The following is a 40,639-nucleotide window of genomic DNA, read 5'->3' on the forward strand; positions in this document are numbered from 1 at the left end:
TCTGCAGTGTCCAAGATGGTACTGGTAGCTACTTCTTGGGTAGCAATGGATAGATTAGATTGGCTCATGGTTCTTCCTCCTTAAAGTGCAAGATAGTGTAAGTGTTTCAACACTGAGAAAATGAGGGTTGCAGATGGATTTTGAGAAACCCTAACTGCTTGTTGATTGTGAGTTCACAGTGCTACTGCCCCCAGTGTTGCGATCTCTAGGAACGATGATGGTTACGAACTCATAAGACCTCCTCTGGTTGCTGGATTGTTTTCAATGCCCAAACGCTAATCCCGCACCCGAATCCATCTACTATTAATATGAGAATGGCTGTAACTTGAAAAAGCAGACCCCAACCTGTCAAGGAAACTTGAGACACATGATCGGGGCTAATTACGATGAAATGATTGTAGATTCCAAAAAGGAGCGATCCTGCTAATGAACTGAGCAACAGCCAACTACCAATGCGGTAGAACTGTGTCCAAAGTAAAACGCCTGCAATGATGGGAGTCAGAAAAATCACAATCCCCACAAACGAACTCTGAAGCACAGAGAGGGCAACAGGGATTTCCACATGTGCTAAACCATGTAGTCCATTAGCGATCGCATGAAGAACCGCGATCGTTGTTCCATATTGAGCAATTTTCATTTTTATTCTACCTCAAATGCACTTGTATAAGATGAGAGTTTCTTGATGGCAAGCAATAATCGCTACTTCAGCACTAAGCCAGAGGAATTCTTGAGCGATCGCTCGTCCAATCCCTTTTGTGCCTCCGGCGATCAGTGCCTTTTTACCTGTTAGTGTCGAGCGATCGTTCATTCTTCCTACTTTCAGATTTAGGCGATCTTATACCAATTGGTAATTCGTAATTACGGAAGTCTTACAGAATTTAGTTTTTAGGGTTTGAATCTGTTGCCGAATTTTAGAGAATTGGTATTAGAAGTTTCTTCACGTCTATATGCAAGCGAGTCACCTGGCAATTGCTTTATGTGCTTGCTTTGAAACGCTACGTGCTGCTTTAATTAAATCAGCTGCTTTTTCGCCAATCATTATTGTGGGCGCGTTCGTATGTCCCGTAATTAAAGTTGGCATGATTGAAGCATCAACGACACGCAACCCCTCAACTCCATATACCCGTAGTTCAGGGTCTACAACTGCCATAGAGTCAGTTCCCATTTTACAGGTGCCGATTGGATGAAACACCGTACCGCAAGTTTCGCGCACATATGCTTCAAGGGCTACATCGTCAGTTACATCAGCGCCTGGAGCAACTTCCCGACCACGAAATTCATCAAAAGCACTGGTCTGGAACAATTGGCGCATTAATTTAACTCCGGCAACGAGCTTTTGCACATCGGATTGACTTTGCAGATAGTTTAGTCGAATCACTGGTGTGTCTTTGGGATCGGGCGATAGCGAAGCGCTGCTGCCTTCGGCAGGACGCAAACTGATACTGCCAATGTTTTCAGGATGAACTAAAGCAATTAGACCCGTGAAGCCCAAACCAGAGTTAGCATAGCCAGGAGGTGCCCACATCAGCGGGCCAAAAATTAATTCTAAATCTGGCGCAGCCTCCTGATTGTTCTCGCTATGCAAAAACAATCCAACTTCAGCACAGCCATTGCTGGTCCTTGCCGTGTGTAAATCCTGAGTTGCTTCGTAGGGCACAGGAACGAGAATGTGGTCTTGCAGATTTTGACCCACACCGGGTAAATGAGCCACCACAGGAATTCCCATTGCTTGTAATTTTGCTGTATCTCCAACGCCAGAAAGCATTAGCAACTTGGGCGAGTCAAACGAACCTGCACTGACAATCACTTCCTGATTAACTCTGACCTGATGCAGCATTCCCTGACGCAAATATTCCACCCCAACGGCGCGAGTGCCTTCAAACAATAACCGAGTCACCAACGTACCCGTTTGCACCGTTAAGTTCGGACGATCCAAAATCGGCACGAGAAATGCCGCAGCAGCACTGTGCCGTTTCCCCTCTTTGACCGTCAACTGAATCGGCCCCACTCCTTCCTGCTTTATGCCATTGAAATCAGGGTTGTAATCGTATCCCAATGCCACGGCTGCATCAACAAATCGTTGGGAGATGGGAGCAGGGGACATAACATCAGTGACGCTCAATTCCCCATCTACTCCATGATATGCGTCAGATCCGCGTTGCTGGTGTTCAGATTTCTTGAAGTAGGGCAAGACATCCTGGTAACTCCAACCGGGATTCCCTAGTGACTGCCAGTGATCGTAATCGTGAGCATTGCCCCGGATATACACTAGGAAATTAATCGAACTGCTGCCCCCCAAAACTTTACCACGAGGACAAAAGATTTGGCGATTTTTGAGATACGGCTCTGGTTGGGAGAAGTATCCCCAGTCCACCTCGGTGCCAGGTAGGGTTGTGCAGTCCAACGGAATTTGAATCTCTGGTTTTGTATCTGGATTGCCCGCTTCGAGCAACAACACAGTCGTGTCAGGGTTTTCGGTCAGACGATTAGCAACCACGCAGCCTGCTGACCCAGCACCAATCACAATATAGTCATAGTAAGTCATGATGATTTATCCTTGTTAATTGTCTGTTGTTGTTTGCTTCTTGTTAAAATTGCTAACTAGCATTGGCATGAGCCACAGCATTTCCAACCAGCCATTCCAAAGGTCGCGGCTGAAAATTAAGTTCGCGTTTTGCCTTGGCGTTTGATGCGCCGCGCATTTGAGTACCGTAGTAAACAGCATCCGCACCACCTATTTCTAGAGCCTCTTGAACTGATATCTGGGGAGGTGGTGGCGCATTCAACCAACGAGCAAAAGCCAAGAGCCACTCGCGCACTTCTAAGGGGCGATCGTCCGTAATTAGGTAAATGCCGGGATTACCTCGCTCTGCTGCCGCAACTGTAGCGATCGCTGCATCCTCAACGTGTAACCATGACCATACACCTTCCCCATTCCCCACGATTGGGAATTGTTGCTGTCGTACTTGGTTTGCAACGTCGCCATCAAGAGCAAACCAAGTGCCAGGCCCGTAGAAGAAGCCATAGCGTAGGACAATCCCTTCTAGATTTGACGTTTTGAGGAGGCGATGCTCGATTTCGGTCACTGTATGTGCATCTGCTGCAACTGCGGGCGAAGCATCCAAGGATATCGGTGTTTCTTCGTCTGCTAATCCCGTACCAGGAACCCCCCAAAATGCGATCGACTGTCTCAGGTAACGGCGCACGCCTGCCGCCTGTGCTGCTGCCAGCACATTAGCACCCCCTTCTCGACGAATCCGAGTGTTCAAGGCTGCTGCTGCACTCATCGACTCGCCTGTGTAGGTTTTAGGCAGGGAGGTCAGTTGTTCAATCACCACTTCCGGCTGAACGCTGTTGATGGCAGCTTTGACAGCATCTGCATCGAACACATCTGCGATCGCAGGTTCCACACCTTGTTCGGCTATAGTTTGCGCGTTTTCTGAAGAACGGGTCAATCCAACTACATCATGACCTTTGGCAAGCAATTGCGCGATTAGCGGACGACCAATCACTCCCGTCGCCCCTGCGACAAAAATCTTCATCTGTGAACCTCCTGTTAAAACCTGTGAAACATTTTATAAATAAGACGAATTAAACCAACTTGTTAGGCTAATCTCAGTGCAGTTTTCATTGCATCAGTGTCGATGTAAACTTCTAATCGAACAATTTTTTCTTCCTTGACTGTCCAAATGTGAGCCAAGTTACAACTGAATGATTTCCCAGTTAGTTTTGCTACGCCACTCGTCTTGCCGATGGCAACAGTTTGCTCGCCCGCGTGAATGTAGTGAGATATCTCGACTGAAGAATCAATCAGTGGAAAAATCTTTGAGAAAAAAACTTTGATCTCATCAAAACCACGATACTGACCGCCCCAAGGAAGTTCTTCAGTTTGATAAAACTCGACATTAGGAGACATCAGGGAAAAATAATTAGAAATATCTTTTTCTCCTAAGTAAATGTAAGCTTTCTTGATTATTTCCAGAGAGTTCATTTGGTTCATTCAACCTCAAACAAAAACAGTTTTGAGATAGCTTGAGCAGTAGTCTTATACCAATTCACAATTCGCAATTCGCAATGACGCTCTCTACGAGACGCTGCGCGAACGCGGACTCGCTCTAAGCGAAGCTATGCCGTTGGCGAAGCCTCTCGAAGAGAAGGCTTTACGCTGCGCTAACGCAATTCAATAATTTAGATGCAGCAAGGCTTTGAGGGTTTACATTTGTTTCATTATTTTAGTGAATTGGTATTAGCAGATATCCCACGCCTATCAAATAGATTCAGAATTTCTAGCTGAGGTGTTGGCATAGCCATTTCCCTAGAGAATCGCAGCGAGTAGTCTCTGTGTATCCCATGCATCCCGATAGCGAACTCCGTTGACAAATAAGGCTGGTGTACTAATGACACCGCTTTGTATGCCACCTTGAATGTTTTGAATGACTCGTTCAGTATGAACATGGTCTGTCATATCCCGAAGGAATCGAGCAATGTCAAGCTGTATCTGATTGGCACACTCTAAAAGATAGCCGTCGTCAAGTGCGAATTGATTTGCAAATAAGAGATTGTGCATCTGCCAAAATTTATTTTGTGCGGCGGCGGCTTCTGCTGCTTCTGCTGCTTTTTGTGCTTGGGGATGAAGATGTATGCGCGGGAAATGGCGGAATACAAAGCACAATTGAATTTGTTGCTGAATCTCTTGAATCATCCTGTGAACCTCACTACAGGAAAGACATTGATAGTCACCGTATTCTACTAAAACGACTGATGCATTGATTGTTCCTTGGGTGCGATCGTGTTCTGAAATTGGTATGAGCAACCTGTCGCTATCGCTTGTCTGACTCATTGTTGTTTTATGCGGTCTGTGGATAGCATCTTAGCGATGAAAATGCTAGAAATAACAGTAAGAAATTGAATATCGTTTCTTGATTCTAAGAATATAAAAATTGACCCCACTTTGTCGCATCCCCTGCGGGGAGTTTTTGCACTAGCAACAGGGATAGGGATCAATTTACTCTTAGGGCTAGAAACAACCTATCCTCAAGAGCAGGTGATAATTCTGAATTTATTCATTTGAAGCTTTGGCTGAATTCTTAAAGCGTAATAATGCCACGCTTGAATGCAACAATCATCGCTTGAGTCCGATCGCTCACTCCCAGTTTGCTCAAAATATTTTTCACATGAAATTTGACTGTCCCTTCAGCGATCGCCAAGCCAGTACTAATCTCTAAATTACTCTTGCCTGTTGCCATCAGGCGCAGCACTTCTAACTCGCGATCGCTCAGTTCTGGACTCCGCATCCGCTCTGCTAGTTTTGCTCCCACGGCAGGGGGGATATACTGTTGTCCGTTGTGAACTGCCCGAATCGCTGTCAGTAGTTCGTCTGGTTCTGCATCTTTTAAGACATAGCCTTTTGCGCCTGCTCGCAGTCCCCGATAGATGTCTTCGTCACCATCGTAGGTTGTCAGGACAATAATCCGAGCATCTGCAAACTCAGCACAGATGGTAGCAATCGCGTCAACGCCACTCAGTTCAGGCATCCGCAAATCCATCAATGTAACATCGGGTTGATGTTGGCGGAACAATTCTACTGCTTCGTAACCGTTGCAGGCTTGCCCGACTACGGTCATATCCGGTTTATAATCGAGTACGGCTGTTAGACCCTCTCGCATAAATGGATGGTCATCGCCAATCAAGATGCGGATTGCAGAGGAGTCAGGTGTAGCGGTTAAGCGGTGCGTCATGGCGTTTGTACTCTCACTACAATTTCTGTACCTTGTCCAAGGTGACTCACAATCGTCAATTCTGCTCCAATACGTTGGGCGCGTTCGGTCATTCCGAGTAACCCAAAGCCCCGACCGATAGACAGACTGCTGCTTTCAAACCCTTGACCGTTGTCTTCGATCTGCAAGACGAACTGCGATCGCTCATACCGCAACTCAACGCAGATTTTGCTGGCATTTGCATACTTAAAAGCATTGGTTAACGCCTCTTGCCCGATGCGAAGCAGATTCACTTCGACTTCATTCGGTAAAGCATAGGGTTCGCCGATCGTGGTACAAACTACCCGAACGGGTGTAAGGTAAAACATCTGAGTCATGAATCGTTCAAGGGCGCTATACAAATCCCCTTCTTCTAATATCTGTGGGCGGAGTGCTTCTACCGAGCGGCGAGCATCGGCAAGCCCAGAACGCGCCAAAACACGCCCTGTTTTCAGGTGTGACTGGGCGGCATCTGGATCGAGCTTGAGGCGTTGGGAAGCGGCATCTAAGTGAACAATGATGCTAGTAAAAGCTTGGGCTAGTGTATCGTGGATTTCTCGCGCCATACGGTTGCGTTCTTCCAAAATTAATGCATCTTCTGCGCGTTTGCGTTCACGCAGTGCAGCGTTTCGCTGTTCGCTGATATCTGTAATCAGACCATAGTATCCTCTCACTTGAGCATTGAGATCGAAATCGGGGATGGAGGTGACAGCAATATACTTTTTGCCCAACGGCAAAGGGACTTCTGCCTCATAGGTTATAATCTGTCCTGCTAGCGCTCGATTGATGTACGGTTCAATAATTTGATAAGCTGCCTCACTTATGACTTCACGAACCTGCTTACCCAGAATTTCATCTCGACTACAGCCATACCATTCCTCATAAGTTCGATTGGCAAATCGATAGCGCCGATCTGTATCTACATAACAGATACAAGCGGGGAGAGCGTCGGTAATCAGTCGTAACTCCTGTTCTCGCGCGCGCAGTTCTGCTTCGCTTTTCTGTAAAGCTGCTGTCCTTTGAGCTACCTGTTGTTCTAAGGTACGATTATAATCGGCTAGCAATTGCTCTGCTTGTTTGCGTTCGGTGATGTCTTGAAAAGCTGAGATCGCATAAATCACATTGCCCTGTTCGTCGAATACTGGAGTTCCCCACCCTTCAACTGGAATGATTGCATTGTTTTGGCGAATTTCTAAATCGTCAATTCTCGTGCGATCGCCACTCAACGCCCGCATCACTGGCAAGTTCTCAATGGGATATGGTTGCTCTGTTCCCGCTAGATAAAGTTGATAAATTTCTGCAAGTTGCTCTGGTGTCGCACCAGGAATAATCCCTTTGCCCAATAGCTGAATTGCCTGTTGATTAGCGTAGCAAGGGCGACCCAGTGTATCCACGACTCCAATTCCTATCGGCACCGCTTCCAGAAATTGAGCCATCTGACTTTCGCTAGCGCGCAACTTGGAGTAGAGTTTGGCATTTTCAATGGCGATCGCTGCTTGGGTCGATAACAGATGCAAAACTTGCGATCGCTCTGGTGTAAATGCTCCAGTTGCTAGCTGATTTTCTAAATACAATACGCCGACAAGCTTACCTTGATTCAGCAGTGGCAAACAGAAGATTGATTGAGTTTGGTTGTGTTGAATATATGGCTCATTAATAAAATTACCTTCACGAGTGGCATCATTTAAAATGACAGATTCATGAGTCCGGAGCACATAATTAATAATCGATTCCGGAAGACAATTGTCTATTGGGATAGATTGCAGTACTCGCGTAGCACAGACGTTTTCATCATTATTGAGTACGCAAGCAGCCTCAATCGCCCATTCTCCTGAATTTTCCAAAATTAGAAATCCAGTTTGTGCGCCAGCGTTCTCAATTAAGATTTTCATTAAATAATTGAGCAATCGATCCAGTTCAATTTCACTCGAAATCGCTTGTGATGCTTTTAGTACTGCCGCTAAATCAAAAGCAATGGGCGAGCTGTTAGAAGTAGTTTTAGAAATCTTGGGAATTGTTTGAGAAGCCTTGTTTGACGACTGGGAAAAGAACTGCGGATAGCGAGTTTCCAAATCTCTAACCTTGGCAGTCGCTCCCCAACGCTCATAACAATAGTGAGCTTCCTTCATATAGGTTTGGGCAAATTTTTCTCTACCTCTGGCTAAATAATGTTTTGCAGCCAATTCATAAGCTAACGCCTCTTCTTGGATATATCTATTTTCTCTGGCTCCTTGAATAGCTTGTTCGTAAAATTCTTCTGCCTCAAATAACTGACCTAGAACTCGCGCCGTCTCTGCTTGCACCAACTGGTATTTATGCAAATGATTCATCGGCGCACGATCTGCCCATACCTGGAGTTTATTCTGGTTAACTGCAACTGCTTCCAGGATTTTTACTTGCGCTTGATCGCTGCTTGTAAAATAGGTTGCGAGTTGTGCCAGAGAACTATAAAAATAATACACAGAAACAGGAGGTGTGGATTCCACGTAGCGCACATACGGTGCCACTAAACTGGAGTTTTCAACTGCCTGGGAATACTCAGAAAATAAATAGCAAAGAAAAAGCTGGTAGCAATATAAGAAAAAGATTGAGGTGCCATTATTTTCTGTTTCATGTTGCCGCAATCTATTCTCTCGATTGTAAGCTTCACCGTTTAGACAGATAGGATTGGCTGAGCGTCCCATCAAGTTTAAGACAACCTGATGATGCATCTGAGTCCAAGTAAGTGCTGCTTCCTGTTTCAATTGACGGATGGCTTCACCGTACATGCTCATCTCACGTTCGAGTTCTACGAGTTCCTTGCCCACCCAGAGGCACAGTAAGCAGTAAACTTCAGCACAGTAGGCAGCAAACTCTAAATCTCCAGTTTCCAAACCACTGTGATAGCCTTCTATGAATGGCTGCAATGTTTCTCTGGAATGCTTTTTCCAGTGAGCGATGAATATGTTGACGCTCAGTAATGTCTTAGCTTTGAGTGGCTGAGTATTTGGCTGTGACAACTGTTTGAGAGCCAACTGCCCAAACTTGTAGCCAGACTCGATGTCTCCGACCGTCCGACAAAGAATGAATCCATACAGAGCGTACACAAAGGGAGACACTGGCACATTACTATATTGGATTGACAGGCTAACCTGTTTAGAAACAAATAGTGGCATTATATCAGGGGCGGCAAGATGAGCAGCAAGCGTTATTCTGGATAGGATTCGCATCGCCGCTAACTGGTTTGGCTCGGCTATTTTCGGTGAATGAACCCGCTCTTCACTTGACTTCTCATTGAAGAGTGATGCGATTGCGTCCAGTTCAAGCTGAATATCTGATTGGCTAGGCGTTTTAGGAATAGTGATCCCCAGTTGCGGCAAAACTTGCAATCCAGTATTTATCGCTTTTGACAACTGCTCCTGCGCGACATAGGTTTGAATTTTGACTTCGTAAACTTTTACGGTATCGAGAACTGTCTTAGCTTTTTGTAGTACAATCGATAACCAGTGTTCTACATCTTCAAAATCACCACATAAATAGGCGATTTCTGTTGTTTCTGTATATAAATCTAAAGTCAGGTCATAGTTGGTTTGCCAGCTAGAAGCTGCTAGCCAAACTCTTGCTGTAGCTAAATATTTTTTGGCGACATTATAAGCGATCGCTGCTTTTGCTTTTTCACCTGCGATTAAATTTAATCGCGCAATTTCATTGCGTTCGGATTGCTCGGTAATCAGCTCAATTCCATGATTGAGATGATCGACAATTTCAAATATTCGTTCTGATAGTTGCTCTGGCAAGGTTTTTGTCAACAGATTTTGCCCAATTTGTAAATGAACAACTTGTTTGTGCGCCTCATCAATTAAAGTATAGGCAGCTTGCTGTACGCGATCGTGCAGAAACTTATGTTCTTTGATTAACAAGTTTTCATCTAATTCAGATCGGGGTTGAATTAATCCATTTTGTATGGCTGCGAGTAAATCTGAAAAAACTAATTGAGGTGATTGCTCGCAAACAATCGATAAAACATCTAAATCAAATTCAGCCCCAATACAAGCCGCTAATCGGAGAATTTGCTGTGTGGACTCTGGTAGTTTCTTCAACTTGACTAGCATTAATTCCACAACATTATCGGTAATATTTTGGGCTTGGATTCGAGCAATGTTCCATTGCCAACTTAAGTCTTCTGTATCAAAGGTCAACAAATTTTCGCTATACAGCATTCTCAAAAATTCATTGACAAAAAAAGGATTGCCCTCAGTTTTACGTAGCACTAACTCAGCCAAAGAATGAACATTGTCAGGATTGTGATGTAGCGTCTCAGCAATTAACTGACTCAACGATTCCAGCGTTAAGGGTGTCAGGATAATTTTTTGAAAAACTACTCCTTGTTTTTGCAGTCTTTCTAGCATTAATACCAGTGGATGCGTTGAATTTACTTCATTATCTCGATATGCTCCAATTAAAAATAGAGATTGGATTTGCTCATCTAGCAGCATCAACTCGATTAACTTTAGCGTTGCTGAGTCTATCCACTGCAAATCATCTAGAAAAATTACTAGAGGATGTTCCTTGGAACAAAACACCCGCACAAACGATTGAAAAATTCGATTGAAGCGATTTTGAGCTTCAGTTGTGCCAACTTCTGGTGCAGGTGGCTGCTTGCCAATAATTAACTCAACTTCTGGGATGACATCAATAATGATTTGTCCGTTGTTTCCTAAAGCTGTAAGCAGACGCGATCGCCATTGCTGCACTTGCTCGTCTGACTCACCGAGTAGTTGCTGTATTAATTTTTGCAGAGCATCTGCGATCGCACTGTAGGGAATATTGCGCTGAAATTGATCGAACTTCCCAGAGATAAAATAGCCCCGCTTTTGGGTAATTGGTTTATAAATTTCCTGCACTAATGCTGATTTCCCAATTCCAGCATAGCCAGATACCAACATCATTTCGACTGGGAATGTTGAGTTGCTATTTTGTTCGCGTTCTGAAATATTTTCTACATAGTTTGGTGAAGCAGCAACGCGCTCAAAAGTCGCTATTAACATTGCAACTTCTTTGTCTCTTCCATAGAGTTTTTGAGGAATTTGAAACCGATCTCGAATATCTTGCAGACCCAGTTGAATCTTATCAATTTTACCAATTTCTATTAATTGCTCGGCACAAATCTCTAAATCCGCTTTGATTCCCCAAGCACTTTGATAGCGATCCTCGGCATTTTTGGCCATCAGTTTCATAATTATATTTGAAACTGCTTTGGGAATCGTTGCATTCAATTCATGAGGTGGAGGTGGCTGTTTAGCAATATGACAATGGACTAGTTCAAGGATGTCCGTTGTGGGAAACGGCAGTTGTCTGGTTAGCAGTTCGTAGAAAGTAACGCCCAGCGAATAGAAATCAGTGCGGTAATCGAGCAAACGATTCATTCTCCCAGTTTGTTCTGGAGACAGGTAGGGGAGGGTTCCTTCTAAAGCATAGTGGCTTTTGAAAGTTGGATTCGTGCGGTTAAAGCGGGTGGCAATCCCAAAGTCAATGATTTTTACAACACCAGTATGTAGATTGAGGACAATGTTGCCGGGGTTGATGTCCTTATGAATCACATTAGCTGCATGGATTCTGCCCAAAATGTCTGTCAGGTCAATGGCAAGCCGGAGGAAAGTAGATAAGGGCATGGGAGAGAAAGTCTCTGGACACTTGTGCATCCATTGTTCTAAAGACTCTCCACCAAAGTCTTCTAATAAAATTACAAGTGTGCGTTGATATTCCTGCTGGCTGTATGCCTTGATGACTCCTTGCAGGTTGAGGGAGCAGGTAATTTCATATTCTTGTTTGTAGCGAGTCAGTTCTTGGGTAGAGGGATAATCAAGTTTGAGCATCTTGACGATGAGCGATCGATTATCTTGCACTCTGATCCCCCGATACACCACAGATGCCGAACTCTCATAGATTTTGCTTTGGATGGCAACTCCAGGTAGGGCAATCATTGCGATCTCTTTCGATGATTATCATGAGCGACATCGCTAATTATACAGTTTGTCAGTACAATACCTTCGCCAAAAAAAGAGTATGAAGAGATCGGGCTGATGTAGTAGAGTTATTGTCTCTCACAACGACAACTCAAAAACTACTCTTCAGCCCATGCCTGATATCCTATCACTGTAGATGATGCCTGCTACCGCAGTATTTGTAATTTCATGGTTAATGTTATTGCTGGTTTAATTGCTTATACATACCAAGAGAAAAAACCTTCATTAAATCTAACGATAGAAGATTTAGATTCACTACAAGAGGCAGATTTTTTCCTAATCAAACTTTGGCGCTTGCTATCATTTAACCCACCCATACAACTCGGTTTCTGCCTGAATTAGAGACGTTTTTTTACGTCGAACTCAGGTCTACTAAGCCAATAAAGCAGCATTGAATCGGATGCCGTAGTTCAGCCAGTGCTTCATTCCTGAACCAGAACCATTTAGCGAGATAGAACACCAGCAACACCACTCAAACGACATCCATGACAGTTTAAGGTCATAAACAATTTGTCAATAAGTAATAGTGCTTAAAATTTTCTAAAAAACGGGGGTAAAAAACACAATTTTTGGGCTAGCGATGCCTACGGCTGGGTACGCCTACGCCTTATCAAAAAAAGTGCCACTCATTCTTAGGCTCTATCCCCCGTACAATATTCAATTTGATACTCACCTGTGACTTAATTTACAGCGTTACTACTATTGACAAAATTGGTTTAATCTTAGAATTTCACAATACCCAAACGATCGCAGCACTGAGCATAATCAATTCACCAATCCGAGAACAATACCAAAAAACGATGCCGGAATCGGTTGATGATCAATTTTCATAATGGCTTTTCCTTGCAGAGATGGTTGAACTTATCGTCCAAGATCGGGGATCTTGAACGTAACTGTTTCGCTGGTGATGACTTTGTGTGTGGGGTCGGCTAGTTCGATCAACACCTTGTGCAAACCAGGTTCCAGTCCGACCAGAATAATCGTTTCGCCACTGGCATCAACAAAGTGCCACGGCGCATCATCGACAGTGATGTGGATATGCCCAATGCGCGGCGATACGTCGAGGGCACCTTTGCCAAACACTGGTAACACACGCAAATTCTCCGTCCGGTACTGGATGAAGACGCGTCCCTGTGCTAGCGGTTCGGGAAGCGGTGGATCGACAATCAGCTTGGGTGGTGCTTCGTTTTCGATCGCAATCAACGGTGATGGTCCGATAATGTCCTTAGCGCTCGGTGTGTGGGTGTTCATAGCAGGTAAGTACCTGAGAGTAGTTTATACAACGATCCATTTGAAGGTGAAGCGGCGCAGAGTTATCGCTCCAGAAAAGCCATTAACGTTTCTTTGATGCGAGTTCCCAGACCGCAGTTGCGAATGCTTTAGGATCTTCCTGGGGCAGGTTATGACCGACGTTTGGAATGACCCGATGCTGACGTTCGCCGCTAAACTTTGCTGCCGTCGATTTCCCATCAGTTGCTGGCACAACACCATCTGCGTCCCCGTCTAGCGTGATTGTCGGCACCGTAATGGTCGGTTGCGCGGCAAGTCGCTGCTCAAGCTCCTCATACATGGGATAGCCGACAGCAAGTCCAAGGCGATGGCGGTAGGAATGAATGACGACCTCCACATAATCGGGGTTGTCGAAGGCGCTGGCGTATTGATCAAGCGTTGCTTCGTCAAAGTGCCAGGAGGGCGAATTGCGAGTCCAGAGAATCCTCGCAATCTCACGTCTGTTAGCCGTCAGTCCAGCGCGTCCGCGCTCGGTCTGGAAATAGTATTGGTACCAGATCCCGGATTCGATGGCGGGTGAAAGTGGTAGCCCTGCCTTGGCAATGTCCTGGATCAGGTAGCTGTTGACGGACACCAGACCTGTGCATCGTTCAGGCCAGAGAGCCGCAACAACGCAAGCGGCTCGCCCACCCCAGTCATAGCCAGCAAGCACAGCACGGTTTAGCTGCAATGCATCCATCAAGGCGATCGCATCGACACCGATCGCGGCTTGCTGCCCGGAGCGTGGTGTTTCGCTGTCGAGAAAACGGGTTGATCCATGTCCCCGCAGGTAGGGAACAATCACCCGACATCCACGTGTAGCAAGCATTGGTGCAACGTCAATGTAGCTATCGATGGAATACGGGAACCCATGCAGCAGCAATACCGGAGATCCATCGCTCGGTCCTGCTTCATAGTAACCGATGTCGAGGACACCCGCCTTGATCTGCTTGATCGGAGTAAACCTAAATTCAGATCGTTTGGGCTTGTCGAAGCTTGCGTGTGCGGTACCCATAAGTGCCATTTCTGTGAGAATGCTTGCTGCCGCCGTTAAGAGAAAGCGGCGGCGGTTGTGTTTAATTGCTTTGAGCATAAGGTTGACTCTTTGGATTGATGAGGCGATTGCACAAAGCGCAGTGCCAAATGCAAGCGCCGAGCATATTCCCCTCAGTTCGCAATCAGTTGGCAAGAATAAGATGTGGTGAATGGATTATACCGCTACAACAACATTGTTGCTACAACGTTGTCTGTAGACAGAACGGCGTTGGCAACATAGCCAAAGTTGATCAGTGCTGCCTTATAGCCATCACCGAGATCCGGATGGCGCGGGGCAGCCGTTGCATCTTTGACGATAAGGACCTCAAATCCCTGTTCGATCAGATCGCGCAGGTGAGCTTCAACACAGAGATTTGCCAACATTCCGAGCAAAATGACTTTGCTCAGGTTGCGCTTACGCAGTTGCAAAACGAGATCATTGCTTTGCGGTCCATAGACTTTATGGGGGCTGACCACGATCGTTTTGCCATCCTCAATAAAAGGCTTGTAGCGATCGAGCCAGTCGGCGCCCGATCCTAAAAAACCATCCAGGCTTAAGGGTCCACTGCGAACAAATTCCTTTACCCCAAGCATCATCTGCTCTAGGGTTCCGGCAAATTTCCAATTGTAGTCCGTGGGATAGTAATAGTGGGGAGAGATGAACACCTCAAAGTTCCCCTGCTTTGCGGCTTTGAAAACTCGCTCAATGTTCTCGACGGTCTTATTGTCCTTAACACTCTCACCAACCAAATCCCAGGAAACCCCTTTTTCACTTAAAACGTCATTTTGCGGATCGATAACGACCACTGCGGTGTCATTTTTGTTGATGTTCATGTCTCTTTTAATGTGTTCATTTGTTTTTCTCTGTTCTGGTGTTCGCAAGTCCCTCGCCCATCTTGGGAGAAAGATTTAGGGTGAGGATGAATGTAATCACAGCAATTGCCAGGTTAATATTTGACAAGAATGGGGTGTAGTTGTGGCGTGATATCTTGCTTTTTCTGACTTACCCAACGAAGATTGAATAAATCAGACCAGCCTCAAGCCCGCGATACCAAAACCTGCAAGAACGAGGATTCATTGCAACTGGCGGTTAAGGAAGCGATGCCTGCGGCGGTAAACTACGCATCCTATTGCAGATGTTTCTTCAATTCAGCAGCAGCTTGAACAAACAGAGAACGGGTTTCTGGCAACTCGGCTAAACCATTGAGTAGTCCGAAGTCATGAATCATGCCGTTGTATTGCACCGTTGTCACCTCCACCCCAGCTTCATCGAGCTTGCGCCCATAGGCTGTGCCTTCGTCATGCAAAATATCGCTCTCCGCAACCACAAGTAACGCTGGAGGCAAACCTTTGAGTTGCTCAACCGTCGCCTGTAGGGGAGAGGCATAGATGTCTTTGCGCTTTTCTGGATCAGCGATGTACATGTCATACATCCACTTCATGGTTGGTGTACTCAAGTACCGTTTGTCGCCAAATTGGTGGTAAGAATTCGTTTCAAAATTAGCATCGACTATCGGCCACATCATGATGTGTAACTTGATGTGTGGTCCTCCTTTGTCTTTCGCCTGCAAAGCAGTAACTGCTGTCATATTGCCGCCGACACTGTTGCCGACGACTGCCAGATTTTTGCCATCCACGCCAATCTCCTCACCATGCTCGGCAACCCATTTGGTCGCGGCATAAATCTCATTGATCGCCTGTGGGTACTGAGCATCTGGCGTGCGCGTGTAGTTGACAAAGACCCCTGCAAACCCTGAAAGCACAACCAGATCACGCACCATGCGCTTGTGTGTTGGGTAATCACCCAACACCCAACCACCGCCATGAATAAAGATGAAAACAGGCAATGTGCCTTTATCCCCTTCAGGACGCACGATGTTGAGTGTAATCGAATAACCGTCAGCGGTAATCGTTTTCTCAGATTCCTCAATGCCCGAAAGATCGACTTCAACAGAAGCTTGGGCATCCACGAGTACTTGACGCGCTTCGAGTGGAGTGAGTGTCTCTAGAGCCTCCTCCCCTGGTGAGTTCAGCTCCTTCAAAAATGCCTTCACTTCTCTGGAAAGACGGGGATCATCTGCAACTTCCAGAATTTTTGCTGCTTGCGAATTTGCTTGAGAAACCATGACATTCTCCTTTAATGAATTGTAAACAATCTGTTGAGATGGCACTGTTAAGTTAATTGATTTAACACTGCTGCTTTATTAAGTAGTAATTGTAGAATGACAATTACTTTTTACCGACTCTAGCTTCTACAGGTAGAAATCCACCTGCCTGTATTTTCCATAACCTGTAGTAAGCACCGCTGGGTGCCAGTAGTGAGGAAAAACATCTTGAAAAGGTTGCCAACCTAGCAAGTCGCTGCCTCGATCGGTTATTTCCATACCGCAGCAGCATAGAGCGAGTTCTCAAAATCAGGGGCGATATCGCCTGTCATACGTGCCTCATGATGCGCCCAGTCCTCAAAGAACAAGTCGTGACTGATGCACGATACTATTGCAGGTATGTCGCGGCGGATGCTAAATATGTCACCAACAGGCAAGCCAAAGCTGACAAAACCAGCAGGATTAAATACGTGAATGTTTTTTAGATAAGGAGCAGTACCAGGTACTTTTTCTAGGTATTCGCGGGCGTTACCAAAGTAAGGGTGCGTTCCCAAATAGTCGTCGCGCAGGTTTTCTGGTGGCTCGTAGCGATCGCGCCAGAGGGCAATGTGCTGGGCAAAGTCGGCTAGTTCGGGACGCTTTGTTGGGTCAACGAAGTAACCAGTACCAGCGATCGCAAAATCAAACTCGAAAACATCATCATTCACTTGGGTGACAATGCGATCGCCCATTTCCCGTGCCGATCTCCAAGGTGCAGATAGGTGTAAGTGAAAGTTCGGGAAGGCGATCGCTCGCTCAATCGAGTTCCGTGATGGTGTGGAGCCTACTTGACGAAAGCGCCAAGCTTGGAACCAGCGGACTGCATCGGGTAGTTGGGGATAGTTACAGTAAGCACCAGGGTAGTCCCGTTCCCGAATTATTGGTAGAGACGGAATCGCCGACCGCCGTACAAACAAATGTACTGCCTGAGCTCCCGATTCCAGCGCCACTCCTGCTGCATCGAAAGCTGAAGCCGCTGCACCCAGCACCGCCACAGTTTTACCGCGCAGTGCTTCAAAATCGATGGCATCGGCGGTATGTGCGTACAGCCTACGTGGTAAGTCAGCCAGTATTGGAGGTATGTATGGACCACCAGTGCCAGCCACGCCATTGGCGAAGATAATTTTGCGCGTAGTCTCTACCTGTGGGACACCGTTTACCTCAAGGTGTAGGCGGAAGAAACCTGCGGCTGGCTCAATCCGCACCAACTTCGTCCGGTAACGAACCTGGATACTGAGGAATTGCCGATACCAACTGAGGTACTCAGCCCAAGTCACTCGCCCTATGCGATCAATCGCCGCGTAGGCTTCCGTACCGTGCCGCGCTTCGTACCAGGCTTGAAAGGATAATTCTGGGATGCCTAGTTCTGGACCAGGCACATTTTTGGGCGTGCGGAGCTTTTCCATCCGCGCTCGCGTCAGCCACACGCCTGCATGAGCCTCGTCATCGGCTGCATCGATCACCGTCACGCGACCGATCCCAGCACGCCGTAGCGCAAATACAAAGGTGCTACCGCTGCCGCTGCCACCTATTATAGTGACATTGTGATCAATCCCAGGGCGATCAGGCACCCAGTTTTCGGGATCGGGACCGAGCAGGCGTAGTGTCTCGCGGGCAGTAAAATTGAAATCGGTCGTTGTTGTCATGTTGATCTCCTGATATCTCATCGCGATCAATGGAAAAATCAAAATAGCAGACAATTAAGCTGTCACTAGATTCTTGTTCGCGGGTTTGGATTCGCTAGAGCATTTTCGGGTGTCCTATTCTGCCAAAAACGGATTACAGTCGTGATGTAAGAAATTGATCGATATAGTTTGCGATCGCATCCCCATCCTCTTCCAGGGCAAAATGTCCGGTATCGAGTAGATGGAACTCAACGTCTTTCAAGTCACGCTGGTAGGGATAAGCACCGTCAGCAGGAAAGATGTAGTCGTTCTTGCCCCAAACAATCAGGGTAGGGGGTTGATATTGACGAAAATACTCCTGCCATTGGGGATAGAGCGGTGGATTCGTACCATAGCTATACAGCAGTGCCAGTTGAATCTCACCGTTGCCGGGGCGATCAAGGAAATGTTGATCGATAGTCCAAGTATCGGGGCTGATCGCTTCTAGATTGCGAACACCATTGGTATATTGCCACTTCGTCGCTTCCAGGGTGACAAGATATTTGAGCTTTTGGGCATTCTCAGGCGATCGCTCTTGCCAGTATGCCTTAATTGGTTCCCAGAATTCGCGCAGACCTTCTTCGTAAGCATTGCCATTTTGAACGATCAGAGATTGCACGCGCTCTGGATATTTAGCGGCAATCCGATAGCCAATCGGTGCACCATAATCCATCACATAGAGGCTGTACTTTTTGAGATCGATTGCAGTAATGAATTTCTCCACAATCTCAGCCAAATTATCAAACGTGTAATCAAACTCATTTACACTTGGCGTGGAACTGTTACCGTAGCCAGGATAATCAGGTGCAACGAGATGGAATTTATCAGCGAGGGCTGGTATGAGATTGCGGAACATATGAGAAGAAGTTGGAAAGCCGTGCAATAGTAGAATCGTCGGATTATCGCGAGAACCAGCTTCACGGTAGAAGATGTCTAAACCATCGATTGAAACTGTGCGATATGTAGTCATGGGATTACTCCTTGTAAGTGTATAAAAGTGATATGATCGCGTTTTACGACAGGTCGATCTATCTCACATCCTGACGACGGATCTGCTCCTGAAAGTAGTCCCGCCAGCTTTCGGGTAACGCTTCCATTTGAGCTGCACGATGCAGTAACCCTGGATTATTTTGCTCGCGAACATAAAGCTGAGTGATATCAGCAACTGTGATATTGTTGGTATCTCGACTCATCAACTCTAAAGTGTCTCCGACTCCAACTTCGCCCTCTTGCAAAACCCGAAAGTAAAATCCGGTGCGACGACTGGTGAGAAATCGTTTCACTATATCCGATCGCCCAAAGCGAATCCCTAGTTTGTAGCAGGGTAAGCGCGGTTGAGTCACCATTAGTTCCACACTGCCGATTTTGAAGCAAGAGCGCTATCGCGCACACTTCGTGAACGCCAATGTTCAGCTCTTCTTCTTTCAATCCTGTGACTGTGAAATTTTCACCAAAGATCCCAAATGTTAATTCTGTGTCAGGCAATTCGCTTCGCCAGTAGTCATAATGCTCAAAAGGATAGACATATACGGCTTTGTCAACTCCACCATGAACGGTGAGATCTGCTTGTTGATCGCCATCTAAATTGAGTTCACGCACCATCACTCTCGAATTGACCAGCTCTTTAAAAATTCCAGTGCTAACTGTTTTTCCTTTCCAGGTCACTTCACGCGGAAGTCCTACGTTGACAGAGATAAGTTTCATCTTTAGCTCCAAAATTTTGGATTGTATTCAATTACGGCAGCCAACATGGAACATCGAAAAAATGAATGAGTTGTTTATTGGAGTGCTTGATTGATTAAAGGTTTAATGACTGCGATGTTTTTGACCAACTCATCAAAGAGAGAGAACCGCTGTTTTAAGTAATCAGGATCGTTGTAACTCAGCCACATCTTGCCGTCAACCGCTTCCCATGCCAGTACTTTCAGGGGTAAATCCAGAGCGATCATCGGTTCTGCCACCATGAGCGGTGTTCCGGCTTCAGGGTTGCCAAATAACAATAATTGTGTTGGACATAGGCTGAGTCCAACTTTTTTGGCTTCAGCTCGTTGATCGATGCGGGCAAAAATGGTGATGCCTTTTGCCTGAAGGATAGCTTCTATAGCGTTTCCTAGTCTACTGAGGTACTGTAACAGCAGTGGGTAAACCAACCGTGAGTATCATCTAGAGATATCAGTGAAAACGCTTATTCTATTGCTTTGGCTAAGTCAGGATAATTTCTAGCACCGATGGAACGCAGCAAGCTTTTAATCTTCGACCAACAGTTTTCCATCGCAGAGAAATCAGGAGAATAGGGTGGAAGATAAACCAGTTTTGCGTCTGCTGCTGTAATCAAGTCTGCAATCTCTCGTCCTCAAACCGTTGCTGACGCTCTTTGGAGAGACCTTCACCAACCTTGACAGGCTGCACGGAACAGAAAAGCGCTGGTCCAACAGGTTTCGTACTAGGCTCATAGATTGCTTCTCCGGTCTTGATTTGATAAATCTCGTGGTAAAAAGCTACTCCCTTGCCGGTGTTCTCTACCAGCCAGTTCCACCAGCGTGAGTGAGGTAGCTGGCGTGCCCAATGACCCAAATCGTTGTAAGAACGCCAGTATTGCATGAGCAACCGCCCTTCAGGTGTAGTTATCGGACGATTAAGGAACAGTCCTTCGGCTTTTGCTGTCTCCAAAGCTGGAAACATTTCCTCTTGAATACCACTATCCTCGTAGAGACGTTGCCCTGCTTCAGTGTAAAACTGAACGCCAAAGAATGCCAGGCATAAGTTTGGGTGTTCCCAGAGTGCAGCAATGTATGCACTATCGGCTGGTGGTTTGGTCAGAGGAATACCACTATTATGTTCTTCTATTGGCATAAGATTGCCTCCTGTTTTGTTACAAAAACCAAAAGTTTATCTATTGCTGGTGCATAATCTCAACTAGAGCGCTTCCTGTGCTGGTGAGGTATACCAAAACTTCACATCTAAATCCTTTCAACTTTGAGGGTGTACCTCATCTGCTCGATAACCGCTATAAGCGATTGATGGTTTCGGTTACTGAATATGGGCTGGGCTGACTGATGATGCCGTTATTTGCATTCATAACACCGAACTCCTCAACGGTTTTGGTGATGGATACTTCACGGCACTTCAAATCTGTGCCATACCGCCATCGACAAACAACTCAATGCCGTTCACAAAGCTGCTGTCGGCTGAAGCAAGAAAGACAACGGCTTTGGCAATCTCATCGGGTTTGCCGACTCTTCCCAGTGGGATAACGCTGGCTTGGGTATCCACGAATTCTTGCAACTGCTGGTCATTCAGTCCCAAAAGATCGTAACCAGGAGTCGGAACTACACCTGGGCTAATGGCATTTACTCGGATCTTGCGCTCTTTGAGGTCGAGTATCCAATTGCGGGCAAACGATCGCACGGCGGCTTTGGTAGCGCTGTAAATACTGAAAGCTGGCGTACCTTTTATAGAAGTAGTCGAAGCATTCAGGATAATAGAAGCGCCCTCTGGTAACAGTGGCAGTGCCTTTTGTACGGTGAACAGCAAACCTTTGACGTTTATGTTGAATGTTTTGTCAAAATGTTCCTCAGTGATTGCTCCAAGTGGGGCAATTTCTCCACCACCAGCATTAGCGAAGATGATATCGAGGTGTCCTTGCTCTTGCTTAATGGTGGCAAACAGGCGATCGAGGTCTGCCAGATTAGAAACATCGCTCTGCACAGCCGTGACATTTTTACCAATAGCTTCTACAGCAGCATCCAGTTCGGCTTGGCGGCGACCCGTGATGTAGACATAAGCACCTTCAGCAACAAACTGTTTGGCAGTGGCAAGACCGATACCACTGTTACCACCCGTGACAAGGGCGATTTTTCCTTCTAGTTTTCCCATTGTGCGAATCCTCTGATTGTTGGGTTTACAGCGGTCAGTTGTTAATGGAGAGCGGAGTCAAGAGGAAGAATGGTCAGCCCATATTTAGAGCTAGGGCGATCGTCTTTTGAATATCTGCATCTGTAACTGGGGGTATGCGTTCTTCCAGAATCGACGCTTGCTTGACGCGCGTTTGCGTTCACGCAGTGCAGCGTTTCGCTGTTCACTAATGTTTGAAATTAAACCATAGTATCCTCTCTAAATTTACTATGATTCCAGTCATGCCACGTTCGATAAAACGCAAGGATGCCAGTGCCAAGACAGCAATAGAGAGATGCAAACGATCAATCATGTTTAGATGTGAGGCGTCTGCGCTTACTGCTTCCTTACAACCTCGAAAACAACATATTTAACCCTTCAGTCATTGTCGGATGAGTTAACACTCCATCACGCAGAACGGTGTAGGGCATTCTCGCTTGCATTACCATCTGTACTGTCGAAATCACTTCACCTGCTGCATGGCACAAGAGCGAACACCCTAAAATAAGACCCGTCTCGGTATCTAAAATTGCCTTCAGCAGCCCATCAGTTTGACCCAGTGTTTTCGCTCGTGTAATAGCTGAGGCATCCAATTTAGCTACGCGAATGGCATACCCTTGTTGCCGCGCTTCGGTTTCGGTCAACCCTACAGAAGCCAACTCTGGATCGATGAACAGACAGGAGGGTACCAAGCGATCGCGTGTGCTGCGGTTGCCCCCATCAATCAGATTGGTTTTGATAATACGATAATCGTCCAGCGCTACATGGGTGTATTGTGGTCCGCCGTTAATATCGCCTAACGCCCAGATGTTTGGTACATTTGTCTCTAGGTGATCGTTGACCTGAATAAATCCGCCTGCATCAGTTGCTACACCAGCAGCGGCTAAATTTAAGGTATCAGTTGTTGGCGCACGACCAACGGCAACGAGTAAATGTGACCCTTGGAGGCTTATCTGACGATCAACAACTTGAAGCTGAAGAACAGTATCATTACCAGCGCGTTCGACCCTTAATACTTTCGCATTTAGCAAGAAGTCAATGTCGTCCCGTTCTAAAAGCGTTTGAGTGGCGATCGCAATATCAGGATCTTGCTTTTTGAGGATTTGCTGACTCTGCCCAATTACGGTAACGCGAGCGCCAAAACGCCGGAACATCTGGGCAAACTCCAACCCAATGTAACCACCGCCAAGCACGATCAGATGCTCCGGCAACTGTTCTAGCTCCATAATCGACTCACTGGTCAAAAATCCAACTTCTTTGAGTCCAGGTACGGATGGAATCAACGGTCGCGTGCCTGTGTTAATAAACAATCGTTCTGCAGTGAGGAAGCGAATTGTTCCCTCAGCAGTTGTCACTTCAATCGTTTTGGGTGCCACAAAGCGAGCGGTGCCAATGATCAAATTATCCCCCAAGGGGGTGTGTAAGTTGTTAAAATTCATTGCTCGCATGGACTGCACAACTGATCGCTTGCGCTGAATCACTGCCGTTAAATCAACGGTAGGCGGTGCTGTATGGATACCATAGGTAGCGCTGTGTCGTAAGGTGTTTGCTACCTCTGCACTTGCCACCATCGTTTTGGTGGGAACGCAGGCGATGTTAATGCATCCGCCACCAATCATGTTTAAGCTGCGTTCTATCAGAGCTGTTCTGCGTCCATCTGCAACCAGTGCGGGTGCCAGAGTTTTACCTGCTTTACCACCGCCAATAATAATATCATCGTAGTATTCAGTGTTCATTCATTTCTCCTTTGAATTTCACATTATACTAACCCTTTAAAATCAGACCATGGATGAGAAAGATGAGAAAATGAGATTGATGCATGTTCAGGATAATTCATCCTTAAAAATGTCTATAAATATAAATCATGACTCAATTGAGTAACACCGAAAAAATGAATGAGTTGTTTATTGGAGTGCTTGATTGATTAAAGGTACAATGACTGCAATGTTTTTGACCAAATCATCACTAAGAGAGAACCGTTGTTTTAAGTAATTGGGATCGTTGTAACTCAGCCACACTTTGCCGTCAGCCGCTTCCCATGCCAGTATTTTCAGGGGTAAATCCAGAGCGATCGTCGGCTCTGCTACCATGAGCGACGTTCCGGCTTTAGGGTTGCCAAACAGCAATAACTGAGTTGGACGCAGGCTGAGTCCAACTTTTTCGGCTTCAGCCTGTTGATCAATGCGGGCAAAAATAGTGATACCTTTTGCGTGAAGGATAGCTTCTAAGCTGTTAATGGTTTCGGTTACTGAATAGGGGCTGGGCTGGCTGATGATGCCGTTGTTTGCATTCATAGCAGTGAACTTTTTAATGGTTTTGGTGAGGGTTTTTTAACTTCAAATTTATGCCATATCGCCATCGACAAACAGCTGCTAACCCCTATCCTTCGTAGAAATAGTCCGGCTGGATCTTGCCCTTAAGACGTTCGCGCATCTCAATCGAGAAGCGGAGCACTGCACCGAGGGGACGATGATGGATAGCAATATGGACAATTAGACCATCTGGGTTCTTGATGAGGATTGTCACACCAGAAAGGGGCTGTTCGCCGAACGCTTTCGCGTCCCACTCCAGATATGTTTGCTGAGCGCTCTCGACTTGACGAGTGAAAGTGAGCGCCTCGTAAACTTTGCTGGCGGTAGCCATAACACTTTTTACGCAATCCCGCCCTTTGATCGGGCGGACAAGCACACTGGCTTCAAGAGTGACGTTGTCGGCAAAAGCGTCCGCGAATGAGCTTTCCAACTTATCGGCGAAGGCTTGAGTCCATTTCTGCATTTGGATGTCGGTCGTGGTGTTGCTAGTCATTTAGGATAAGTAATCGGACAAAATTAGATTCATTCGTGAAGGCAGGAGTCATACCGTTTCACTTTAAAGTTGATACAAATAGGCAGCAGTGGGGCAGGGAGCAGTTCTTTCTGGGGGAAAGAATTAAAGACCAATCATTTGTATCAGCCATTTTGTGAAATGGTATCAGGAGTCAGGAGTCAGAAAAAAGTTTGTGTAATCAATTCTGTCGGAGTACTTATACCTGAAGTCTTAGGGTAGATCTCCGGGTGCACCCAGAATTTCGTCGCCAATTTCGGTAGAGATGCGCATGAACAATTCCATGTCAGGTGTCTCATTCTGGTTTAGCGTCCCTGTTGCTTCAATTAGGCGAGCAAAGGCACTGGGCGAAGCAACGACTAACCCGCGAGCTGGTTGATCGCTGAGTGCAGCAACAACATGGGGTGTGCCCATCGGAATGAAGGCACTTTCACCTGCGCCTAGCACAACCTTATTCTTACCAACCCAGACAGTGAACTCTCCTTCCAACACATAGAGTTGTTCGGAATAGCGTGTATGGCGATGAGGTGGAGTCTGTGCACCAGGAGGGAAATAGCCCTCAATCAGGTCATATTTACCGTCAGTTGTGGTGTGATCGGCGACGATGGTAAGGTAGTTATTAAGAAGCCAGAATGATTTTGTCATGGAAGTACTCCTTCTAATGAATGAATTGTGTTATGAACGCTCAAGCTTGCAACTCAGATAAAGCAGGCGTTCATGCCGTCAACGCCAGCAAGGGGAGTTTCAATCGTGGTAGTCTAAATTCCTGTTCAATTGCAATGATTCCTCCCAGAGTCGATCGGCGTTGTCTGAGTTGAGGGCATAAGGAGCAACACCACTCACATAACCGTTGCCGTTTGTGACAATCATGGCTTCATTGCAGTCCTCGAAGTAGCGTCCGCTAATGCCATCCAACAGCGGAGAAGTTGCTAGGAGGACAGAAGTTGCTGCGCCCTGTTCCGGTGTCTTTCGATGCTCAGGTAGAGTTTTAAGACCACCTGTGTAACGTTGGAGATTAGTCACAATCGCCCCAGGCATCAAAGCGTTGGCGGTGATGCCATCGCCAAACCATCGCATGGTGGCACCAACGGCAAAAAGAATGTTTGCAGTTTTGGACTGCGCATATGCCAGCAGTGGATCGTAGGGGCGAAACGCAAAGTGGATATCATCAAAGACAACAGGTGACGCTAAGTGTCCGCTAGAACTGACAGACACAATGCGGGCAGCACCGTCTGCCGCCAAGGCATCATGGAGTCCGAGTGCCAAAGCGAAGTGTCCGAGATGGTTGCTAGCAAACTGCATTTCCCAGCCTTCTGACGTGTGTTGCTTGGGTAATGCCATCACACCCGCATTGTTGACGAGAATGTGCAACGGCCCATTCCATGCAGCAACAAATTTGGCGATCGACTCCTGGCTGCTCAAGTCAAGCGGAGCAACGTGAATATTTTGGTTTCCGGTAGTAGTGGTGATATCAGCCGCCGTTTGCGCTCCAGCATAGGTATTACGCACAGCTAGCGTCACCTCAGCCCCAGTCAAAGCCAATGCGCGCGCCGTTTCTATGCCGATGCCCGATGCTGCTCCAGTCACGATCGCCCGCTTGCCAGAGAGATCGATGCCTTTTACTACCTCGGCGGCAGTGGAGTGCCGTCCAAATGATGTTGCGATCAGTGCCATCATGCGATCCTTGAGGGTATCGAATGTTTTATTTACTGCTCATTATGAACTGCCACCACCGTGATGACCTATAGTCGGTAGGCTCCATTGCCGATTTTTAGATAGACGAGCGAGTTGGCATTGGAACATTAAACTGATCGGAAATGGTTTGCGAGGTACGCTCTGCTTTAATTAAATCCGCCGCCTTCTCACCAATCATGATGGTCGGTGCGTTCGTATTTCCTGTGGTGATTGTTGGCATGATGGAGGCATCAACGATACGCAATCCCTCAACCCCATGTACCCGCAACTCAGGATCGACTACCGCCATTGGGTCAGTGCCCATTTTGCAGGTGCCAACCGGATGCCACAGTGTGCTGCAATTGTTGCGGATATAAGCTTTAAGGGCTTCATCACTCTGAACCTCAGCACCCGGAGCAATTTCTGCACCACGAAACTCATTAAAGAAGTTGCTATGAAACAATTGCCGCATTAATTTAATTCCCTCAACCAGCTTCTTCACATCGGTTTCATTTTGCAGATAGTTCATCCGCAACATCGGTGTGTCTTTAGGATCAGGCGTTCGCAAACCGACACTGCCAATATTTTGCAGATGGGTCAAAGCGACTGCACCCGTAAATCCAAATGCCGCTGGAGCATAGCCAGGGGGTAAGAGCTGAATGGAACCGAATAGAAACTGTAAATCGGGTGCAACCGCTGAATTCGACTTGCTATGCAAAAATAATCCAGCTTCCCCGATACTACTGGTGCTGGCAAAGTGTAAATCCTGAGTTGCTTGGTATACCACAGGAGAGAAAATGTGGTCTTGCAGGTTTTGACCAACACCTGGCAGCTCGACGACAACAGAAATCCCTAATGTTTGTAAGTGTGCAGCATCCCCAATGCCGGATAGCATCAGCAGCTTGGGCGAATCGAACGCGCCCGCACTTAAAATCACTTCCCGCTCAACCCTGACTTGGTGCAGCATTCCCTCGTGCAGATATTCCACCCCAACGGTGTGGGTTCCCTCAAACAACAATCGAGTCACCAATGCCCCAGTCGTTATAGTCAAATTACGACGCTGGAGAATCGGCACAAGGAACGCAGCAGCAGCACTGTGCCGTTTACCCTCCTTAATAGTGTGTTGATAGGGTCCGGTTCCTTCCTGCTGCGTACCGTTGAAATCAGGATTGTAGTCAAATCCCATTGCCACACATGCCTCTACAAATCGTTGAGAAGTTGCAGTAGGCGCAATGGGATCGGTAACGCTCAACTCCCCATCAACTCCGTGGTAAGCGGAGGCACCGCGTTGCTGGTATTCAGATTTCTTGAAATAAGGCAAGATATCCTGGTAACTCCAACCGGGATTTCCCAACTCTTGCCAGTGGTCATAATCGTGATGATTGCCTCGGACATATATCATGAAATTAATCGAACTGCTGCCTCCCAAGACTTTGCCACGGGAACAAAACATTTTGCGATTATTCAAGAAGGGTTCTGGTTCAGAGAAATAGCTCCAGTCCACCTCTGAGCCTAGTATATTGACGCATTCCGCTGGGATGAAAATCTCTGGTTTCGTATCTGGGTTGCCTGCTTCGAGAAGTAACACGGTCGTGTCACTGTCTTCCGTCAAACGGTTGGCGACTACGCAGCCTGCCGACCCGGCACCAATCACAATGTAGTCATAATTAGTCATAAAGTTCTCTTCCTCTGTTATCTACAATGGATAAATGGAGTCAAGAATGAATTCATTTAAAGAGCGATCGCTGAAATACTGTTAGTTATTTGATTTACAACACGCGATCTGCTGAATTTAACTGCGTACCAATGGTGTATCCACCAAATGTTCTGCTAGAAACCAAACTTGGTCTCATTGGTTCGCGGGACTTGGCTCACTAACAAATCGTTAAATTGGGATTACTTTACAGCAGTGCTTGCTGCTTCAATCACTTTGGCAACCTCTTTTGGATGAGAGATAAAAGGAACATGACTGGAGTTGACTTCGGTTGTCTTAGCATTAATCCGTTCAGCCATAAATCGTTGAAGTTCAGGGTTGATGGCGCGATCACTTTGAGTCACGAGAAACCAGGAAGGAATCGTTTTCCAGGCGATTTCATTCAATGATTGCTCAAACGCGGCGCTGGCGATCGGCTTTTGGGTTGCTGCCATCACTCGCGCCTCAGTCTTCGATACGTCCTGGGCAAAAAATTCGTGAAACTTCCCGCGATCAACATAAAGAAAGTTTGCAGCATCAGGTGCGATCGCTTTGCTAATTGGAGGTGCTGCATACTTTTTATTCAAATCACTCGTCTTTTCACCGACATCTGGGGCAAAAGCATTAACATAAACCAGAGCTTTCACCTGTGGATTGCCAGCCGCCGCACCCGTGATCACATTTCCACCATAGGAATGTCCGACTAAAACAACGGAACCTTTTTGATTGTCAATTACCCGCTTCGTCGTTGCGACATCATCAGCAAGCGAGGTGAGCGGAATCTGCACAGCGGTCACTCTGTAGCCATCCTGCTCCAACAATGGAATGACGTGTTGCCATGATGTACCATCAGCAAAAGCCCCATGAACGAGAACGATCGCAGGTTTAGAGTTGGAGGCTTGAGGTAATTCCTTGGAGGTGGCTGATGTTGGATGCATTGATATGCCAACGACAACACTTAATGCAAATAACCACAGCAACAATTTTTGAACTTTTTTCCATGTAAAAACCATCATTGCGATCGCCTCTGTATTCTTGCTAAATTGCTCAATTTTCTGATTCTTGTTGTCCGTATAAAAGTTATGAAATACTCTCCGCTGAAATAGTTATTAAAATAAGCACTAAAAACTTTAATCATTTGCAGCAACAACGGCTGCCATTATTTGCTCAACAGTCCAGCGATCAAGATAGCGAATTCCATTAATAAATAAAGCGGGTGCAGCCTCCACTCCACTTCGCAGTCCACCTTCAATGTCCGCATTGATCCGATCGACATACGTTCCCCTGGAAAAATCCTGCAAAAATTGAGAAATATCAAGTCCTAAACGATTGGCATACTCCACTAGATACCCATTTCCCAACTCTTGTTGATGGATAAATAGCATCTCATGCATTTGCCAAAACTGCCCTTGAGCGGCTGCTGCTTCTGCGGCTTCGGCTGCCCGGTGAGCATGTAGATGAATCCGTACTTGAGGAAAATGACGGAAGATAAAACCTAAATTATTTTCTCCAAACGAAACCTGCAATTGCTGTTGAGCAACTTTAATCATTCGATAGACGTTAGCACTTTGAAAATATTCATAATCTCCATACATGACGAATACTACAGCAGCATTCAGTACACCTTGGATATGATCCTGGGTTGAAGGCGGAACGAATAGAGAACGATTATTATGGTCGTAAGTCATCTTTCGGTTTGTATTAAGCAAACTTAAGCCTCACAAACCAACTGCATCAACATCGCTATGGATTTAATATAGAGAATTTACCCTCTGTTGTCGTCCACTCTGGGTTGACATTTTTCTACAATCAAGTGATGGATGAACCTGTCCATCTCGCAGTGGAAGGTTATCTCAAACTTTAGTTGGAGTCTAAAGCCAATCTAAATTTGATTTTGAGCAAATCTAACGTTTGATGAAAAATTGGGTCGTTGTTCGTTGCTTACGGCTGAAACTCCGTAAGTAACTGCACTAAGCGTAGGGTTTCCGACGAATCCGGTTGACTGCTGAATAATTGCTTCCATTGCGCGTTTTGATCTCAAATGCGGTGCGTGCGCCATACGCGGCCATATCCTCATACTCAATAACAAGAATTAGCGAATTGGTATCAGGGCAGGAACAGCATTACGAAAGAGGCGCACTGATTGAGGCATGACCTCGCTGTTGAACTTGGGACTGGCTGCTTCACCCAGTTTAACCATGAAATCATTCATCCGCCCTAGCTTGACTTCGTAGGTAAAAATTGCAAAAACAGCCATTGAAGAAATCCTTTTGTTTGGCTAGTGTAAAAATTATACATTAACAAGATTCACAAAAAAGTTACGGCCCTGCCCTTTTCCCCACTTACAAACTGACAATCCCACGCTTAACAGCAGTAATCACGGCTTGTGTGCGATCGCTCACTCCCAATTTGCTCAAAATGCGATTCACATGCGATTTGACAGTGCTTTCACCAATACTCAAAGCAGTCCCAATTTCTTGATTACCCATTCCTTGTGCCATCAAACGCAGCACTTCCAACTCTCGTTCGCTCAGTTCTGGATTGCTCATTCGCTGCAATAATTTTGCGCCCACTTCTGGCGGAATATATTTCTGGCCATTATGAATGGCGCGAATCGCATTTAAAAGCTCGCCAGGTTTAGCATCCTTAAGCAGATAGCCTTGAGCGCCCGCCTGCAAGCCGCGATAGATGTCTTCATCACTATCGTAGGTTGTGAGTACCGCGATTCGAGCCTGCTTAAATTCAGCACGAATCGCCATAATGGCTTCAACACCTCCCATTTTGGGCATTCGTAAATCCATTAGGGTGACATCGGGTTGGTATTCTCGAAACGCGTCGATCGCCTGTTGCCCATCTTCAGCTTGAGCGATCGCTGTCATTTCTGGATCGCGGTTAATGATAGTTACTAAACCCTTTCTGACTATGGGATGGTCGTCAACAATCAGCACCCGAATCGTAGTGGATTGTCTCATTGTAATTCTCACTCTCGATTGCTAGTGACAATAATTTCTGTTCCTTGACCTGGTTGGCTTTGAATCGCTAGTTGTGCGCTAATGCGCTCTGCTCGTTCGCTCATTCCTAATAAGCCAAACCCACCACTCAAAGGAATGCTACCCACTCCAAAGCCCCTGCCATCGTCTTTAACTTGTAAGATACACTGTGTTTGGTTGTACACTAACTCAACCCGAATTTCGCTGGCACAAGCGTGTTTAATCGCATTGGTTAATGCTTCCTGCCCAATTCTGAGTAAGTTATTCTCCACTTCGGTTGGTAAGGAATAGGCTGTACCCTGAGTTTCGCAAATCACAGCCGTGTCGGTCGTTGATCGCATTTGAGCCACAATACGATGCAGGGCACTCTCTAAATTACCTTCTTCTAGTAGCCGCGGACGGAGTGCTGATACGGAGCGCCGTGCCCCTGCTAGCCCTGCGCGTGCTAGTTCCTCAATCATTTCCAGATGTACTTGGGTTGCTTCCGGGTCATCCGCCAGTACTTGTGTTGCTGCTCCAACCTGAAGCAGAATACCTGTGAAGGATTGAGCCAGTGTATCATGAATTTCGCGCGCCATCCGGTTGCGTTCTTCCAGAATGGAAGCTGCTTCAGCGAGTTTGCGATCACTAATGTCTGCGATCAGACTGTAGAAGCCTCTCACCTGAGCATTGTCATCGAAATCAGGAATCAAGGTTGCGCTGATGCACCGCTTACCAAGCGGAAAAGGGATTTCTGCTTCTAGAGGTACAGTTTGCCCTTCAAACACTTGATTAATGTACGGTTCAACCCGTTGATAAACCGCCTCACCGAGAAGTTGGCGAACAGGGTTGCCCAGAATTTCATTGCGGCTACGGTTAAACCAAACCTCATAGGCATAGTTGATGAATTGATAACACCGATTGGCATCTACATAACTAATGAGAACTGGTAGAGCGTCGGCAATCAGTCGTAATTCCTGTTCTCGGTCGCGCAGTTCTGCTTCGCTTTGCTGTAATGCTGCCGTTCGTTCTGCCACCTGAAGTTCCAGGGTAAGGTTGTATTCGGTTAACAGTTTCTGTGCTCGTCTGCGCTCTGTAATGTCTTGAAAAGCTACGATTGCATAAGCCACGTCACCCTGTTCGTCAAAAACTGGAGTTGCCCATGCCTCAATTGGAATAGTTATGTCGTTTCGGCGAATTTCCATGTCATCAACCGTGATGCGTTCACCGCTTAATGCACGGACAATTGGCAGTTGGTCACTTGGATATTTTTCATTTGTTCCCGCCCGATAAAACTGATAAACCTCTGCATATTGATCTGGTGTTACGGCAGGATCGACACCTTTGCCCACTAGCTGAATTCTCCGTTGATTGGCGTAATAAGGGTGTCCCCTTGCATCCAATACTGCAATGGCTACTGGAACTGCTTCTAGGAATTGAGCTATTCTACTTTCACTCTTTTGTAGGTTTGAGTAGAGCTTGGCATTTTCAATTGCGATCGCTGCCTGAGTAGATAGAAGATTCAGAAGTTGCGATCGATCTGGTGTAAATACCCCAGTTGCTAACTGATTTTCTAGATACAACACACCAACGAGTTTACTTTGATTGAGTAGCGGCAGACAAAAGACCGATTGAGTTTGGTAGCGTTGAATGTATGGCTCATTAGTAAAAGTACCTTCACAAGCCGCATTATTTAAGATGACCGATTCATGCGTCCGAATCACATACTGAATAATCGATTCGGGTAAGCGATCGGACATTGGAATTGATCGCATTACTCGTGTAGGAAAAACCTGCTTACCCTCATTGAGTTCACAAGCAGCCTCAATTTTCCATTCGCCTGCATTTTCCAAAAGCAAGCATCCCGTTTGTGCCCCCGCATTCTCAATTAAGATCTGCATTAAGGAATGAAGCAATTGTTCCAGTTCAATTTCACTGGAAATCGCTTGTGATGCTTTCATTACCGTTGCTAAATCAAAAGCAACTTGCGGGGCATTAGAGGTCATTCCAGCAGTAGTGCGGATTGGTGTAGAGTCTACGCTAGGCGACTGAGGAAAGAACTGAGGATAGCGAGTTTCTAAATCTTTAACCTTTGCCGTTGCTCCCCACCGTTCATAACAGTAATGGGCTTCCTTCATGTAGAGTTGAGCAAACTTTGCCAGACCTCGCGCTAGATAATGCTTGGCAGCTAATTCATATGCTAATGCCTCTTCCTGAATATATTCGTTTTCTCTAGCTCCTTGAATCGCTTGTTCGTAGAATTTTTCTGCTTCAAGCAACTGACCTAAAACTCGCGCTTTTTCTGCTTCGATTAAATAATATTTATGGAGATAATTCATTGGCGCATACTGTGCCCATTGCTTCATCTTATCCTGGCTAAGGGCAACTTTCTTGATAATTTCTTCCTGCTCTTGAGTACTACTTCTAACGTATATTGCCAGTCTTGTTAGAGAGTCATAGAGACAGTACACAGGAACAGTGGGAGTCACTCTTATTTGGCTTAAATGACTTTCTGCCCTAGCTGAGTTTTCAACTGCCTGAGCATACTCTGAAAATAGATAACATAGAATAAGTTTGCTGAAAGATTCCAGAAAAATCGAAATTCTATTTAGTTCATGTTGTGGCTGTTTCTCCTCGTTGTAAGCTTCCCCAATAAGACGGGTTGGCATGAACGAACGCCCCATCAAATTCAATACTGTTTGCTGTAATACTTGAATATGAATGAGTGCTGTTTTCTGTTGAACTTGACGACGAATCGCTTCAGTGTATGTCCTCATCTCACGTTCAAGTTCTGCGAGTTCCTTACCGACAATAACGCCTTGGAGACAGTAAGCGTAAGCACCATAGGCAGCGAACTCTAAATCTCCTATTTCCAACCCACTTCGATAGACTTCCAAAAGTGGCTCGGCTATTTCTCTAACGTGTTCTTTCCAATGTCTAATGAAAAAATTCACAACGAACAATGTCCGTGCTTTAAGTACATGAGTATGGAATTCTGACAACAGCTTGAGAGCCAACTGTCCAAACTGGTAACCAGACTCGATGTTTCTCACCATTCCACAAAGGATTAATCCGCCAAAGGTGCTGTAGACAAAGGGAGATATAAACGCATTGCCATATTGTATAGACAGATTAACCTGTTTAGATAAAAGTAGAGACACTAAATCAGGAGCAGCAAAATAGGCAGAAATCGTGATCCTTGACATAATTCGCATTGCTGCCAATTGATTAGAATCAGTCATTTTCGGTAAATAACTCAAGTTCTTAATCAGCGTTTCTTTAAAGTGGGATGTAATGATGTCTAATTCACGCTGAATATCCAACTGAGTTGGCTTTTCGGGAAAACTGATCCCTAGTTGCTGTAACACTTGTAATGCTGTATCGATCGATTCTAGTAGCTGATTCTGTGCAAAAGCTGTTTCAATTTTGACTTCGTAAACTTTCACAGTATCAAGAACTGTTTTAGCTTGTTGCAGAACGATCGCACCCCAGTATTCCACCTGCTCAAAATCGCCACACAAATACGCGACTTCTGTTGTATCCACATATAACTCTAAGGTCAGCTCATAGTTTGTTTGCCAGCTAAAGGATTCTAACAATTGTCTACCTATGGCTAAATAAGTTTTTGCCGTGCCATAAGCGATCGCCGCTTTTGCTTTCTGACCTGCCATCAAGTTCAATCTGGCAATTTCATCTCGTTCTGCTTGATTAGTAATCAGTTCAATTCCATGATTGAGATGATCCACAATTTCAAACAGTCGATTTGATAGACGAGCTGCCAACGCTTCTTTAAGCAAATTGCGACCAATTTGAAGATGAACCACCTGTTTGTGCGATTCATCGATTAGGGCATAAGCTGCTTGCTGGACGCGATCGTGCGAAAACTTATAATTCTGAATTATCAGATTTTCATCTAACTCTGAGGTTGCAAGAAGCAACTCTGACTGAATTACAGTTGTGAGTTCTACAAAAATTTCAACCGCTGGTCGTTCACAGATGATTGAGAGTGTCGCTAAATCAAACTCAGCACCGACACAAGCAGCTAAGGATAAAACCTGTTGAGTTTGCTCTGGAAATTGTTTCAGCTTTCCGATGATTAACTCCACTACATTGTCGGTAATATTTTTGGCTTTGATATGAGTAATGTCCCATTGCCAGCGTTGTTGATTAATGTCGAAGACGATGAGACCTTCAATGTACAGCGCTTTGAGAAATTCATTGGTGAAGTAGGGATTGCCGTTCGCTTTTTGCCATATCAGTTCTGCTAAAGGTGCAATCGACTCGGTATGCGTGTGCAAGGTTTCAGCAATCAGTTGAGCCACAGCCTCTAGTCCTAGCGGAGCTAACATTATCTGACTAATAGTAACAGTTTCCTGCTTTAGCTTCTCTAAGGTTGCAATCAGCGAATGTGTTTGAGTGACTTCGCGATCCCGATAAGCTCCAATTAAAAGCAGGGCTTGTATCCCACGGTCGCTCAAAATTAACTCGATAAGCTTAAGCGTAGCAGAGTCTACCCATTGCAAATCATCCAGAAAGATCACCAGAGGATGCTCAACAGAACAGCAGGCTCGAATGAACTTCTGAAACACAAGGTTAAACCGATTTTGTGCCTCAGTTGCTCCAACTTCTGCTACGGGTGGTTGCTTGCCAATAATCCACTCAACTTCTGGAATGACATCAATAATCAGTTGTCCGTTGCTGCCTAAAGCTGTAAGCAAGCGCGATCGCCATTGTTGCACCTGCTCATCAGGTTCACCCAACAACTGCTGCACCAGTTTTCGTAGTGCATCCACAATTGCGCTGTAGGGGATATTGCGCCCAAATTGGTCAAACTTACCCGAGGTGAAATAACCGCGCTTTGCTGTGATCGGTTTGTAGAGTTCCTGTACTAAAGCTGATTTGCCAATGCCAGCATAACCAGACACTAACATCATCTCAATATTGCATTGAACATTTTTCTGATTTCCTATTCCTGCCACTCTCTCAAATGCTGCTAATAATGCTGCAATCTCTGCTTCTCGTCCATACAACTTCTGGGGAATGTGAAACTGATCGCAAACATCTTGTAGACCCAGCTGGATATTGCGAATTTGCCCTGTTTCTCTAAGTTGGGCTGCACAACGTTCTAAATCTGCTTTAATGCCCCAGGCGCTTTGATAGCGATCTTCTGCATTTTTCGCCAGCAATTTCATAATAATGTCTGAAACATCTTTAGGAATTGCACTGTTAATCGGTGATGAATCATTCACCACGCCCCACAACGCCATATCCTCTACTTGGGGAGGAAGTTCAAGTCTTGGCGGTTCCCGTCGAGTTGAAACTTCCGTTAGCGCAGCTAAGCCGTGCTTGCGTTCGCGCAGCGTCTCGTAGAGAGCGTCACCCGAAGGGGGAGCCACCTCCGTGGGCGGGTTTCCCGACTTCAGGGGAGTGGCGTGAGACCCCATCGCCCTTGGCGTCTCCCCTTGGGAGAAGACCGGAGTGGCTCCCCCATACCCATTCGGTTGATGCTCACGGCAGAAGCCCACACCCCTAATTTCACACGGAGGAATCGGCTGTTTAGCAATATGACAATGCACTAGCTCCAAGATATCCGTTGTTGCGAACGGCAGGTGCCCAGTGAGCAATTGGTAGAACGTTACACCGAGTGAATAGAAATCGGTGCGGTAATCAAGCAAACGGTTCATTCGTCCGGTCTGCTCTGGCGATAGGTAGGCAAGGGTTCCTTCTAAAACATGAGGGCTTGTGAAGGTTGGATTGGTGCGGTTAAATTGAGTGGCAATCCCAAAGTCGATAATCTTGACTATGCCCGTATTAGGATTGAGAACGATATTGCCAGGATTAATGTCCTTATGAATAATATTCGCGGCATGGATCTCACCTAGAATTTGTGTGAGCTTGACGGCAAGCAAAAGAAAAGTGGATACAGGCATCGGGCAGAAAATCTTTGGGTGCTGCTGCATCCAGTAGTCCAAGGACTCTGCACCAAAATCCTCGAGGAGGATGACCAGCGTACGTTTATAATTCTCCTGGCTGTACGCCTTGATTACACCTTCTATGTTCAAAGAGCAGGTAATGGCATACTCCTGTCTATAGCGCTTGATTTCTTGAGGTGAGGGATAATCTTGCTTGAGCATTTTGACGACGATCGCCTGACCATCTTGCACTCGGATGCCTCGATACACTAAAGAGGTTGAACTCTCATAGATTTTGCATTGAATGGCAACTCCAGGCAGGGTAATCATCCAACTCTCTCCTGAGGTAGGACATAAGCGTACTGCCAATTATATCCCACATTCCGTACCCTAAACTGTCACAGAGGGAAAATACGGATAGAAAGAAGCCAATAAAGAATAAAAACAAACATCCTTAGTCAAAAAAGACAGATTAAAACAGAATTTACCTGGATTCAAGACTTACAAATTTATATTTGGCCACCAAAGCAATTGGTCGTGAATCGCAACGGCTACAAACTCCGTTACTATGATCAAACTACTGATAAAGCAGACAAGAGTCTTCCTACAATACCCATGCAAAGTGGGTTTGTTTTTTGGGAATGAATGTATTTGCAAGGACATTTGCAAATTTGTTGTGGTGGTTGCGATCGCTTGGCAAAACTAGAGCGACTGTTTCAAAGTCTCCCAATTTATCGGGGAGCCACTGCGGGAACTGGGGGTTTCCCCCATGAGCAAGTGGCGTGGATTTAAGAGGATCTAGAACGTTTTGATACTGACAATAGGACTTCTAAAACATCCTCTCAGGAAAAATTAATTTCAGAAATTAGGCCTTATCTACGGTATCTAGCGGTTCCCTTGAGTACAAAAGTCTGATATGATGTTGGTGGCACTATGCCACCAGCTAAATTTCCCTCAACTACCTGAGTAGCTAAAACGGCTATGGCTTGGACAGAACGTTCATCAGTAGTGAGAACTATACTGATATCTGGTAAGAATAAGCTCAGTCTGACTATATTTCCGAGAATGAAATTAAAGTTTGGTGGTTTGCTAATAATTACTGTGACTAGTGTATCATATATTTCATCAGTGCTTGATGTCTGAATTTGATCACCACTGAAATGAGAGGAAATTTTTTCAGTTTTGTAATCAAGCTGTGGAACTCCATTAAGAACTGAATACTTAATCTCAATACCTTCACCCTTCAGTTCAAACTCATTTGCTTTTTGCACAACAATTGCTTTTGCTGGCTTCGTGGATTTGGGAATCAAAAAAGATAACAGTGATGTGGTGGTTAAGCCAGTTACAAAGGTGAGAGCAGTCTTGAGAATTTGACGGCGGGACGAATTGGAGGATATATCTTTAAGGTTAGGGTTCATAATTGCGAAATGCCAAAAAGTAAAATTCTGATCTTTTCAATTCTCTCAAAAAATTATCCGATTATAATGACAAACTGATGTTTCTTGGTTATGAGAATAAGCATTTCTTGTTTAAACCTGAGTTCGCCGTCAGAAAATGCCCCAAAACATTAGATATAAAGCTTTCGGATGAAAAACGCATTCGGGCTTTGTTATCAACAAGTCTCCCATAATGAGAATAAACACTTTGTTCTCAATAACTAGGTTTAATTCTCAATATTTTTTGTATAAAAACGCCTAGCTCAATTGGTTTGAAAGCTTATCATACAAGCTTTTTAAGCTAATTTCTTATATCGAACTCAGGTTATTAAAGGCTATTGGGCATAATGAAGACAGTCGTCGAGAGATGAGCAATGCAGAAAATATTACAACGGCGTTTTGCCTCAATGCAATATTCCCATAGTGTTTATAGTAATACTGATATTCAGCATAATTTAATTTCTGGAGTACTGGAACAGGTTAATCAAATTAAAAACCATAAAATCTCGATTACGACGACTTTATTGACTTTCCCTTTCTCCAGTTATATTTTCCCAAAAATTCAGGAATTACAGTCCCAGAAACTCCAGTTTCTATCTTTGAATCATTATGCTTTTTTCAACCAGCTAAACATAGCGCGTAAATCTTTACCAACTTCCTCAATTTTGTGTTCAGCTTCTTTGCGACGCAAGGCGGTAAATCCTGGTTTACCAGATTGGTTTTCCAGAACAAATTCCCGTGCAAATTGCCCAGATTGAATTTCGCTGAGAATCTTTTGCATTTCAGCTTTGGTTTGTTCGGTGACAATCCGCGGGCCACGGGTATAATCGCCATATTCAGCTGTGTTAGAAATGCTGTCACGCATTTTGGCTAAACCACCTTCCACAACCAAGTCAACAATCAGCTTGACTTCATGGAGACATTCAAAATAAGCTAATTCTGGTTGATAGCCAGCTTCTACCAAAGTTTCAAATCCGGCTTTGATTAAAGCACTCAAACCACCGCACAATACTGCTTGTTCGCCAAATAAATCAGTTTCGGTTTCTTCGCGGAAAGTAGTTTCGAGAACACCAGCGCGGCTACCACCGATACCTTTAGCGTATGCCATCGCGCGATCGCGTCCCTGACCACTAGCATCTTGATAAACTGCAAATAGCGCTGGTACACCTTCACCCTGTTCATAAGTCCGCCGTACTATATGCCCTGGCCCTTTGGGTGCTATCATCACCACATCTACGTTAGCCGGTGGTACAATTTGCCCAAAGTGAATATTGAAACCGTGGGCAAAAGCTAACACATTCCCTTCTTCTAAATTGGGTTCAATCTCGTTTTTATAAATCGTTTTTTGGACTTCATCAGGTAACAAAGTCATGATGAAGTCAGCAGCATTGGCAGCATCTGCAACATTCTTCACAGTTAACCCAGCTGCTTGGGCTTTTGCTACTGACTTACTACCCGGATATAATCCCACAATCACATTCAAACCACTATCTTTTAAATTGAGAGCGTGGGCATGACCTTGGGAACCATAGCCGATAATAGCAATAGTTTTTTCAGCCAAAAGGTCTAAATTGGCATCTTCGTCATAGTACATCCGGGCCATAGAAGCATCTCCTGTGAGCAAGCATCGTCATTAATTAACAGGCTTTTGATTGTACCTCAAATTGAGTAACCACAGATGAACTATGAGCCATTAACAATTCGTAATTCGTAATACTCGCCTCCGGCGAGAAGCAAGCTACGTAATTCGTAATTACGTTATGGATGAGGATTTACTTTACCAAACTCAGCACTTCTGTTACAGAAATCGCAACAATACAGGCTTTGAGTTTTACTTCAGTAATACTGGGGTTAACTTCATCCATCTGGGGGTAGATTATGTACGCTTCGACTAAATTACCGCGCACATCTGCTTTATTTCTGAGTGGGTTATTAGGAGGGGTGATTTTTACCAGTTGTGCCTCTTCCCATCAGTCAGCAAATAAGGCTTTACCTCCAATTGCAGCACCTGCACCGACTAATGAAAGCAGTATTTCTCAAAAGGCGGAAGCTGCACCAATAGCCCGTTCTCGTCCCCAACTGATCAAAAAGGCAGCAATCTCTTTGACTGTCAACTCTGTAGATCAGACTATTGATGCCGTTTCGCAAATTATCAATAAACAGCAAGGGGATTTAATCGAGTTGAAACAACAACAACCGAAAAACGATAACCCGCGTTACACAGCAACAATACAATTGCGGATACCAGAGAACTTGCTGGAATCTACCTTACTGGACTTTAGACTAAAAAGCAGAAAATGACTCAGGGAAACTGAGTTGAAAACAAGCAAAGCCAAAAAATTAAAAAATCAGAAATCAAGCAGTT

At 45.5% G+C, this 40,639-nt stretch carries 36 protein-coding genes and 1 pseudogene; 4 read left to right on the forward strand and 33 right to left on the reverse strand.

All coding sequences use genetic code 11. The features are described 5' to 3' along the window. Positions 1–229: 229 nt before the first annotated feature. The 8 genes from V7L29_RS26435 to V7L29_RS26470 form a co-directional block, all read right to left on the reverse strand. Positions 230–637 carry a hypothetical protein gene (locus V7L29_RS26435; RefSeq protein WP_334689289.1) on the reverse strand — a complete coding sequence of 136 codons (408 nt, stop codon included), beginning with the start codon at positions 635–637 and terminating at the stop codon, positions 230–232. A gap of 12 nt (positions 638–649) precedes the next feature. Continuing rightward, positions 650–808, reverse strand: coding sequence for a hypothetical protein (locus V7L29_RS26440; RefSeq protein WP_334689288.1), 159 nt, complete (start codon positions 806–808; stop codon positions 650–652). A 150-nt stretch (positions 809–958) separates the two neighbouring features. Next, positions 959–2,545: a GMC family oxidoreductase gene (locus V7L29_RS26445; protein ID WP_334737303.1), complete on the reverse strand. Its 1,587-nt coding sequence runs from the start codon at positions 2,543–2,545 to the stop codon at positions 959–961. Between the two features lie 52 nt (positions 2,546–2,597). Further along, positions 2,598–3,542 (reverse strand): NAD-dependent epimerase/dehydratase family protein, encoded by a 945-nt coding sequence (locus tag V7L29_RS26450; RefSeq protein WP_334737304.1) that lies wholly within the window; start codon positions 3,540–3,542, stop codon positions 2,598–2,600. A gap of 62 nt (positions 3,543–3,604) precedes the next feature. After that, positions 3,605–4,000 carry a nuclear transport factor 2 family protein gene (locus V7L29_RS26455; RefSeq protein WP_334689285.1) on the reverse strand — a complete coding sequence of 132 codons (396 nt, stop codon included), beginning with the start codon at positions 3,998–4,000 and terminating at the stop codon, positions 3,605–3,607. 315 nt (positions 4,001–4,315) lie between these two features. Then, positions 4,316–4,840, reverse strand: coding sequence for a DsbA family protein (locus V7L29_RS26460; protein WP_334737305.1), 525 nt, complete (start codon positions 4,838–4,840; stop codon positions 4,316–4,318). 247 nt (positions 4,841–5,087) lie between these two features. Continuing rightward, the gene (locus V7L29_RS26465; RefSeq protein ID WP_334689283.1) at positions 5,088–5,738 is read right to left on the reverse strand and encodes a response regulator transcription factor; all 651 of its coding nucleotides are present in this window, start codon (positions 5,736–5,738) and stop codon (positions 5,088–5,090) included. Continuing rightward, positions 5,735–11,719, reverse strand: coding sequence for an AAA family ATPase (locus V7L29_RS26470; RefSeq protein WP_334737306.1), 5,985 nt, complete (start codon positions 11,717–11,719; stop codon positions 5,735–5,737). The genes V7L29_RS26465 and V7L29_RS26470 overlap by 4 nt, the downstream gene beginning before the upstream one ends. A gap of 210 nt (positions 11,720–11,929) precedes the next feature. On the opposite strand from V7L29_RS26470, the gene V7L29_RS26475 reads away from it, so the two are divergent. Beyond that, positions 11,930–12,103, forward strand: coding sequence for a hypothetical protein (locus tag V7L29_RS26475; protein ID WP_334737307.1), 174 nt, complete (start codon positions 11,930–11,932; stop codon positions 12,101–12,103). A 519-nt stretch (positions 12,104–12,622) separates the two neighbouring features. On the opposite strand, the gene V7L29_RS26480 is transcribed toward V7L29_RS26475, so the two are convergent. The 17 genes and pseudogenes from V7L29_RS26480 to V7L29_RS26560 form a co-directional block, all read right to left on the reverse strand. After that, on the reverse strand, positions 12,623–13,012 hold the full coding sequence (locus V7L29_RS26480; RefSeq protein WP_334737308.1) for a DUF6130 family protein: 390 nt from the start codon (positions 13,010–13,012) through the stop codon (positions 12,623–12,625). An 82-nt stretch (positions 13,013–13,094) separates the two neighbouring features. Beyond that, positions 13,095–14,123, reverse strand: coding sequence for an alpha/beta fold hydrolase (locus tag V7L29_RS26485; protein ID WP_334691593.1), 1,029 nt, complete (start codon positions 14,121–14,123; stop codon positions 13,095–13,097). 125 nt (positions 14,124–14,248) lie between these two features. Next, a complete protein-coding gene (locus tag V7L29_RS26490) occupies positions 14,249–14,899 on the reverse strand; it encodes a cysteine hydrolase (RefSeq protein WP_334691592.1) in 651 nt (216 codons plus the stop codon). A gap of 293 nt (positions 14,900–15,192) precedes the next feature. Continuing rightward, on the reverse strand, positions 15,193–16,191 hold the full coding sequence (locus V7L29_RS26495) for an alpha/beta hydrolase (protein ID WP_334737309.1): 999 nt from the start codon (positions 16,189–16,191) through the stop codon (positions 15,193–15,195). Between the two features lie 248 nt (positions 16,192–16,439). Continuing rightward, positions 16,440–17,855, reverse strand: coding sequence for an NAD(P)/FAD-dependent oxidoreductase (locus V7L29_RS26500; protein ID WP_334737310.1), 1,416 nt, complete (start codon positions 17,853–17,855; stop codon positions 16,440–16,442). 133 nt (positions 17,856–17,988) lie between these two features. Then, positions 17,989–18,843 carry an alpha/beta fold hydrolase gene (locus V7L29_RS26505; RefSeq protein ID WP_334737311.1) on the reverse strand — a complete coding sequence of 285 codons (855 nt, stop codon included), beginning with the start codon at positions 18,841–18,843 and terminating at the stop codon, positions 17,989–17,991. A gap of 58 nt (positions 18,844–18,901) precedes the next feature. Continuing rightward, entirely contained in the window at positions 18,902–19,219 is a 318-nt protein-coding gene (locus tag V7L29_RS26510) for an MOSC domain-containing protein (protein ID WP_334737312.1), read from the reverse strand. A gap of 115 nt (positions 19,220–19,334) precedes the next feature. Then, positions 19,335–19,577 (reverse strand): annotated as a pseudogene (locus V7L29_RS26515) (MOSC domain-containing protein); the annotation flags it as partial. A 74-nt stretch (positions 19,578–19,651) separates the two neighbouring features. Next, on the reverse strand, positions 19,652–20,023 hold the full coding sequence (locus V7L29_RS26520) for a DUF302 domain-containing protein (protein WP_334737313.1): 372 nt from the start codon (positions 20,021–20,023) through the stop codon (positions 19,652–19,654). Positions 20,024–20,058: 35 nt separating this feature from the next. After that, entirely contained in the window at positions 20,059–20,208 is a 150-nt protein-coding gene (locus V7L29_RS26525) for a transposase (RefSeq protein WP_442944268.1), read from the reverse strand. Then, on the reverse strand, positions 20,205–20,726 hold the full coding sequence (locus V7L29_RS26530; RefSeq protein ID WP_334691583.1) for a monooxygenase family protein: 522 nt from the start codon (positions 20,724–20,726) through the stop codon (positions 20,205–20,207). Before V7L29_RS26530 ends, V7L29_RS26525 begins: the two co-directional genes overlap by 4 nt. Positions 20,727–20,999: 273 nt before the next feature. Then, positions 21,000–21,749, reverse strand: coding sequence for an SDR family oxidoreductase (locus V7L29_RS26535; protein WP_334737314.1), 750 nt, complete (start codon positions 21,747–21,749; stop codon positions 21,000–21,002). Between the two features lie 365 nt (positions 21,750–22,114). Beyond that, the gene (locus V7L29_RS26540; protein WP_334691581.1) at positions 22,115–23,503 is read right to left on the reverse strand and encodes a mercuric reductase; all 1,389 of its coding nucleotides are present in this window, start codon (positions 23,501–23,503) and stop codon (positions 22,115–22,117) included. Positions 23,504–23,671: 168 nt separating this feature from the next. After that, positions 23,672–24,061, reverse strand: a complete 390-nt coding sequence (locus tag V7L29_RS26545) for a DUF302 domain-containing protein (RefSeq protein WP_334691580.1) — start codon at positions 24,059–24,061, stop codon at positions 23,672–23,674. Positions 24,062–24,146: 85 nt separating this feature from the next. Next, positions 24,147–24,572, reverse strand: a complete 426-nt coding sequence (locus V7L29_RS26550; RefSeq protein ID WP_334691579.1) for a hypothetical protein — start codon at positions 24,570–24,572, stop codon at positions 24,147–24,149. Between the two features lie 231 nt (positions 24,573–24,803). Next, entirely contained in the window at positions 24,804–25,235 is a 432-nt protein-coding gene (locus tag V7L29_RS26555) for a cupin domain-containing protein (protein WP_334691578.1), read from the reverse strand. A 99-nt stretch (positions 25,236–25,334) separates the two neighbouring features. Continuing rightward, positions 25,335–26,132, reverse strand: a complete 798-nt coding sequence (locus V7L29_RS26560) for an SDR family NAD(P)-dependent oxidoreductase (protein ID WP_334737315.1) — start codon at positions 26,130–26,132, stop codon at positions 25,335–25,337. Positions 26,133–26,148: 16 nt separating this feature from the next. Between V7L29_RS26560 and V7L29_RS26565 the strand changes: the two genes are divergently transcribed. Next, positions 26,149–26,328, forward strand: a complete 180-nt coding sequence (locus V7L29_RS26565) for a hypothetical protein (protein WP_334737316.1) — start codon at positions 26,149–26,151, stop codon at positions 26,326–26,328. 33 nt (positions 26,329–26,361) lie between these two features. On the opposite strand, the gene V7L29_RS26570 is transcribed toward V7L29_RS26565, so the two are convergent. The 6 genes from V7L29_RS26570 to V7L29_RS26595 all read right to left on the reverse strand — a co-directional run bounded on the left by V7L29_RS26570 (position 26,362) and on the right by V7L29_RS26595 (position 37,168). Next, positions 26,362–27,939: a GMC family oxidoreductase gene (locus V7L29_RS26570; protein WP_334737317.1), complete on the reverse strand. Its 1,578-nt coding sequence runs from the start codon at positions 27,937–27,939 to the stop codon at positions 26,362–26,364. A gap of 221 nt (positions 27,940–28,160) precedes the next feature. Next, positions 28,161–28,973: an alpha/beta fold hydrolase gene (locus tag V7L29_RS26575; RefSeq protein ID WP_334737318.1), complete on the reverse strand. Its 813-nt coding sequence runs from the start codon at positions 28,971–28,973 to the stop codon at positions 28,161–28,163. Positions 28,974–29,087: 114 nt separating this feature from the next. Further along, the gene (locus V7L29_RS26580; protein ID WP_334737319.1) at positions 29,088–29,645 is read right to left on the reverse strand and encodes a DsbA family protein; all 558 of its coding nucleotides are present in this window, start codon (positions 29,643–29,645) and stop codon (positions 29,088–29,090) included. Positions 29,646–30,049: 404 nt separating this feature from the next. Next, the gene (locus V7L29_RS26585) at positions 30,050–30,214 is read right to left on the reverse strand and encodes a hypothetical protein (protein WP_334737320.1); all 165 of its coding nucleotides are present in this window, start codon (positions 30,212–30,214) and stop codon (positions 30,050–30,052) included. An 85-nt stretch (positions 30,215–30,299) separates the two neighbouring features. Then, positions 30,300–30,929: a response regulator transcription factor gene (locus V7L29_RS26590; RefSeq protein ID WP_334737321.1), complete on the reverse strand. Its 630-nt coding sequence runs from the start codon at positions 30,927–30,929 to the stop codon at positions 30,300–30,302. Positions 30,930–30,937: 8 nt separating this feature from the next. Then, positions 30,938–37,168 (reverse strand): AAA family ATPase, encoded by a 6,231-nt coding sequence (locus V7L29_RS26595; protein ID WP_334737322.1) that lies wholly within the window; start codon positions 37,166–37,168, stop codon positions 30,938–30,940. A 321-nt stretch (positions 37,169–37,489) separates the two neighbouring features. Between V7L29_RS26595 and V7L29_RS26600 the strand changes: the two genes are divergently transcribed. Further along, positions 37,490–37,630: a hypothetical protein gene (locus tag V7L29_RS26600; protein ID WP_334737323.1), complete on the forward strand. Its 141-nt coding sequence runs from the start codon at positions 37,490–37,492 to the stop codon at positions 37,628–37,630. A gap of 80 nt (positions 37,631–37,710) precedes the next feature. On the opposite strand, the gene V7L29_RS26605 is transcribed toward V7L29_RS26600, so the two are convergent. Both V7L29_RS26605 and ilvC read right to left on the reverse strand, forming a co-directional pair. Next, the gene (locus tag V7L29_RS26605; protein WP_334737324.1) at positions 37,711–38,256 is read right to left on the reverse strand and encodes a hypothetical protein; all 546 of its coding nucleotides are present in this window, start codon (positions 38,254–38,256) and stop codon (positions 37,711–37,713) included. A 625-nt stretch (positions 38,257–38,881) separates the two neighbouring features. After that, on the reverse strand, positions 38,882–39,877 hold the full coding sequence (gene ilvC / locus V7L29_RS26610; protein WP_334737325.1) for a ketol-acid reductoisomerase: 996 nt from the start codon (positions 39,875–39,877) through the stop codon (positions 38,882–38,884). Positions 39,878–40,152: 275 nt separating this feature from the next. Here ilvC and V7L29_RS26615 point away from each other — a divergent pair, with 275 nt between their 5' ends. Further along, positions 40,153–40,575, forward strand: a complete 423-nt coding sequence (locus V7L29_RS26615; protein WP_334737326.1) for a DUF4349 domain-containing protein — start codon at positions 40,153–40,155, stop codon at positions 40,573–40,575. The last annotated feature ends 64 nt before the right edge of the window (positions 40,576–40,639 follow it).

It is taken from the genome of Nostoc sp., assembly GCF_036916575.1.
Lineage (GTDB): Bacteria > Cyanobacteriota > Cyanobacteriia > Cyanobacteriales > Nostocaceae > Nostoc.

What these genes read in the sequence shown, in the direction of transcription:
- V7L29_RS26465 (WP_334689283.1), bottom strand. Translation starts at nt 5,738, where the DNA reads ATGACGCACCGCTTAACCGCTACACCTGACTCCTCTGCAATCCGCATC.
- V7L29_RS26555 (WP_334691578.1), bottom strand. Translation starts at nt 25,235, where the DNA reads ATGACAAAATCATTCTGGCTTCTTAATAACTACCTTACCATCGTCGCC.
- V7L29_RS26615 (WP_334737326.1), top strand. Translation starts at nt 40,153, where the DNA reads ATGTACGCTTCGACTAAATTACCGCGCACATCTGCTTTATTTCTGAGT.
- V7L29_RS26580 (WP_334737319.1), bottom strand. Translation starts at nt 29,645, where the DNA reads ATGACTTACGACCATAATAATCGTTCTCTATTCGTTCCGCCTTCAACC.
- V7L29_RS26530 (WP_334691583.1), bottom strand. Translation starts at nt 20,726, where the DNA reads ATGCCAATAGAAGAACATAATAGTGGTATTCCTCTGACCAAACCACCA.
- ilvC (WP_334737325.1), bottom strand. Translation starts at nt 39,877, where the DNA reads ATGGCCCGGATGTACTATGACGAAGATGCCAATTTAGACCTTTTGGCT.
- V7L29_RS26490 (WP_334691592.1), bottom strand. Translation starts at nt 14,899, where the DNA reads ATGAACATCAACAAAAATGACACCGCAGTGGTCGTTATCGATCCGCAA.
- V7L29_RS26590 (WP_334737321.1), bottom strand. Translation starts at nt 30,929, where the DNA reads ATGAGACAATCCACTACGATTCGGGTGCTGATTGTTGACGACCATCCC.
- V7L29_RS26460 (WP_334737305.1), bottom strand. Translation starts at nt 4,840, where the DNA reads ATGAGTCAGACAAGCGATAGCGACAGGTTGCTCATACCAATTTCAGAA.
- V7L29_RS26545 (WP_334691580.1), bottom strand. Translation starts at nt 24,061, where the DNA reads ATGAATGCAAACAACGGCATCATCAGCCAGCCCAGCCCCTATTCAGTA.
- V7L29_RS26570 (WP_334737317.1), bottom strand. Translation starts at nt 27,939, where the DNA reads ATGACTAATTATGACTACATTGTGATTGGTGCCGGGTCGGCAGGCTGC.
- V7L29_RS26605 (WP_334737324.1), bottom strand. Translation starts at nt 38,256, where the DNA reads ATGAACCCTAACCTTAAAGATATATCCTCCAATTCGTCCCGCCGTCAA.
- V7L29_RS26540 (WP_334691581.1), bottom strand. Translation starts at nt 23,503, where the DNA reads ATGAACACTGAATACTACGATGATATTATTATTGGCGGTGGTAAAGCA.
- V7L29_RS26585 (WP_334737320.1), bottom strand. Translation starts at nt 30,214, where the DNA reads ATGGCTGTTTTTGCAATTTTTACCTACGAAGTCAAGCTAGGGCGGATG.
- V7L29_RS26505 (WP_334737311.1), bottom strand. Translation starts at nt 18,843, where the DNA reads ATGACTACATATCGCACAGTTTCAATCGATGGTTTAGACATCTTCTAC.
- V7L29_RS26550 (WP_334691579.1), bottom strand. Translation starts at nt 24,572, where the DNA reads ATGACTAGCAACACCACGACCGACATCCAAATGCAGAAATGGACTCAA.
- V7L29_RS26510 (WP_334737312.1), bottom strand. Translation starts at nt 19,219, where the DNA reads ATGGTGACTCAACCGCGCTTACCCTGCTACAAACTAGGGATTCGCTTT.
- V7L29_RS26595 (WP_334737322.1), bottom strand. Translation starts at nt 37,168, where the DNA reads ATGATTACCCTGCCTGGAGTTGCCATTCAATGCAAAATCTATGAGAGT.
- V7L29_RS26575 (WP_334737318.1), bottom strand. Translation starts at nt 28,973, where the DNA reads ATGATGGTTTTTACATGGAAAAAAGTTCAAAAATTGTTGCTGTGGTTA.
- V7L29_RS26440 (WP_334689288.1), bottom strand. Translation starts at nt 808, where the DNA reads ATGAACGATCGCTCGACACTAACAGGTAAAAAGGCACTGATCGCCGGA.
- V7L29_RS26445 (WP_334737303.1), bottom strand. Translation starts at nt 2,545, where the DNA reads ATGACTTACTATGACTATATTGTGATTGGTGCTGGGTCAGCAGGCTGC.
- V7L29_RS26495 (WP_334737309.1), bottom strand. Translation starts at nt 16,191, where the DNA reads ATGGTTTCTCAAGCAAATTCGCAAGCAGCAAAAATTCTGGAAGTTGCA.
- V7L29_RS26435 (WP_334689289.1), bottom strand. Translation starts at nt 637, where the DNA reads ATGAAAATTGCTCAATATGGAACAACGATCGCGGTTCTTCATGCGATC.
- V7L29_RS26500 (WP_334737310.1), bottom strand. Translation starts at nt 17,855, where the DNA reads ATGACAACAACGACCGATTTCAATTTTACTGCCCGCGAGACACTACGC.
- V7L29_RS26455 (WP_334689285.1), bottom strand. Translation starts at nt 4,000, where the DNA reads ATGAACCAAATGAACTCTCTGGAAATAATCAAGAAAGCTTACATTTAC.
- V7L29_RS26475 (WP_334737307.1), top strand. Translation starts at nt 11,930, where the DNA reads ATGGTTAATGTTATTGCTGGTTTAATTGCTTATACATACCAAGAGAAA.
- V7L29_RS26485 (WP_334691593.1), bottom strand. Translation starts at nt 14,123, where the DNA reads ATGCTCAAAGCAATTAAACACAACCGCCGCCGCTTTCTCTTAACGGCG.
- V7L29_RS26535 (WP_334737314.1), bottom strand. Translation starts at nt 21,749, where the DNA reads ATGGGAAAACTAGAAGGAAAAATCGCCCTTGTCACGGGTGGTAACAGT.
- V7L29_RS26470 (WP_334737306.1), bottom strand. Translation starts at nt 11,719, where the DNA reads ATGATTGCCCTACCTGGAGTTGCCATCCAAAGCAAAATCTATGAGAGT.
- V7L29_RS26450 (WP_334737304.1), bottom strand. Translation starts at nt 3,542, where the DNA reads ATGAAGATTTTTGTCGCAGGGGCGACGGGAGTGATTGGTCGTCCGCTA.
- V7L29_RS26480 (WP_334737308.1), bottom strand. Translation starts at nt 13,012, where the DNA reads ATGAACACCCACACACCGAGCGCTAAGGACATTATCGGACCATCACCG.
- V7L29_RS26565 (WP_334737316.1), top strand. Translation starts at nt 26,149, where the DNA reads ATGCCGATGCCCGATGCTGCTCCAGTCACGATCGCCCGCTTGCCAGAG.